This is a genomic window from Vibrio sp. Y29_XK_CS5 (assembly GCF_024181835.1).
GTDB classification, from domain to species: Bacteria; Pseudomonadota; Gammaproteobacteria; order Enterobacterales; family Vibrionaceae; genus Vibrio; species Vibrio harveyi.
On the sequence record NZ_JAMZAM010000010.1, the window covers coordinates 1 to 56,981 of the forward strand.

Annotated in this window: 60 protein-coding genes; 23 read left to right on the forward strand and 37 right to left on the reverse strand. The window is 46.0% G+C overall.

Annotated features, from left to right (window positions below; genetic code table 11):
- Window positions 1-88: 88 nt before the first annotated feature.
- Window positions 89-643 (forward strand): gamma carbonic anhydrase family protein, encoded by a 555-nt coding sequence (locus NL647_RS24765; RefSeq protein ID WP_005450962.1) that lies wholly within the window; start codon window positions 89-91, stop codon window positions 641-643.
- 20 nt (window positions 644-663) lie between these two features.
- Here the strand turns inward: NL647_RS24765 and NL647_RS24770 are convergent, their stop codons facing one another.
- The 4 genes from NL647_RS24770 to NL647_RS24785 all read right to left on the reverse strand — a co-directional run bounded on the left by NL647_RS24770 (window position 664) and on the right by NL647_RS24785 (window position 3,376).
- Window positions 664-927, reverse strand: a complete 264-nt coding sequence (locus tag NL647_RS24770; protein WP_253650764.1) for a DUF1488 domain-containing protein — start codon at window positions 925-927, stop codon at window positions 664-666.
- 3 nt (window positions 928-930) lie between these two features.
- A complete protein-coding gene (gene aroE, locus NL647_RS24775; protein ID WP_050934111.1) occupies window positions 931-1,764 on the reverse strand; it encodes a shikimate dehydrogenase in 834 nt (277 codons plus the stop codon).
- A 102-nt stretch (window positions 1,765-1,866) separates the two neighbouring features.
- Window positions 1,867-2,784, reverse strand: a complete 918-nt coding sequence (hemF, locus tag NL647_RS24780) for an oxygen-dependent coproporphyrinogen oxidase (RefSeq protein ID WP_253650765.1) — start codon at window positions 2,782-2,784, stop codon at window positions 1,867-1,869.
- A 34-nt stretch (window positions 2,785-2,818) separates the two neighbouring features.
- A complete protein-coding gene (locus tag NL647_RS24785; protein ID WP_017190968.1) occupies window positions 2,819-3,376 on the reverse strand; it encodes an L-threonylcarbamoyladenylate synthase in 558 nt (185 codons plus the stop codon).
- A gap of 199 nt (window positions 3,377-3,575) precedes the next feature.
- Between NL647_RS24785 and purE the strand changes: the two genes are divergently transcribed.
- Window positions 3,576-4,061 (forward strand): 5-(carboxyamino)imidazole ribonucleotide mutase, encoded by a 486-nt coding sequence (gene purE, locus NL647_RS24790; RefSeq protein WP_005440742.1) that lies wholly within the window; start codon window positions 3,576-3,578, stop codon window positions 4,059-4,061.
- A gap of 4 nt (window positions 4,062-4,065) precedes the next feature.
- The gene (locus NL647_RS24795) at window positions 4,066-5,199 is read left to right on the forward strand and encodes a 5-(carboxyamino)imidazole ribonucleotide synthase (RefSeq protein ID WP_239970309.1); all 1,134 of its coding nucleotides are present in this window, start codon (window positions 4,066-4,068) and stop codon (window positions 5,197-5,199) included.
- 66 nt (window positions 5,200-5,265) lie between these two features.
- Here NL647_RS24795 and NL647_RS24800 read toward each other — a convergent pair whose 3' ends face one another.
- From NL647_RS24800 to NL647_RS24815, 4 genes are read right to left on the reverse strand one after another with little or no spacing between them, the layout of a single operon-like run.
- Entirely contained in the window at window positions 5,266-5,832 is a 567-nt protein-coding gene (locus NL647_RS24800) for a type I DNA topoisomerase (RefSeq protein WP_253650766.1), read from the reverse strand.
- A 23-nt stretch (window positions 5,833-5,855) separates the two neighbouring features.
- Complete coding sequence (locus tag NL647_RS24805; RefSeq protein ID WP_005429833.1) at window positions 5,856-6,335, reverse strand: DUF494 family protein; 480 nt, start codon at window positions 6,333-6,335, stop codon at window positions 5,856-5,858.
- Window positions 6,336-6,337: 2 nt separating this feature from the next.
- Entirely contained in the window at window positions 6,338-7,447 is a 1,110-nt protein-coding gene (gene dprA, locus NL647_RS24810) for a DNA-processing protein DprA (protein ID WP_038897980.1), read from the reverse strand.
- On the reverse strand, window positions 7,431-8,525 hold the full coding sequence (locus tag NL647_RS24815; protein WP_005450978.1) for a LysM peptidoglycan-binding domain-containing protein: 1,095 nt from the start codon (window positions 8,523-8,525) through the stop codon (window positions 7,431-7,433). Before NL647_RS24815 ends, dprA begins: the two co-directional genes overlap by 17 nt.
- A gap of 138 nt (window positions 8,526-8,663) precedes the next feature.
- On the opposite strand from NL647_RS24815, the gene def reads away from it, so the two are divergent.
- The 6 genes from def to NL647_RS24845 all read left to right on the forward strand — a co-directional run bounded on the left by def (window position 8,664) and on the right by NL647_RS24845 (window position 15,079).
- Window positions 8,664-9,182 (forward strand): peptide deformylase, encoded by a 519-nt coding sequence (gene def / locus NL647_RS24820; protein ID WP_005450979.1) that lies wholly within the window; start codon window positions 8,664-8,666, stop codon window positions 9,180-9,182.
- 33 nt (window positions 9,183-9,215) lie between these two features.
- Window positions 9,216-10,163 carry a methionyl-tRNA formyltransferase gene (gene fmt, locus NL647_RS24825; RefSeq protein WP_253650767.1) on the forward strand — a complete coding sequence of 316 codons (948 nt, stop codon included), beginning with the start codon at window positions 9,216-9,218 and terminating at the stop codon, window positions 10,161-10,163.
- Window positions 10,164-10,244: 81 nt separating this feature from the next.
- Complete coding sequence (gene rsmB, locus NL647_RS24830) at window positions 10,245-11,528, forward strand: 16S rRNA (cytosine(967)-C(5))-methyltransferase RsmB (RefSeq protein ID WP_253650768.1); 1,284 nt, start codon at window positions 10,245-10,247, stop codon at window positions 11,526-11,528.
- A gap of 64 nt (window positions 11,529-11,592) precedes the next feature.
- Complete coding sequence (gene trkA / locus NL647_RS24835) at window positions 11,593-12,969, forward strand: Trk system potassium transporter TrkA (RefSeq protein ID WP_005429806.1); 1,377 nt, start codon at window positions 11,593-11,595, stop codon at window positions 12,967-12,969.
- A gap of 9 nt (window positions 12,970-12,978) precedes the next feature.
- The gene (locus tag NL647_RS24840; protein WP_005450983.1) at window positions 12,979-14,424 is read left to right on the forward strand and encodes a TrkH family potassium uptake protein; all 1,446 of its coding nucleotides are present in this window, start codon (window positions 12,979-12,981) and stop codon (window positions 14,422-14,424) included.
- Between the two features lie 25 nt (window positions 14,425-14,449).
- Window positions 14,450-15,079, forward strand: a complete 630-nt coding sequence (locus NL647_RS24845; protein ID WP_253650769.1) for a DUF3157 family protein — start codon at window positions 14,450-14,452, stop codon at window positions 15,077-15,079.
- 38 nt (window positions 15,080-15,117) lie between these two features.
- On the opposite strand, the gene NL647_RS24850 is transcribed toward NL647_RS24845, so the two are convergent.
- Both NL647_RS24850 and NL647_RS24855 read right to left on the reverse strand, forming a co-directional pair.
- Window positions 15,118-15,771 carry a hemolysin III family protein gene (locus NL647_RS24850; RefSeq protein WP_005450987.1) on the reverse strand — a complete coding sequence of 218 codons (654 nt, stop codon included), beginning with the start codon at window positions 15,769-15,771 and terminating at the stop codon, window positions 15,118-15,120.
- 72 nt (window positions 15,772-15,843) lie between these two features.
- A complete protein-coding gene (locus tag NL647_RS24855) occupies window positions 15,844-16,650 on the reverse strand; it encodes a sporulation protein (protein ID WP_253650770.1) in 807 nt (268 codons plus the stop codon).
- 296 nt (window positions 16,651-16,946) lie between these two features.
- On the opposite strand from NL647_RS24855, the gene NL647_RS24860 reads away from it, so the two are divergent.
- The 5 genes from NL647_RS24860 to NL647_RS24880 all read left to right on the forward strand — a co-directional run bounded on the left by NL647_RS24860 (window position 16,947) and on the right by NL647_RS24880 (window position 20,909).
- Window positions 16,947-17,114, forward strand: coding sequence for a hypothetical protein (locus NL647_RS24860; RefSeq protein ID WP_005450993.1), 168 nt, complete (start codon window positions 16,947-16,949; stop codon window positions 17,112-17,114).
- 122 nt (window positions 17,115-17,236) lie between these two features.
- On the forward strand, window positions 17,237-17,503 hold the full coding sequence (locus NL647_RS24865) for a YihD family protein (protein ID WP_005450994.1): 267 nt from the start codon (window positions 17,237-17,239) through the stop codon (window positions 17,501-17,503).
- A 312-nt stretch (window positions 17,504-17,815) separates the two neighbouring features.
- On the forward strand, window positions 17,816-19,237 hold the full coding sequence (gene ccoG, locus NL647_RS24870; protein ID WP_005450996.1) for a cytochrome c oxidase accessory protein CcoG: 1,422 nt from the start codon (window positions 17,816-17,818) through the stop codon (window positions 19,235-19,237).
- A 48-nt stretch (window positions 19,238-19,285) separates the two neighbouring features.
- Window positions 19,286-20,272, forward strand: a complete 987-nt coding sequence (locus NL647_RS24875; RefSeq protein ID WP_005450998.1) for a serine/threonine protein kinase — start codon at window positions 19,286-19,288, stop codon at window positions 20,270-20,272.
- A gap of 34 nt (window positions 20,273-20,306) precedes the next feature.
- On the forward strand, window positions 20,307-20,909 hold the full coding sequence (locus tag NL647_RS24880; RefSeq protein WP_005451000.1) for a thiol:disulfide interchange protein DsbA/DsbL: 603 nt from the start codon (window positions 20,307-20,309) through the stop codon (window positions 20,907-20,909).
- A gap of 42 nt (window positions 20,910-20,951) precedes the next feature.
- Here the strand turns inward: NL647_RS24880 and NL647_RS24885 are convergent, their stop codons facing one another.
- Window positions 20,952-21,830: an acyltransferase gene (locus NL647_RS24885; RefSeq protein ID WP_005451002.1), complete on the reverse strand. Its 879-nt coding sequence runs from the start codon at window positions 21,828-21,830 to the stop codon at window positions 20,952-20,954.
- Between the two features lie 164 nt (window positions 21,831-21,994).
- On the opposite strand from NL647_RS24885, the gene NL647_RS24890 reads away from it, so the two are divergent.
- The gene (locus NL647_RS24890) at window positions 21,995-22,951 is read left to right on the forward strand and encodes a DUF2860 domain-containing protein (protein ID WP_017190999.1); all 957 of its coding nucleotides are present in this window, start codon (window positions 21,995-21,997) and stop codon (window positions 22,949-22,951) included.
- A gap of 149 nt (window positions 22,952-23,100) precedes the next feature.
- Entirely contained in the window at window positions 23,101-23,934 is an 834-nt protein-coding gene (locus NL647_RS24895) for a GGDEF domain-containing protein (RefSeq protein WP_038897975.1), read from the forward strand.
- 2 nt (window positions 23,935-23,936) lie between these two features.
- Here NL647_RS24895 and NL647_RS24900 read toward each other — a convergent pair whose 3' ends face one another.
- The gene (locus NL647_RS24900; RefSeq protein WP_005451005.1) at window positions 23,937-25,460 is read right to left on the reverse strand and encodes a YifB family Mg chelatase-like AAA ATPase; all 1,524 of its coding nucleotides are present in this window, start codon (window positions 25,458-25,460) and stop codon (window positions 23,937-23,939) included.
- A 463-nt stretch (window positions 25,461-25,923) separates the two neighbouring features.
- Here NL647_RS24900 and ilvG point away from each other — a divergent pair, with 463 nt between their 5' ends.
- From ilvG to ilvA, 5 genes are read left to right on the forward strand one after another with little or no spacing between them, the layout of a single operon-like run.
- On the forward strand, window positions 25,924-27,570 hold the full coding sequence (ilvG, locus tag NL647_RS24905) for an acetolactate synthase 2 catalytic subunit (RefSeq protein ID WP_038897973.1): 1,647 nt from the start codon (window positions 25,924-25,926) through the stop codon (window positions 27,568-27,570).
- Window positions 27,571-27,581: 11 nt separating this feature from the next.
- The gene (gene ilvM, locus NL647_RS24910; protein WP_005440786.1) at window positions 27,582-27,866 is read left to right on the forward strand and encodes an acetolactate synthase 2 small subunit; all 285 of its coding nucleotides are present in this window, start codon (window positions 27,582-27,584) and stop codon (window positions 27,864-27,866) included.
- Window positions 27,867-27,878: 12 nt separating this feature from the next.
- Window positions 27,879-28,817 (forward strand): branched-chain-amino-acid transaminase, encoded by a 939-nt coding sequence (ilvE, locus tag NL647_RS24915; RefSeq protein ID WP_005451015.1) that lies wholly within the window; start codon window positions 27,879-27,881, stop codon window positions 28,815-28,817.
- Window positions 28,818-28,830: 13 nt separating this feature from the next.
- A complete protein-coding gene (gene ilvD / locus NL647_RS24920) occupies window positions 28,831-30,672 on the forward strand; it encodes a dihydroxy-acid dehydratase (RefSeq protein WP_005451017.1) in 1,842 nt (613 codons plus the stop codon).
- Window positions 30,673-30,676: 4 nt separating this feature from the next.
- On the forward strand, window positions 30,677-32,224 hold the full coding sequence (gene ilvA, locus NL647_RS24925; RefSeq protein ID WP_005429804.1) for a threonine ammonia-lyase, biosynthetic: 1,548 nt from the start codon (window positions 30,677-30,679) through the stop codon (window positions 32,222-32,224).
- Between the two features lie 37 nt (window positions 32,225-32,261).
- Here the strand turns inward: ilvA and punR are convergent, their stop codons facing one another.
- Window positions 32,262-33,164 (reverse strand): DNA-binding transcriptional activator PunR, encoded by a 903-nt coding sequence (gene punR, locus NL647_RS24930; protein WP_005451018.1) that lies wholly within the window; start codon window positions 33,162-33,164, stop codon window positions 32,262-32,264.
- 153 nt (window positions 33,165-33,317) lie between these two features.
- Here punR and punC point away from each other — a divergent pair, with 153 nt between their 5' ends.
- Window positions 33,318-34,523 (forward strand): purine nucleoside transporter PunC, encoded by a 1,206-nt coding sequence (gene punC, locus NL647_RS24935; protein WP_187992605.1) that lies wholly within the window; start codon window positions 33,318-33,320, stop codon window positions 34,521-34,523.
- 82 nt (window positions 34,524-34,605) lie between these two features.
- Here punC and NL647_RS24940 read toward each other — a convergent pair whose 3' ends face one another.
- Complete coding sequence (locus tag NL647_RS24940) at window positions 34,606-35,382, reverse strand: transporter substrate-binding domain-containing protein (RefSeq protein ID WP_009699091.1); 777 nt, start codon at window positions 35,380-35,382, stop codon at window positions 34,606-34,608.
- 122 nt (window positions 35,383-35,504) lie between these two features.
- Here NL647_RS24940 and NL647_RS24945 point away from each other — a divergent pair, with 122 nt between their 5' ends.
- Window positions 35,505-36,245 (forward strand): amino acid ABC transporter permease, encoded by a 741-nt coding sequence (locus tag NL647_RS24945; protein WP_009699092.1) that lies wholly within the window; start codon window positions 35,505-35,507, stop codon window positions 36,243-36,245.
- Between the two features lie 85 nt (window positions 36,246-36,330).
- Here the strand turns inward: NL647_RS24945 and glmU are convergent, their stop codons facing one another.
- From glmU to NL647_RS25060, 23 genes are all read right to left on the reverse strand, one after another.
- Entirely contained in the window at window positions 36,331-37,692 is a 1,362-nt protein-coding gene (gene glmU, locus NL647_RS24950; protein WP_009699093.1) for a bifunctional UDP-N-acetylglucosamine diphosphorylase/glucosamine-1-phosphate N-acetyltransferase GlmU, read from the reverse strand.
- A gap of 149 nt (window positions 37,693-37,841) precedes the next feature.
- Window positions 37,842-38,264: a F0F1 ATP synthase subunit epsilon gene (locus NL647_RS24955; protein ID WP_005429758.1), complete on the reverse strand. Its 423-nt coding sequence runs from the start codon at window positions 38,262-38,264 to the stop codon at window positions 37,842-37,844.
- Between the two features lie 18 nt (window positions 38,265-38,282).
- Window positions 38,283-39,686 carry a F0F1 ATP synthase subunit beta gene (gene atpD, locus NL647_RS24960; protein ID WP_005451025.1) on the reverse strand — a complete coding sequence of 468 codons (1,404 nt, stop codon included), beginning with the start codon at window positions 39,684-39,686 and terminating at the stop codon, window positions 38,283-38,285.
- A gap of 35 nt (window positions 39,687-39,721) precedes the next feature.
- On the reverse strand, window positions 39,722-40,588 hold the full coding sequence (gene atpG / locus NL647_RS24965; protein WP_005440806.1) for a F0F1 ATP synthase subunit gamma: 867 nt from the start codon (window positions 40,586-40,588) through the stop codon (window positions 39,722-39,724).
- A 44-nt stretch (window positions 40,589-40,632) separates the two neighbouring features.
- A complete protein-coding gene (gene atpA, locus NL647_RS24970; protein ID WP_005451027.1) occupies window positions 40,633-42,174 on the reverse strand; it encodes a F0F1 ATP synthase subunit alpha in 1,542 nt (513 codons plus the stop codon).
- Between the two features lie 13 nt (window positions 42,175-42,187).
- Window positions 42,188-42,721: a F0F1 ATP synthase subunit delta gene (atpH, locus tag NL647_RS24975; protein ID WP_017191014.1), complete on the reverse strand. Its 534-nt coding sequence runs from the start codon at window positions 42,719-42,721 to the stop codon at window positions 42,188-42,190.
- 14 nt (window positions 42,722-42,735) lie between these two features.
- Entirely contained in the window at window positions 42,736-43,206 is a 471-nt protein-coding gene (gene atpF / locus NL647_RS24980; protein WP_005451032.1) for a F0F1 ATP synthase subunit B, read from the reverse strand.
- A gap of 71 nt (window positions 43,207-43,277) precedes the next feature.
- Window positions 43,278-43,532: a F0F1 ATP synthase subunit C gene (gene atpE, locus NL647_RS24985; protein WP_002540812.1), complete on the reverse strand. Its 255-nt coding sequence runs from the start codon at window positions 43,530-43,532 to the stop codon at window positions 43,278-43,280.
- A 55-nt stretch (window positions 43,533-43,587) separates the two neighbouring features.
- Entirely contained in the window at window positions 43,588-44,400 is an 813-nt protein-coding gene (gene atpB, locus NL647_RS24990; RefSeq protein ID WP_005451034.1) for a F0F1 ATP synthase subunit A, read from the reverse strand.
- 8 nt (window positions 44,401-44,408) lie between these two features.
- Window positions 44,409-44,798 (reverse strand): F0F1 ATP synthase subunit I, encoded by a 390-nt coding sequence (locus tag NL647_RS24995; RefSeq protein WP_005440813.1) that lies wholly within the window; start codon window positions 44,796-44,798, stop codon window positions 44,409-44,411.
- Window positions 44,799-44,987: 189 nt separating this feature from the next.
- Window positions 44,988-45,869, reverse strand: coding sequence for a ParB/RepB/Spo0J family partition protein (locus NL647_RS25000; protein WP_005451035.1), 882 nt, complete (start codon window positions 45,867-45,869; stop codon window positions 44,988-44,990).
- A 23-nt stretch (window positions 45,870-45,892) separates the two neighbouring features.
- Window positions 45,893-46,666 (reverse strand): ParA family protein, encoded by a 774-nt coding sequence (locus tag NL647_RS25005; protein ID WP_005451036.1) that lies wholly within the window; start codon window positions 46,664-46,666, stop codon window positions 45,893-45,895.
- 10 nt (window positions 46,667-46,676) lie between these two features.
- Window positions 46,677-47,312, reverse strand: coding sequence for a 16S rRNA (guanine(527)-N(7))-methyltransferase RsmG (gene rsmG, locus NL647_RS25010; RefSeq protein WP_253650771.1), 636 nt, complete (start codon window positions 47,310-47,312; stop codon window positions 46,677-46,679).
- Window positions 47,312-49,207 carry a tRNA uridine-5-carboxymethylaminomethyl(34) synthesis enzyme MnmG gene (gene mnmG, locus NL647_RS25015; RefSeq protein WP_005451040.1) on the reverse strand — a complete coding sequence of 632 codons (1,896 nt, stop codon included), beginning with the start codon at window positions 49,205-49,207 and terminating at the stop codon, window positions 47,312-47,314. The genes rsmG and mnmG overlap by 1 nt, the downstream gene beginning before the upstream one ends.
- A gap of 469 nt (window positions 49,208-49,676) precedes the next feature.
- Window positions 49,677-50,117 carry an FMN-binding protein MioC gene (gene mioC / locus NL647_RS25020; RefSeq protein ID WP_005451042.1) on the reverse strand — a complete coding sequence of 147 codons (441 nt, stop codon included), beginning with the start codon at window positions 50,115-50,117 and terminating at the stop codon, window positions 49,677-49,679.
- A gap of 99 nt (window positions 50,118-50,216) precedes the next feature.
- A complete protein-coding gene (mnmE, locus tag NL647_RS25025; protein WP_253650772.1) occupies window positions 50,217-51,578 on the reverse strand; it encodes a tRNA uridine-5-carboxymethylaminomethyl(34) synthesis GTPase MnmE in 1,362 nt (453 codons plus the stop codon).
- Between the two features lie 135 nt (window positions 51,579-51,713).
- Window positions 51,714-53,336 (reverse strand): membrane protein insertase YidC, encoded by a 1,623-nt coding sequence (gene yidC, locus NL647_RS25030; protein WP_005451045.1) that lies wholly within the window; start codon window positions 53,334-53,336, stop codon window positions 51,714-51,716.
- 2 nt (window positions 53,337-53,338) lie between these two features.
- Entirely contained in the window at window positions 53,339-53,596 is a 258-nt protein-coding gene (gene yidD / locus NL647_RS25035; protein WP_005451046.1) for a membrane protein insertion efficiency factor YidD, read from the reverse strand.
- A complete protein-coding gene (rnpA, locus tag NL647_RS25040) occupies window positions 53,563-53,886 on the reverse strand; it encodes a ribonuclease P protein component (protein WP_009699098.1) in 324 nt (107 codons plus the stop codon). The genes yidD and rnpA overlap by 34 nt, the downstream gene beginning before the upstream one ends.
- A gap of 46 nt (window positions 53,887-53,932) precedes the next feature.
- The gene (rpmH, locus tag NL647_RS25045) at window positions 53,933-54,067 is read right to left on the reverse strand and encodes a 50S ribosomal protein L34 (RefSeq protein WP_005378825.1); all 135 of its coding nucleotides are present in this window, start codon (window positions 54,065-54,067) and stop codon (window positions 53,933-53,935) included.
- Between the two features lie 242 nt (window positions 54,068-54,309).
- Entirely contained in the window at window positions 54,310-55,047 is a 738-nt protein-coding gene (locus tag NL647_RS25050) for an amino acid ABC transporter ATP-binding protein (RefSeq protein WP_005451048.1), read from the reverse strand.
- The gene (locus tag NL647_RS25055; RefSeq protein ID WP_005451049.1) at window positions 55,044-55,715 is read right to left on the reverse strand and encodes an amino acid ABC transporter permease; all 672 of its coding nucleotides are present in this window, start codon (window positions 55,713-55,715) and stop codon (window positions 55,044-55,046) included. Before NL647_RS25055 ends, NL647_RS25050 begins: the two co-directional genes overlap by 4 nt.
- A 105-nt stretch (window positions 55,716-55,820) precedes the next feature.
- Entirely contained in the window at window positions 55,821-56,567 is a 747-nt protein-coding gene (locus NL647_RS25060) for an amino acid ABC transporter substrate-binding protein (protein ID WP_253650773.1), read from the reverse strand.
- Window positions 56,568-56,981 lie beyond the last annotated feature (414 nt).

Below are 56,981 nucleotides of genomic sequence, written 5' to 3' on the forward strand. Positions count from 1 at the left end.
TGTTTGAGTGTTTTTTATTCTAAAAGGCGAGTTTTTGCTACTCTTCCCTCCAGATATCCCGATTATTAACGCTTTATAAGGAGTAAAGATGGGTTCTATTAGAAGTTATAAAGGTATTCGACCTCAACTAGGCAAGCGCGTATATGTCGACTCAACTTCTGTTCTTGTCGGTGATATCCAAATTGGTGACGACTCGAGTGTTTGGCCATTAGTTGCAGCTCGTGGTGATGTGAACCATATCCACATTGGTGCTCGAACCAATATTCAAGATGGTAGCGTACTGCATGTAACCCATAAAAATACTGAGAATCCCAACGGCTATCCGCTAATCATTGGTAATGATGTCACTATTGGTCATAAAGTCATGTTGCACGGCTGCGAAATCCACGATCGTGTATTGGTTGGTATGGGAGCGATCGTTTTAGATAACGTTGTTGTCGAATCAGACGTAATGATAGGCGCTGGAAGTTTAGTCCCACCGGGGAAAAGGTTGGAAAGCGGCTATTTATATGTTGGTAGTCCAGTAAAACAAGCTCGCCCTTTATCAGAGAATGAACGAGCTTTCTTACAAAAGTCTGCCAATAACTATGTACAGAATAAAAATGACTACATAAACGAAGTAGAAGACGTCAACGACGAATGATGCAGTTGGTTAGCAATAAGCTAATCGATGATGATATTGCCTTCTTCATTGAAGGCTTCATCTTCAATTAGCTCTTCCGCGATTTCTTCTAGGTCGAATCGATAATCAATAAATACTTTAATTGCCGCTTGTTCAGTTTCAACCAGGGAGCCGCTAAGCTTTTCTAGCTTCAGCTTTGTTACATAGCATTCAATCAGAGCTCCTGATTGCTGTGCGGTAAAGTTTACCGCTTGTAATGTTTTATCCCATGATTGCATATCTGGGAATAAGATGGACTGATTCATCGTTTACTGACCTTCAAGGTTCTTTCTTAATTCTCTAAGGATTTGTTTTGCGCCAGGGCGTAAACCACGCCACAGCATAAAGCTTTCCGCAGCTTGTCCCACTAGCATCCCAAGACCATCATAAGCATGAGCGGCACCACTTTCTTTTGCCCATAAGTTAAAACTGGTCGTCCCTTGCCCGTAAATCATGTCGTAGCTCGTACTGTTAGCTGCAAAGATAGAAGAGGAGATACCCGGCAGCTCACCGCTTAGGGAAGCAGATGTGGAGTTAATAATCACGTCGAACTCATCACTAATATCATCCATCTCTTTGGCGATGATAGAGCCATGTGCAATAAACAACTCCGCAAGCTCCTGCGCTTTGCTGAAGGTTCGATTAGTAATGGTTAAAGAACTAGGCTTTTGATCAAGAAGCGGCTTGATCACTCCACGAGCGGCACCGCCAGCGCCAATGATCAGGATTCGCGCACCTTCTAAAACAACTTGATGTTGAAGTAGGTCTTGAACCAAACCTGCTCCATCGGTGTTATCGCCAATGATCTCACCATCATCTAACTTCTTGAGCGTATTGACTGCCCCGGCTAACTGAGCGCGTTCGGTCAGTCTACTAGCAAATTGATAAGCATCTTCTTTAAATGGCATGGTGATGTTGCACCCCTTGCCTCCTTCAGCAAAGAACAGCTTCGCTGCGTCAATAAAACCATCTACAGGAGCACTTTCTGCGGTATACACCAAAGATTGATTGGTTTGACGAGCAAACAAGGTGTGAATGAATGGCGACTTGCTGTGTCCAATAGGATTACCAAACACGGCATAGCGATCAATTTGCTGAGTCATTTCCTTACCTTTATTCCTTACCTACTATAGAGAAAAAACAGGGCCATCTGATTACAGATGACCCTATCACTATCTATCTATATAGAAAAGGAGATTCAACGCTTACCACTCTCGTGGCGTTAAGTATCGCTCGTAAAGTTCAGCCTCTGGAGAACCAGGTTGTGGCTCATAGCTGTATTCCCAACGCGCAAGTGGTGGCATCGACATAAGAATTGACTCTGTACGACCGCCACTTTGCAGACCAAATAGAGTTCCACGATCATACACTAGGTTGAATTCAACGTAGCGACCACGACGGTAAAGTTGGAATTCACGCTCACGCTCACCGAATTCAATTTCTTTACGACGAGACACAATCGGTAGGTAAGCTTGGCAGTATCCTTCACCAACCGCCTTGATGTAATCAAAACACTTGTCGAATTCCCACTGGTTTAGGTCATCAAAGAACAAACCACCAACACCACGAGTTTCATTTCGATGCGGTAGGAAGAAATACTTATCACACCAAGCTTTATGTTCTGCATAGACATCATCACCGAAAGGTGCACAAAGTCGTTTTGCGGTTTCATGCCATGATTGGCAATCTTCTTCGAATGGATAGAAAGGTGTTAGATCAAAACCACCACCAAACCACCAGATAGGCTCTTCACCCTCTTTCTCTGCGATAAAGAAGCGTACGTTAGCGTGAGAAGTCGGTACATATGGGTTGTGAGGATGGATAACCAAAGAAACACCCATCGCTTCAAAGCGGCGACCAGCTAACTCTGGACGGTGCGCCGTGGCTGATGCTGGCATCTCATTACCTTCGACATGAGAGAAATTCACTCCCCCTTGCTCAAAAACGTCACCATCACGCAAAACACGGGTACGACCACCACCACCAAGGCGCTCCCCTTTTTCACGTTGCCATGCGTCTTCAACAAAGACGGCCTTTCCATCTTCTTGTTCTAACTGCTGACAAATGGAATCCTGAAGTGACATCAGGAACTGTTTTACGGCGTGCTTATCGATTGCTGACATACGTGTAGTACCTATTGATTGCTGACTAGCAGGGTTAGCCCTGTCTTAATATTTGCGAGGTTTTAGCATCACGAATTTCACTAGGCTTGTCACGACCGCTGGTTTCACCACGTAAGATCGCCACAAGCCGGTCACCCAATTGTTGCTCTACTTCTTCAGTCGTCATACAAGGAGGCTGACCAGTGAGGTTCGCGCTGGTAGAGGTTAGCGGCTTTCCGAAAGCATTACACATCTTTTGTACCAAAGGATGATCCGTCACACGCACTGCAATCGAATCAAATTGTCCCGATACCCAATGAGAAACTTTGTCACTCGCAGGCATAATCCAAGTGTATGGACCAGGCCACGTTGCGTGTACTTTATCTAACTGCTCTTGAGTCAACTGAGATTCATCAACATAAGGCAAAAGCTGTTCATAGTTTGCCGCAATTAAGATTAATCCTTTCTCAACAGGGCGTTGTTTTAGCTCTAGCAATTTTTGAATCGCTTCTGGGTTATCTGGGTCACAGCCAACACCAAACACCCCCTCTGTTGGGTAGGCAATCACTTCGCCTTTTTGTAGTGCTTCTAGCACCTGTTCAAAGTTCTCCACCGATACTTCCTGATAATCTTGTCTGTTGTGTTTGTACTAAGTGTACAAATATTCATTCTCAGAGACTAAAGCAATTTGTTTATAAAATGTATCAATCGTATTTACAAACGCACGCAAACGTTTGCTTGAGGTGAAAATCCCCGTATAATGCGCACAAATTTATCAGCTCACCTAATTTTGCAGCTTGAAGGAGTTTGAGATGAAAGTCGGTATCATCATGGGTTCTAAATCAGATTGGCCAACCATGAAACTAGCAGCGGACATGCTGGATCAATTTGGCGTGTCTTACGAAACAAAGGTGGTATCAGCTCACCGTACTCCTCAATTGTTGGCTGATTACGCAAGCAGTGCTAAAGAACGTGGCATTAAAGTCATCATCGCAGGTGCGGGCGGTGCTGCCCACCTACCAGGCATGGCGGCGGCGTTTACCAGCGTACCTGTACTTGGCGTTCCCGTTCAGTCTCGCGCACTGAAAGGCATGGACTCACTACTTTCTATCGTACAGATGCCAAAAGGTATTGCGGTTGGTACATTAGCTATTGGCGAAGCAGGCGCAGCAAACGCTGGTATCCTAGCGGCTCAAATCCTTGGTACACATGATGAAGCGATCATGGCAAAAGTCGAAGCGTTCCGTAACGAACAAACGGAAACCGTATTGGCGAACCCAAACCCTGCTGAGGATTAATCAGATGCATGTACTGGTTCTTGGTGCGGGTCAGTTAGCTCGTATGATGTCTCTGGCTGGTGCGCCACTGAATATTCAAATTTCAGCTTACGATGTGGGCAGCGGTAATATCGTTCATCCACTGACTCAACATGTACTAGGCAACGGCTTAGAAAATGCGATCGAACAAGTTGATGTAATCACTGCTGAGTTCGAGCATATCCCGCATGACGTGCTTGATATTTGCGAAGCGAGCGGTAAGTTCTTACCAAGTACACAAGCTATCAAAGCAGGCGGTGATCGCCGCATTGAAAAGGCATTACTTGATGATGCTGGCGTACGTAATGCGAAATACTATGCGATCAAAACTCGTGAAGATTTTGACCGCGCAATTGAACACGTCGGCATGCCAATGGTTCTGAAAAGTGCATTAGGCGGTTACGATGGAAAAGGTCAGTGGCGTTTAAAAGAACCTTCTCAGATCGACATAATTTGGACAGAAATGGTGGAATGCATTGCTTCAACACCAACTCAAGCCATTGTTGCTGAGGAGTTTGTTTCTTTTAACCGTGAAGTTTCACTGATTGGTGCTCGCAGTAACGATGGCAGTATTGAAGTTTACCCTCTCGCAGAAAACATCCACACAAATGGTGTATTAAGCCTCTCAACAGCAATTGATGCTCCAGAGTTGCAAGAACAAGCAAAAGAGATGTTCACGGCCGTCGCCAATAGTTTGAATTACGTTGGCGTGCTAGCCCTGGAGTTCTTCGACGTTGACGGCAAGTTGCTGGTTAACGAAATCGCACCACGCGTACACAACTCAGGTCACTGGACTCAGCAGGGTGCAGAAACTTGTCAGTTTGAGAACCACCTACGCGCTGTGTGTGGTATGCCTTTAGGTAGTACTAAGCTCGTTCGCGAGACCTCGATGATCAATATTCTCGGTGAAGATACCTTGCCAGATGCGCTACTCGCGATGAATGGTTGCCATATTCATTGGTATGGCAAAGAGAAACGAGAAGGTCGTAAGATGGGTCATATCAACGTATGCGCTGATTACACTGGTGAGTTGAATCGTAGGTTGTGTGCATTAACAAACGTGCTTGATGAAGAAACCTTCCCAGCAGTTCATGAATTTGCCAAACAGTGGCAAGCATAGAAAAGTTGATAAATAGACAACAAAGGGTCGCATGATGCGACCCTTTTTAATTTTGCCTGAGATTTATTATGATTGTGTATGCTGGCACTTGCGACTTGCACATTGCAACTTAACCCCGCTGGCGAGTTTCTTTTCTACCAACAAGGTAAACCCGCATTCCTCACAGCGACCTCTTACAGGTGGTAAGTTTACCGCAAACTTGCACTTCGGATAGTTATCACACGCGTAGAATGTCTTACCAAATCGGGTCTTACGTTCAACTAAATGCCCTTTACCACACTCAGGGCAAGCGTATAGCTCTTTCGATTCTTGCTCGGGTTCGGGCTGATTGATTGATTCGATATGATGACAAGTTGGGTAATGACTACAGCCAACGAACATGCCGTATCGCCCTTGTCGGAGCACCAACTCATTGCCACAGTCAGGGCAAGGCACACCTAACTCTTTTACGATGTGGCCATCATTACTGTGCAACGGCTTGATATAGTCGCAGCTTGGGTATTGGCTACAACCAAGAAAAGGACCATGTTTGCCATGTTTCAGCCTGACTTCCCCACCACATTTAGGGCACGGCTCTCTCTCAAGCGCATGCTCGTGTGCCGAGAAAAGGTTGTGATCGATTTTACTACTCATACTCACCGTTAAAGCAGAAGATATTAGTGAAGAATACCCTGTTCCTTGGTGTACAGCAGCTCTTCCATCAGCGTGTAGGCATTTTCGTTGCCAGGGACATTAAACAGAACCATAAGAATGATCCACTTAAGGTCTTCAAGCTCAAATTCATTGGTTTCTAGCCCCATTACACGATCGATAACCATCTCACGTGTTTCTGTGGTTAGAACATTAATTTGCTCTAAGAACAGCAGAAAACCACGACATTCAAGATCTAAGCGCTGCATCTCTGATGCCGTATAGATACGTGTCGATGCCGATGCTATGCAAGTTGAAATCGCTGAATGCTCATCACTTTGTTGCAATGCTGCCAGCTCTTCTAACCAGACAAGGGCTTTGTAGATGTCTTTTTGCTGGAAGCCTGCACGAAGCAATTCATCTTCCAACTCGTCTTGTTCGACCTGTAACTCTGCATCGCTATGGATGTAGGTTTCGAATAGATACATAAGTATATCCATCATCATAGCTAGCCCCTCCCCTTTCGAATATAGCCACCGGATACTGCAACAACATGCCCTGAAAGCTCAAGCTCTAAGAGCTGCATCATGACTTCTTGGACAGGTATATTGGTCCTGCTTGCAAGAATATCAACTGGTGTAGCCTCATTTCCTACGTTAGCTAACAGCTGAGGAAATGGCAATTCTTCTTCATCAATTGGCGTAGAAAATAAATCCAAGCTCTGATTAATAGACCAGTCGAGCAAAGACTGTATTTCATTCAACACCTCTTGAGTGTTTTGTACGAGACAAGCCCCATTACGAATCAACTGATTACCACCACTGGCATTGGGAGCATTAATCGAAGCTGGTATAGCGAAAACTTCACGGTCTTGCTCAAGAGCGTAGCGAGCGGTGATTAATGAGCCACTCTTTTCTGCTGCTTCGACAACCAACACGCCAAGCGACAAACCACTAATGATTCGATTACGTCGTGGGAAGTTTTCTGCTCGAGGTTTTGCATCTGGGCGAAATTCAGAGACTAACGCACCGTTTTCCATCACTCGCCGCGCTAAACCTCGGTGACGGGCTGGATAAACTTGCTCTAACCCTGAACCCAATACCGCAATGGTTTTACCGTCCGCTTGCAAAGCACCATCATGAGCGTGTCCATCGATACCCAAAGCCAAACCACTGGTAACAATCAGATCATGTTTCACCAAATCTGCAGCGAATTGACGTGCGTGTTGAAGCCCATCAACACTAGCATTACGGCTGCCGACCATGGCAATTTGAGGTTGAGACAAACAACTCGCTTCTCCCTTTATAAATAGTAAAGGAGGTGGAGCGACAGTTTGTTTGAGAAGTGGGGGATACAGAGTATCCGCCAAAGTAACAATATGATGATGAGATGAGGCGCTAGCCCAAGTAAGACAAGCGTCGACTTCTTTATCGACCTCAGACCATGCTTGCAGTTGCTTCGTGGTAAAACCCAAAAGCTGAAGCTGCTCAGTTGAGTATCCGACAATATTGCTTGGCGTATCTTTACTCAGCAGCTTATTCATCTTCACCCCGCCAATGCCTGGCAAGCAGCTCAGCTTTAACCAGGCGGCGAGGTCAGTATCATTGCGTAGTTTCATTCGTGGTCGATTCCTCAGCCAGAGGAGAAACCACTGATACCTCTTTATTGATTGGCTTAGTGCTATTGGTAATCAGTGCAAGACTGAAATATTCATAAGGACGAATGACCAGCAGTTCACCAACCTTACTTTGCGGCAAGGTGATCTTAGAGTCGAGTAAGCCACTGTCTTTCACAAAACCATCGCCACCTTTGAAAACCGGGTGCGCATCTTCTTTAAGATCAAACACACTGCCTTGGCGAAGTTGATCGGATGTTCCTTTATCAATCACAACCACTTGATTGGTTGAGCTAAATCGAATGCCCTCAATATTACCCAGCAATACTGCAGAACTGCCTTTTGGTGATGGCAGTGGGTAAAAGGTCGTCGTGAAATCACCATTTTCTAATGTTTGGACCGGCAAAGCGATATCGTTACGAATAATCTCTTGCAGTTGAGTGGTGATCTTTAATCCTGAGTACTCGCTTGATGCCTCGATAAGTTCCCCTTTTGCAATCAAACGTAAAGCGGTAATTTGCTTAGATACGTCTTCACGGGAAAATGTTTCGACTGGACGATAGATAGCCCAACCTGTCGCCGTTTGTTCACCACTAATATACAGGGTGTCCTCAGCAGTCAGATATTTACTGCCTTTGCTACTACCCATCACTTTAGCCGCGTTTTCTAGCGTTTCATCGTCCACCAAACGGTCCGACTTGAGGTAAGGCATAACCAAACCTTCAGCAACGGTTGGCACCGCTTTCTTTTCCGTGATACGAGCTTTAGGGCTGAGCTTTTTCACCGCTTTTAAGCTCAATACTGGTTGACCATTAATCCATACCAGCGACAACTTGTCTCCGGGATAAATAAGGTGCGGATTATCGATCTCTGGATTGACCTGCCACAAACGAGGCCACAACCATGGGCTATCCAGATACATTGCTGAAATATCCCAAAGCGTGTCACCTTTGACCACAACATAAGTTTTAGGTGCGTCATCTTTGACGGTAAGCGGTTGGGAGTCCGTGTTTGCTACGGCATTGAAAGAGAAAAGTAACGGCAACGTAATGCGAGAAACGTTGCGGAAAATTCGATTCATGACCCTCGTCCTTGGTCTGTTAGGCAACTACCAGAATGGAAATTGGTATAAGGATGCTGTCATTTAGGTCATAAAATGTCTAGAATTGAGCCAACAAGGTTTGTGCTGTTACGGCACAGTTCAATATTTCGAGTGAATATGTCTGTATTACAAGTATTAACATTCCCAGATGATCGCCTGCGTACCGTTGCAAAACCTGTAGAAGAGGTGACACCTGAGATTCAAAAAATCGTCGATGACATGATTGAAACCATGTACGACGAAGAGGGTATTGGCCTGGCTGCAACGCAGGTTGATATCCACAAACGTATCGTAGTAATTGATATTTCAGAAACTCGTGATGAGCCAATGGTGCTTATCAACCCTGAGATTCTGGAAAAGCGTGGCGAAGATGGCATCGAAGAAGGCTGTCTATCGGTACCAGGTGCTCGTGCACTTGTGCCGCGTGCTGCTGAAGTTACTGTTAAAGCACTAGATCGTGATGGCAAAGAGTACACTTTTGAAGCCGACGATCTGCTAGCCATCTGTGTTCAACACGAACTAGACCATTTGATGGGTAAGTTGTTCGTTGATTACCTATCGCCACTGAAGCGTAAGCGTATTCAGGACAAGCTAGCAAAAATCAAACGCTTTAACGAGAAACAGCAAAACGCTTAATCTCGATACAATTTAATTAGAAGGAAGCCTACCTTGAGTCAGTCTTTACGTATTGTCTTTGCAGGTACTCCGGATTTCGCCGCCCGTCACTTGGCGGCGTTGTTGTCTTCGGAGCACGAAGTAATTGCGGTTTATACTCAACCAGATCGCCCAGCAGGCCGTGGTAAGAAGCTTACTGCAAGCCCAGTAAAAACCATCGCGCTTGAGCATGACATTCCGGTTTATCAACCAGAAAACTTCAAATCAGATGAGGCTAAGCAAGAACTAGCGGATCTGAATGCCGACATCATGGTTGTTGTCGCTTATGGTCTATTACTTCCGCAAGTTGTGTTAGACACGCCTAAACTAGGCTGTATCAATGTTCACGGTTCAATTCTTCCTCGTTGGCGTGGCGCTGCTCCTATCCAACGTTCAATTTGGGCAGGTGATGCTGAAACTGGTGTTACCATTATGCAGATGGACATTGGTTTGGATACGGGTGACATGCTTAAAATCGCAACGTTACCGATTGAAGCAAGCGACACTAGTGCATCAATGTACGAAAAACTCGCAGGTTTAGGTCCTGATGCGCTGATTGATTGTTTAGCAGACATCGCAGCCGGCAAAGCAGAGCCCGTGAAACAAGACGACGAGCTAGCAAACTACGCGAAAAAGCTGAGCAAAGAAGAAGCGCGCATTGATTGGAACGATGATGCAGCGCACATTGAACGTTGTGTTCGCGCATTCAACCCATGGCCAATGAGCCACTTTGAAGCGGCTGAAAACAGCATCAAAGTATGGGAAAGTCGTGTTGCGGATCAAACTAGCGACAAACCAGCAGGCACCATTTTGCAAGCGGACAAAACCGGTATTTATGTTGCGACAGGCAACGGTGTATTGGTTCTGGAACAACTGCAAGTTCCGGGCAAAAAAGCCATGTCAGTTCAAGATATTCTGAACTCACGTGCATCTTGGTTTGAAGTTGGCATTCAACTGGTTTAAAAACCAGATAACCGTGTCAAAGACCAATAATACGAACTTTTAGAGGGCAGAGATGCCCTCCTTTACTTTAAGGTACTTATCATGAATGTTCGCGCTGCGGCTGCCAACGTCTTGTATCTTGTCGTCGACAAGGGCCACTCACTTTCAAGCGCTCTTCCAGCGGCTCAACAAAACGTACGACCACGTGATCACGCTCTTTTGCAAGAAATTTGCTATGGTGCTCTACGTTACCTCCCTCGCCTAGAAATGATTGCAAACCAGTTGATGGACAAGCCGTTAAAGGGCAAACAACGCGTTTTCCATCACCTGATTTTGGTTGGCATTTACCAATTAAGCTTCATGCGTATTCCTGCACACGCTGCAGTGGGTGAAACGGTTGAAGGTACTAAAGAGTTGAAAGGCCCCCGCTTGCGCGGTCTTATCAACGCAGTATTGCGTAACTACCAGCGCAACCAAGAAGAACTGGATCAAATGGCTGTCAGCAACAATGCGGGCAAGTACGGTCACCCGAGCTGGTTACTTAAACTGCTGCAAGAAGCTTACCCACAACAATGGGAAAGCATTGTTGAAGCCAACAACCAGAAAGCGCCAATGTGGTTGCGTGTAAACCACCAGCACCACACTCGTGATGAATACCTTGCGCTACTCAAAAATGAAAACATTGATAGCACGCCACACACACAAGCAATGGACGCCCTAAAATTGGCGGCGCCATGCGATGTGATGAAACTGCCGGGCTTTGAAAAAGGTTGGGTATCGGTGCAAGATGCGGCAGCGCAGCTGTCGATTAACTATCTTGAACCAAAAGATGGCGAGCTGATCCTAGACTGCTGCGCAGCACCAGGCGGTAAGACAGCGCACATTCTTGAGCGTACATCTGGTAGTGAAGTGGTTGCCATTGATTGCGATGACACGCGCCTTAAACGTGTGCACGAAAACCTGAAGCGCCTCAACCTTCAAGCAAAAGTGGTTTGCGGCGATGCGCGTAATCCTCAAGAATGGTGGCAAGGCGAACAATTTGATCGCATTTTGCTGGATGCTCCGTGTTCTGCAACTGGCGTGATTCGTCGTCACCCAGACATCAAATGGCTACGTCGTGCTAATGATATTGCCGCACTTGCGGATCTACAGAGCGAAATTTTTGATGCAATGTGGACGCAACTAAAACCTGGCGGCACCATGGTTTACGCGACTTGTTCAATCACACCACAAGAAAACGTGGAACAAGTAAAAGCGTTCTTAGCACGTACTGCAGACGCGCAATTAGTGGACTCTGATCCAAAACAACCTGGTCGTCAGATTCTACCAGGCGAAGAAGATATGGATGGTTTCTACTACGCAGTGCTAACAAAAAAACACGCGTAACAGCATGCTAAATAGGGCGATTGAAGTGAATTCAATCGCCTTTTTCAGATAACGAGTAAAGAGTATGAAGATCATTATTCTTGGTGCTGGTCAGGTTGGCGGCACACTGGCGGAAAACCTAGTTGGTGAGAACAACGACATCACCATCGTCGACAAAAATGGCGACCGACTGCGTGAGTTACAAGACAAATACGACCTACGAGTGGTCAACGGTCACGCAAGCCACCCAGATGTTCTGCACGAAGCCGGTGCGCAAGACGCCGATATGCTTGTCGCAGTAACCAACACCGATGAGACCAACATGGCAGCCTGTCAAGTTGCGTTCACTCTGTTCAATACCCCAAACCGTGTTGCACGTATTCGTTCTCCAGAGTATCTGGCAGAAAAAGAAGCCCTATTTAAGTCTGGTGCCATTCCTGTCGATCACCTTATCGCACCAGAAGAGCTGGTAACGAGCTACATCGAGCGCCTCATCCAATACCCAGGCGCACTGCAAGTGGTAAGCTTTGCCGAGCAGAAAGTCAGCCTAGTAGCCGTTAAAGCCTATTACGGTGGTCCGCTTGTGGGCAACGCTCTGTCTGCCCTGCGTGAGCACATGCCACACATCGATACTCGTGTTGCTGCGATTTTCCGTCAGGGTCGTCCTATTCGTCCACAAGGCACTACCATCATTGAAGCTGATGATGAGGTGTTCTTCGTTGCAGCAAGTAACCACATTCGCTCGGTAATGAGTGAGCTTCAGCGACTTGAGAAACCTTACCGCCGCATCATGATTGTTGGCGGTGGTAACATCGGTGCGAGTTTAGCCAAACGCCTTGAACAAACTTACAGCGTGAAGCTGATCGAACGTAACTATCAGCGTGCAGAAAAGCTGTCCGAGCAACTAGAAAATACCATCGTCTTCTGTGGTGATGCGGCAGATCAAGAACTGCTGACTGAAGAAAACATTGACCAAGTAGACGTGTTCATCGCGCTGACTAACGAAGATGAGACCAACATCATGTCAGCGATGTTGGCAAAACGCATGGGCGCAAAGAAAGTGATGGTGCTAATCCAACGCGGCGCTTATGTCGACCTTGTACAAGGCGGCGTGATTGATGTGGCAATCTCACCACAGCAAGCGACGATTTCTGCTCTACTAACGCACGTTCGCCGTGCTGACATCGTGAACGTTTCTTCACTACGTCGTGGCGCAGCCGAAGCAATCGAAGCCGTTGCGCACGGTGACGAAACCACATCCAAAGTGGTGGGTCGCGCGATTGGCGATATCAAACTCCCACCAGGAACCACCATTGGTGCTATCGTTCGTGGCGAAGAAGTTCTTATCGCACACGATCGTACTGTCATCGAACAAGATGACCACGTCGTGATGTTCCTGGTCGACAAAAAGTACGTACCAGACGTCGAAGCGCTGTTCCAGCCGAGTCCATTCTTCCTCTAGGATTTTCCTATGGTCAACTTACGTCCCGTACTGTTTGTTATCGGGCTGGTTTTATCCAAACTAGCCCTTTTTATGTACGTGCCGACTTTGGTCGCGTTTTTCACTGGTACGGGCGGGTTCCTCGACTTCGCCCAAGCAGTAGTGATCACTCATCTCGCCGCTTTTATCTGTTTAACGATTGGTCGAACCGCCAAATTCAAACTCAGCGTGCGTGATATGTTTCTCATCACCAGTTTGGTATGGACTATCGCCAGTGCGTTTGCCGCCCTGCCATTTGTCTTTATCAACCATATCAGCTTTACCGACGCCTACTTCGAAACCATGTCAGGTATCACGACTACGGGTTCGACCGTACTTAGTGGTTTAGACAACATGGCGCCAAGCATCTTACTGTGGCGTTCTATCTTGCAATGGTTGGGTGGTATTGGCTTTATCGTTATGGCAGTAGCTATCCTACCGATGCTTAACGTTGGTGGTATGAAGCTATTCCAAACCGAATCCTCCGATTGGTCAGACAAAAGCAGCCCAAGAGCTAAGACTGTCGCGAAGAACATCGTATTGGTGTATTTGATGCTGACAGGCTTGTGTATCGTGGGATACTTGTTAACTGGCATGAACCTGTTTGAAGCAATCAACCACGCATTCACGACTCTATCCACCGGCGGTTACTCGACATCAGATGGTTCGATGAACCATTTCTCCAACGGTGCTCATTGGGTTGCGACCACCTTTATGTTCCTCGGTGGTTTGCCATTCCTACTGTTCGTAGCGGCATTACGTAAGCGCAGTATCGATGTCTTGATGAAAGACGCCCAAGTTCGCGGCTTTGCTTACCTATTTTTGTTTTCAAGCTTAGTGGTCGCCGCTTGGTTGGTACTTCGTGATGGCTACACCATTTTGGATGCACTGCGAGTTTCAATGTTCAATATTGTTTCAGTGGTCACCACTACGGGTTTTGGCCTGGAAGATTTCACAGCTTGGGGCGCATTGCCATCGACATTGTTTGCTTTCTTGATGATGGCAGGCGCATGTTCAGGCTCCACCTCAGGCGGGATTAAAATCTTCCGTTTTCAGATCGCGATGACACTACTCAACAAGCAAATCATGAAGCTTATTCACCCTTCAGGTGTTTTTGTTCAGCGCTACAATCAACGCCCTGTAAACGATGATATTGTTCGCTCTGTGGTGGCGTTTGGTTTGATGTTTTTCATCACCATCATCTTCATTGCTGGTTGTTTAAGTGCTCTCGGCCTTGATCCAGTCACCAGTATTTCGGGGTCGATTACCGCAGTTGCAAACGTGGGACCGGGGATGGGTGACATCATTGGACCAACGGGTAACTTTGCCCCACTGCCTGACACTGCAAAATGGTTATTAAGCTTTGGTATGTTAATGGGGCGTTTGGAAATTCTGACTATTCTTGTACTGTTCTTCCCTGCGTTTTGGCGCCGTTAAACAGACTCAAATAAAAGGTATAACAATGAAAACATGGATCACTCTGGCGACCCTACTCGCCTCTTCATCCGTTTACGCAGCTGAAGTCGTGAAGCTAGCAGATGGGCGCGAAGTAAAATTGAATGACGACTTCACATGGGAGTACGTCGTGAAGAAAGCAGCGTCTGAAAACACATTAGAAAAAGTTGAGGCGGTAGAGGCGGCTGCGGTTGTTGCATCAACAACAGCCGTAGAAGCAGTCACCACGCAAACCACTAAAGCACCTGAGATTGCAACAATTCCAGTCGTAAACAAAAAAGTGGGCACAACCATAGTCGTGAATGCGAAGAAGCCGACAATGCAGCTGTCCAACTCTGGTGTGGATGTGTTGATTGGTTCAGCGCGTTATGAAGACGGTGAACTGATCCTACCGACCTCAGTAACCAATCAAAGCTCACAATCGGTGATTCAGGTTGAAGTGGAAGTACAGGTATTCGATATGTCTGGTAAACCGTTGGCGAAAGAAAGCTTCACAGTTTGGCAATCCATAAAACGTATGGCAGACACTTACCTACGTCCGCAACAAGCTGAGCAAGGTAAAGCAATCAAGCTGGCAGTACCGCAGTCGCAGCAATACCAGTTCTCGGCAGAAGTATTAGAAGTAAAGACCCGCTAATACAATAAAATATGCTTAGTCGAGTCTATTTCTATCAACTAGATAGGCTCGACAAAGTAGTAAATAGCGAAGAAATGGCATACACACCCCGCCAAAACAAAGCCGTGCCAAATTGCGTGATTAAATGGGATTCGTTTCGCTACGTAGAAAATCACCCCAATTGAATACACCAATCCACCCGCCGCTAATAGTGTCAAGCCACCAATATCTAAATTAATCGCCAACTGATAAATCACAATCAGCGACAACCACCCCATCACCAGATACGTCATCAAAGACAGCTTCTTGAATCGATATACAAATGCAACCTTCATGATGATACCAATCAGCGCAATGGTCCAAATCACAATCATCAGCCCAATCGCTAATGGAGTACGCAGACTCACCAATAAAAACGGCGTGTAGCTGCCTGCAATCAAAAGATAGATGGCGCAGTGATCGAAGGTTTTCAGCCAACGTTTAGCTTTGGGATATGGAATGGCGTGGTAGAGCGTGGATGCCAGAAACAGGACAATCATACTAGAGCCGTATATTGCCATGCTGGTAATGGTCAACGTATCCGCTTGGTGGTCGATCGCCTTGATTAAAAGCAACACCAAACCAACGATGCCAAAAATCATCCCAATACCATGAGTGATCGAGTTGGCTAGCTCTTCGCCCTGACTGTATTGTGCTTTCTGTGGTGAGGACATGAACGCGCCTATACTAGAGTTTCGAATATTCACTCTAGTATGGCACATTAAGCTTACACGTGTAAGCTTAAATTATGACTCGTGGGCAGCAGTGGTTTGCTCAAGGTAATTCAGTACCAGCGGACCTACATCTTCTAATTGGGTGCTAACTGGAATGCTCAGTTCTCGTTTAAGTTTGCCGCTGCCTAGTAGGCTCGCCAACATGCCACTCGCCCCACTTCGTGTACGGTCAACTTCAAACCAAAGTTTAAGAGCCTGCTCGTCGCGATGAGCAACAAACTCTAATTCACGCCATACGCCATGATATGGTCCATCGGTTGGCACCATTTCAAACTCTTGCACGAATGGCAAATCAAAGCCTTTCACTTCTTCACACTCGACTTGGCGGATACGCAAACCTTGCGATTCAAAAGCAGACAAAATGGCATCCATAAGTGGGTCAGGTCTAACAGTAAGAATGTCTTTGTCGGTAGGGTCGAGCGCCATCGCAACGTCTAGGCCGGTCTCTAGCCAAACTTTGGCATCACCAATGGTCACAGGCGTATTCCAAGGCACATCGAGTTTAACCTCAAAAGTACGGTCTTCGCCGGGATGGATAGTAAATGCGTATGGGAGGTTCCAGTTAGCAAGCACATGCGTTTGCGGTACCCGACGCATGCTGTGTCCTTCGCGAGCTCCGCGATCATCAGGCGCTTCTGCAATGTAACGGCAACAAAGCTTCAGATCGATGTTGTCGATCGCTTGTTCAGTCGCTCCGCCATACACGTGGATAGAAACATCAACGCTCTGACCGGGATACAGTACATCTTGGTTTAGGATCGAATCGACCTTAGCACTGCCGATCCCAAAACTCGCAAGTGTCTTCTTCAAAAATGACATATGCACCTCCTTCGTAGAGATCTCATACTACTACTGCTGATCATGGGATCAAAACAAATTTTCGTCTCGATTTCGCACAGAAAACCATAAAATCCATACAATTCAACTGCTCAACTATCGACCAATTATAGCAGGAGTGCTAACCTATACATGATATGCATGCATATCGTTATTCCTGATGCATTATTTGGATTGGCGAGAGCCAGAAGAGCCACCCTTCAAGCAGTTGAAGCTCAACTCATAATGAATCAGGCCATTACATCGGCAATGGATATGCCTGGCAGTTAGGTATCTAAATGCGCCCAACAACAGTCAGGTTCGCACATACTAATCGTAGTGCAATGCGCCGTCGCAGTGGTTTCACTACTGCGCCAAAGGCAAAACAAGTTGCGCCAGCAATGACTCTGGTTGAGAAGACAGCGGTTATGCCAAGTGTTCCAAACAAAGTTATCAAAGCAGCTTAATTAAAAAGCGCGGCAATCACCGCGCTTTTTTCTTTACTCCCCTACCTTTCCTATTTGGTGTTCGCCAAGCAATTTGATACCTTTAGTAGCAAATAACACCTATAAATTCTGTGGAGAAAGAAATGAAGTGTCATCGTATTGAAGAGTTGCTTGAGCTTCTAGAGCCTGAGTGGCATAAAGACCAAGAAATGAACCTGCTGCAGTTCATCCTAAAGCTAGCAAATGAAGCTGGCTATGAAGGCAAACTGGAAGATCTCACCGACGACGTGTTGATCTACCACCTAAAAATGCGCAACAGCGGCAAAGATGAAATGATCCCAGGTCTTAAGAAAGACCAAGAAGATGATTTCAAGACAGCAATCCTACGCGCACGCGGTATCATCAAGTAAACCGCTCAACACCCAAGCATTGATAAGCGACTCATTTGAGTCGCTTTTTTTATAACTAAATCAAACAGTTTAAAAAGGTGGTTATAACTGTTCAGTCATTTATTAGGTTAACTGTACTGACTTTTGTTGTTAAACGTTGACTGCGTTAAAGAAACGGAATTGTTATTGATTGTATAATCGCCGTTCATCAGTATTTACTAAAATAATTATGTTCAGCCATGAATCATGGCATGGACGAAGCAGCAATGTCATCGAGCGACATCACTAGAAGTGTCGCCGTACATTATAAAAAGCCTAAAGAAGGATGTATGCATGAGTCAGGATAAGATTGATATCAAAGATGTGACTCCAAAAACCTTTAACCCGAAAACCCACAAAGGGAAAGGGGATCGTTTCAACCCAAGTAATCGAATCTATGTTCGAGAAAGTAAAGGCACCTTTCAGAAACTCCGTCGCTACGGCGGTTGGTTTTTATTGTTGCTGTTTGCATTGGTACCATGGATTCCTTACGGCGAGCGCCAAGCCATTTTGCTGGACATCGGTAACCAGCAGTTCAACTTTTTCGGCACAACGCTGTATCCACAAGACCTTACCCTACTCGCACTGCTGTTTGTAATAGCAGCATTTGGGCTGTTCTTTATCACCACCTTCTTGGGGCGGGTTTGGTGTGGCTACTTGTGCCCGCAAACCGTGTGGACCTTCATCTATATTTGGTTTGAAGAGAAGCTCGAAGGCAGTGCAAATAAACGCCGAAAGCAGGACTCCAATAAGCTGACTGCAAATTTAGCCATGCGCAAAACCCTCAAACACATTGCGTGGTTTGCGATAGCTCTTGCGACAGGCTTTACCTTTGTTGGCTATTTCGTACCCATGAAGCAATTAGTCGTCGACTTTTTCACCTTTAATGCCAACTTCTGGCCCGTATTTTGGGTGATGTTTTTTGCTATTTGTACTTACGGTAACGCTGGCTGGATGCGCTCTATTATGTGTATTCACATGTGCCCTTATGCGCGTTTCCAATCGGCTATGTTCGATAAAGACACCTTCATCGTGGGTTACGACACCAAACGTGGTGAAAAGCGTGGTCCTCGTTCACGCAAAGCCGATCCAAAGCAACTTGGTTTAGGTGACTGTATCGATTGTGATTTGTGTGTTCAGGTATGTCCGACTGGTATCGATATCCGGGATGGCTTGCAGTATGAGTGTATCAACTGTGGCGCGTGTATTGATGCATGTGACAACACCATGGAGCGCATGGGTTACGAGAAAGGTCTGATCAACTACACCACAGAGCATCGACTCTCAGGTAAGAGTACCAAAGTCATGCGTCCAAAACTGCTTGGTTATGGTGCGGTACTGTTAGTCATGATTGGCTTGTTCTTCCTACAAGTGGCATCGGTTGATCCAGCAGGCATGAGCGTGCTGCGTGACCGTAACCAATTGTTCCGCGTTAACAGCTCAGGCGAAGTAGAAAACACCTATACCTTAAAAGTGATCAACAAGACCCAACAAGTTCAAGAGTACGACTTGAACGTCGAAGGTTTGAGTGATGTCAGCTGGTATGGCAAACAAACCATTCAAGTTGAACCAGGAGAAGTATTAAACTTACCAATGAGCCTTGGCGCAGATCCTGACAAGCTAAACTCTGCGATCACAACAATTCAGTTTATACTCACCGATAAGAGCAACGAATTCACCATTGAAGTGGAAAGCCGATTTATCAAGAAGCTATAACTTCGATGACCAATGGAAAAAGGCTCAGCAATGAGCCTTTTTATTTATATGTCCCAAGGCACCTTCAACTTTGATGCCCTCACGCCAGACTTTATGTGGTACGCGTTAGAGAGCATCGGTATTCGAGCGGAATCTGGATTTCTCGCTCTCAACAGCTACGAAAACCGCGTTTACCAGTTCACCGATGAAGAACGCAAGCGCTATGTGGTGAAGTTCTACCGTCCAGAGCGCTGGAGCAATGAACAAATTCAAGAAGAACATGACTTCACCCTTGAATTGATCGACAACGAAATCCCAGTTGCTCCACCCGTGCGCATCAACGGACACACCCTACACCATTACCAAGGCTACGGCTTTGCTTTGTTTGAGAGTGTGGGAGGTCGTCAATATGAAGTCGACAACTTAGATCAGCTAGAAGGTGTCGGTCGTTTTTTAGGGCGCATCCACAAAGTAGGCAGCCGCCAAGCCTTCCAGCATCGCCCAACGATTGGCTTGCAAGAATATCTTTATCAGCCAAGAAAGATTCTGCAAAACGCTAACATGATCCCAATGCATTTAGAGAACAGCTTCTTCAACGATTTAGACATGTTAATCAAATCGATTGAAAGCCACTGGCAGGATGGTTTCAATACCATTCGCCTACACGGAGATTGCCATCCGGGCAACATCTTATGGCGCGATGGTCCCATGTTTGTCGATTTGGATGACTCACGTAATGGTCCAGCAGTGCAAGACTTATGGATGCTACTCAATGGTGAGCGCCAAGATAAACTAATGCAGTTGGATATCGTCTTAGAAGCTTATCAGGAGTTTTGTGACTTTAACTCGGCAGAATTGAAACTAATCGAACCACTTCGCGGTCTACGAATGGTGCACTATATGGCATGGCTAGCAAAACGTTGGCATGACCCGGCATTTCCGCTCGCTTTTCCATGGTTCAATGAGCCAAAATACTGGGAAGGTCAGGTCCTTGCATTTAAAGAGCAGATTGCCAACTTAGAAGAAGCACCACTGTCTTTAATGCCTCAATGGTAAGTCAGGCCGAACAATTCAAAATGGAGATATTTAAATGAAAAAGCTGTTCGCACTGTTTTCTATGCTGATGCTAAGCCTGTCGGCACATGCAGCGCAATTCAAAGAAGGTGAACATTACAAAGTATTGGATCTAGAGGCATCGAAAAAGCCTGTAGTGACTGAGTTCTTCTCTTTCTACTGCCCACACTGTCATTCATTCGAGCCTATCATTCAGCAGCTGAAACAAAAGCTACCTGAAGGCGTAAAACTACAGAAGAACCACGTATCCTTCATGGGCGGAAACATGGGGCCTTCAATGAGCAAAGCATACGCGACCATGGTTGCTCTAAAAGTAGAAGATAAGATGGTGCCTGTGATGTTTAACCGTATCCACAACATGCGTAAGCCACCACGTGACGATGCTGAAATTCGTCAAATCTTCCTAGACGAAGGTGTGGACGCGAAAAAATTCGACGCAGCATTCAAAGGTTTCGCAGTCGATTCAATGGTTCGCCGTATGGACAAGCAATTTGAAAACAGCGGTCTAACAGGCGTTCCTGCAGTTATCGTTAACAATAAGTACCTAGTTCAAGCGCAAGGCATTAAGTCAATGGACGAGTACTTTGCACTAGTAAACTACTTGCTAACGCTTAAGTAATCTGTGCAAAAACAAGAAAGGGGAGCACTGTGCTCCCCTTCTTTATTTGTGTATTTCTTGCAGCAGTTGATCTTTCTCCTGCCAAACATCACCAAGCCATTGTTGGAACTGGCGTTTATACGGCTTGTCATTAAAATAATCGCCCAATACACGTTCGTCGACAGGAAGCACTTTCACACGCACGACAATCTTGGTCATACGCCCCATAAGAATATCTTTAAATGGCTTCTCCGTATTATCTGGATATGCCAAGGTCACATCAATGATGTTCTCAAATTGCTCACCCATTGCCGCTAACGTATAAGCAATACCACCTGATTTTGGCTGCAACAAATATTGATAACCCGCTCGACTTTTACGCTGCTTCTCTTGTGTAAAACGCGTTCCTTCCACGTAATTCACTACTGTAGTTGGTGTATGTTTAAACTTGGCGCAAGAGCGGCGCGTCGTTTGCAAATCTTGTCCACGTTTATGTGGATTACGAAGCAGATATTCACGAGAATAGCGACGCATAAATGGCATATCTAATGCCCAACAAGCCATACCGATAAAAGGCACGTAAAGTAACTGTTGTTTTAAGAAAAATTTAGGCATAGGGATGCGATCTTTAAATACGCAGCACAGTACAACAATATCAGTCCAACTAAGATGATTACTGATCAGTAGGTACCAACCATCTTTCTTTAAGTTTTCTCCGCCTTGAACATCCCATTCAACGCGATTAAACAAAGCAAGGATGCCTGCATTGACTGTAGCCCAAACCCACATCATTTTGTTTGCAGCTTCGGTACCCTTGGCTTTGAGCTTTGCTGTTGGAAGCAAAAGCTTAAAAATGGCAATGATACAAATAGCGATGGAACAAATCGCAGAATTTATAATCACAAAAGAAGCGTTAAAAATGAGTAACAAATATGCCAACATGGTAACCAATCAGTAACTAGTGTACGTGAACAATAAAACAGCGTGTAATTATACGAATCCGTTGCCACATTGGAATATTTGTAATAATGGTCAGATTTGTTTCACTGTAAAACCGGACCAACGCTCAACTAACATTCTTCATTCGACAAACAAGGAGAAAGCGAATGAATCCAAGGCTAACCTTACTGCCTTTGGCTCTTATCGTCAGTACAGCTCAGGCTCAACTTGCTGAAACAGCAGGTTTTAGCGGTGAAATTTCGCTCAATGCAGGCTTCGTTTCATCAGAATCTCATTTCAATACCGATAATAGCAGCACCATCAACTCTCTCGATCAAAGCGCTGAGAGTGATAGCTCCTTTATTGCTGCGCCATTAGGCAACATCGCTTATACATTTGGTAGCAAACTCAACCAGCAAGTATACGTTGGTACTACGCGTGCCGATATTGCAGTGGGTACTTTAGCGTTCCAGTTAGGATATCAGTACCAATTGCCATCAGGCACAATATTAGATGTATCTTACCTTCCTACCGTTTTAAAAGGTGAAACGTGGCGCAACCCATATAAAACAGGTTCTGCAAGACAAACCACTGACGAAGGTGGCAACGCGTACCGCTTCCAAATCAAACGCTTCTTAGATGACAACTTTAACCTTGATTTGGCATACGCAGACAAAGATGTGGAAAAAGATGAAGTCACTGACCGCACTTTAGCCCGTGACGCGAAAGTATATTACGTAAAAGGCGATTATCGTATCCCGTTGAGTCGCACATCAATGCTACAACCTGCTTTAACCTACATTAATCAAGATGCCGTTGGTGATGCCGAGTCATTTGATTCATATGGTTTAGACTTAAGCTGGTTCCAATTTATGAACCGTCACCGCTTTGCCTTAACCGCTGGCTACACAATGAAAGACTACCAATCAGCAAGCAACACGTTTGGTAAAACACGTAGCGACGACACATTAAGTCTGTTTGCGGCATACGAATACGAAAATGTATTCGATTGGCAAAACTGGTCGTTCATTTCTCTGGCTGGCTACAGCAATACCGATTCGAATATCACTTTCTACGATGAGAAAGAATATTTAGTTTCAGTTGGTATGAACTACAACTTCTAAGATCGATACTCGCAGTAAATGGGATCCATTTGCTGCGAGTATAAAATGGACTGATCGTCACAATAAAAACAATTCATTGCTCAAACAATAGCCAATCGAACGCTCTTGTGGATAATATGCACCCTATTTATTATTTGCGAGAGCCATACATGCACATCGATCCTCAATACGCTTCCGAACAAAACTTAATGAGCGTTCTTTCCAAGAACTTTCCGGGTTTTATCGCTGTGCGAAAAGAGACAGGTGAACATGTCGCCCTCAACCAGCGCTACCGTGCTTTCTTCGAAGAAGACATTCTCGGCATCAGCTTAGACAACATGATCACAGATTGTGATAACGAAGACCTACGAGATCTGTTACTTCAATGCAAACGCAACGATCAAGCTTTGATCGACAGCAAAGCCCCGATGCGAGTGGATATTGAAACCTTTCAAAATCACCACTTTGAATCTATGCGCTACCTTACCGAAGTTAATGGTGAGCGTCATATCGTATTGATGGCATGGGATATAACAGCGCGTATCGAAGAACAAAACCAGTTAAAACAAAGCCTGCATTACGATCACCTAACAGGTGCATTAAATAAAAAAGCGTTGATGTCAGCCATACAAAAGGGCTGTGACTGCTGCGTTGTGGCTTATCTTGATTTGGATAAATTCAAGCAAGTTAACGACACTTATGGTCATGCTATTGGAGATAAAGTACTGATCGACTTTGCTACCTTAATGATGCAAAAACTGGGAGAGAATGGCACGCTCTACCGAGTTGGTGGTGATGAGTTTGTCGTCCTATTTGATTGCATGCCATTATCCAGTGCTCAAGACATCCTGTTGAATATTCGCCAATTTGTAGAAAATGATATCCATCTACATGGTATCTCATTCAGTTTTGGCTTGGTGGAGTGCCAAGAGAATCTTGAGCAATGTATCGAGCATGCAGACCAAGCACTCTACCAAGATAAACGCAACCGAAAGCAGGCTTAAATTTATACTGCCTGCGCCGTCAACTGTTTGAGTAATCTATCCATCGCTCGATACCCCAATGCTTCTGCAAGGTGAGTTCGTTCAATTTGTGGTGAACCTTCCAGATCAGCGATAGTACGCGCAACTTTGATGATGCGGTGATACGCGCGAATCGACAATCCCAAGCGGTGCAAAGCGTTCTCTAGAAACTCGGCATCGCTTTTTTGTAGCGGGCAAAACGCTTCAATCTCTCGACTGCCCAACAGTGCATTAACCTTACCGCTGCGATTGAGCATATCATTGCGTGCTTGATTTACTCGTTCCTTGACCGCCGCTGTTGGTTCCCCTCGATCGCCCCCTTCAGATAATGTGCCTTTCGGCAAAGCAGGAATTTCCAGCGACATGTCAAAACGATCTAGAAGCGGACCTGATAAACGTCCAAGGTAGCGCAAAATAGCTTGTGGATTCGTCCGTGCTTGATTCCCTTCATAATATCCTGTCGGACTGGGGTTTAATGCACCAACCAATTGGAATCGAGCAGGAAAGCGCGTTTTACCTTGCGCTCTAGAGATAATAATTTCTCCTGACTCCAAAGGCTCTCGCAAAGAATCGAGTACCTTACGGTCAAACTCCGGCATCTCATCTAAAAACAACAACCCATTATGGGCTAGAGATATCTCGCCCGGTCTTGGTACTGAGCCACCTCCGACTAAAGCAGCCATTGAGCTGGAATGGTGCGGAGCGCGGAACGGTCGCGTCTTCCAATTGTGTTCATTGATTTCACTTTGAGTCAGCGACGCCACAGAAGCGGTTTCCATGGCTTCTTCATCGCTCATCTCTGGCAATAAATCACATAGCCGTGATGCCAACATGGTTTTACCTGTACCTGGAGGACCAAGAAAAAGTAGGTTGTGATTGCCAGCCGCAGCAATTTCTAAAGCGCGTTTACCTTGTTGTTGACCAATGATGTCTTGTAAATCACGACCGTGCGTTTTGGTCTCTTTTTTCTTCGGGGTTTGATATAAATTCAATTGATGCTGACCACAAAGCTCAGCACACACTTCCAGTAACGATTGGGCTGATTTATGCTGCTCTTTACCCACTAATGCCGCTTGATCACCATTCGCATGAGGCACCACTAAACGACGCTGTTTTTTATTCGCAGCCAACGCAGCAGGTAGCACGCCTTTTACAGGTCTCAGCCCTCCAGAAAGGGCTAATTCACCAACAAATTCGTAGTTTTTGAGCTTATCTGTCGCGATTTGTTCTGAAGCAGCCAAAATCCCTAATGCAATCGGCAGATCAAAGCGCCCACCTTCTTTGGGCAAGTCAGCAGGAGCCAAATTGACCGTAATTCGTTTTGCTGGAAACTGAAAGTTGGAATTAACGATCGCACTTCGGACACGATCTTTCGATTCTTTTACTGTGGTTTCCGGTAGACCCACCAGCGTAAACCCCGGCATCCCATTGCTGATGTGGACTTCCACGCTTACCGACGGCGCTTGCACACCCACACTTGCTCGACTATGAATGATTGCCAGCCCCATAATTTCCTCAAATTTTTGTTCGTTATATAACCAGATGTTTTCTATATGGATATGTTATATAGCCTGTCCAGAATGGTACTTAATGTGAAAAAAGAATGACTTTTTGCTTGTCATGCAGCAGATTTGTGTGTTACCACTAGTGACGCAAACATTTTCGTAGAACATTACACACTACTTTTTAACGAAAAAAAGAACGACAGACAGATGAACTTATTCGCTCACAACAACTCACTGCTAGCCCTGATTATCGTGGTCATTATTGGCACCGCGCGGGGTATTGTGGGCGAAAGATAACCACAAATTACGAAAAACCCCCGCACTGAAAAGTCCGGGGGTTTTTTTACAACTACAAGTTGTCATCTGTCTAACCCTCAGACAGCTTAACGGGAAGAATGGGAGTGCACATGAAGTGCAAAACACATGGCGATAGCTACGAGCCACAACGTAGCAAAGGAGGTTTACGATGACCGGTGCAGAACTAGTCGTAGCCGCTTTAAGGCAACAAGGCATCGAAACGGTGTTTGGGTATCCGGGTGGAGCCATCATGCCGATCTACGATGCCTTGTATGACGGAGGTGTGGAACACATCTTATGTCGTCATGAACAAGGGGCTGCCATGGCCGCCATAGGGATGGCCCGCGCAACACAAGACGTTGCGGTTTGTATGGCAACTTCCGGACCAGGAGCCACCAACCTTGTTACTGGTCTTGCCGATGCCTTTCTCGATTCCGTTCCTCTAGTAGCCATCACAGGTCAGGTTGCTAGCTCTCATATCGGTACCGATGCATTCCAAGAAATGGATGTGATTGGTATGTCCCTAGCTTGTACCAAACACAGCTACCTAGTGACCGACATTGAAGACCTTGCTCCAACACTTGCCGAAGCGTTCGAAGTTGCAAAAACAGGTCGACCAGGTCCAGTGATTGTCGATATCGCCAAAGACGTTCAGCTTGCCCAAGCACCCACAGAACTTCTGCCTCCTTTTGTTCCACCAGCCCCTCCATTAGCAAGTGACGCCGATATCCAGCGCGCACAAGAAGTACTTGCCGCTTCAACTCGCCCAGTTTTATACGTCGGCGGTGGTGTACAGATTGCCAAAGCGACAGATGCAGTACGCGAGTTTCTACGGTTAAACCCAATGCCAGCGGTCAGCACGCTGAAAGGCTTGGGCACCATTGAACGTCATGACCCACACTATTTAGGTATGCTGGGTATGCACGGCACTAAAGCTGCGAACCTAGTAGTTCAAGAATCTGACCTTTTGATTGTGGTTGGGGCTCGTTTTGATGATCGTGTGACGGGCAAACTCGATACCTTTGCGCCGCATGCCAAAGTGATTCATATCGATATCGATGCAGCCGAAATTCACAAGCTTCGCCATGCTAATGCACCACTTCGCGGTGAAATCAGCAAGATTCTTCCTCAACTAGAACTGACTCAAGATATCTCCCCTTGGGTGCATCACAGCGAAAGTCTGCGTAGCGGATTCAAATGGCGTTACGACCACCCAGGCGAGTTGATCTACGCACCGCTACTACTCAAACAACTGTCTGACATGATGCCGGATAGCTCAATTGTGTCGACCGACGTCGGTCAGCACCAGATGTGGGCAGCACAACATATCCAACCACGCGATCCGCAAAACTTCATCACTTCGGCCGGTCTTGGCACCATGGGTTTTGGTCTGCCAGCCGCAATGGGTGCCGCGGTCGCACGTCCTGATGATCAGTCTATCCTTATTACAGGTGACGGTTCATTTATGATGAACGTGCAGGAGTTGGGCACGCTAAAGCGTCGTCAGATTCCAGTGAAGATAGTCCTTCTTAACAACCAACGTCTTGGCATGGTTCGCCAATGGCAGTCGCTATTCTTCGACGGTCGTCATAGCGAAACCATTCTTGATGACAACCCAGATTTCGTGATGCTTGCAAAAGCCTTCGATATCCCGGGCAAGACCATCACCAAGAAAGAAGAAGTCGAACCGGCTCTCAAAGAGATGCTAGAAAGTAAGACTTCTTACATGCTTCACGTTTTAATCGATGAGGAAGAAAACGTGTGGCCACTTGTACCGCCAGGTGCATCAAATAGTGACATGTTGGAAAACACTTAAGAGGCAATCACATGGACAGATATTTACTCGACATCAAAGCCGACGACAAACCGGTACTGTTAGAGCGCGTTCTTCGTGTGATTCGTCACCGAGGCTTTGTGATCAAACAAGTCGCAGCTACCCAAAACCATGAAAGCAAAGTAGCCAGCGTAGAGATCATCGTCGACAGCGATCGACCTATCTCGTTCTTGGTCAATCAAATTGAGAAGTTGTGGGATATTCGTACCGTAGAAGTACTTAAGATCCGCAACGATGAACTCCCAAATCACAACTTACAACAACACGTAAGTGCATAAGGAAGGCAATAAATGGCAACGAAAACTGCAGATTACATTTGGTTTAATGGTGAGATGCTCCCGTGGGCTGAAGCGAACGTTCACGTTCTTACTCACGCAATGCATTACGGCACCTCTGTTTTTGAAGGCGTACGCTGTTACAACACGCCAAAAGGACCAATTGTCTTCCGTCACCGTGAACATGCGCAACGTCTAAAAGATTCAGCCAAGATTTACCGCTTCCCGATTCCATACTCTGTGGAAGAAATTATGGAAGCAACACGTGAAACCCTTCGCCAGAACAAACTCGACAGTGCTTACATTCGTCCATTGGGCTTTGTGGGCAATGTTGGTCTGGGTGTTTGCCCGCCTGTTGGCACAGAAATGGATCTGATCATTGCGGCTTTCCCTTGGGGGTCTTACCTAGGTGAAGAAGCGTTAGAGAAAGGTGTTGATGCGATGATTTCAAGCTGGAACCGTGCAGCACCAAATACTATCCCTACCGCAGCGAAAGCAGGTGGTAACTACCTATCTTCACTGCTCGTCGGCGGTGAAGCTCGTCGTCACGGTTATGATGAAGGCATCGCTCTCAGCGTAGATGGTTACTTATCGGAAGGCGCAGGTGAAAACATCTTTGTTATCAAAGATGGCGTCATCACAACACCACCAGCAACCAGCGCTATTCTGCCAGGCATCACTCGCGATTCAATCATGACCATTGCGCGTGATAAAGGCTATGAAGTTCGTGAAGCAAACATTGCTCGTGAAGCCCTTTACCTTGCTGACGAAGTCTTCATGACAGGCACAGCCGCTGAAGTCGTGCCTGTTGCAACCATCGACAAAATTGAAGTAGGCAGCGGTAAGCGCGGTCCTATCACCAAAGAACTACAAGCGGCCTATTTCGGCCTATTTAACGGCACCACGGAAGATAAGTGGGGCTGGTTAGACTATGTGTACCCAGAACAGAAGTAAGAAGGATTAGGAAATGCCAAAATATAGATCAGCAACCACCACACATGGTCGTAACATGGCGGGAGCACGTGCATTGTGGCGTGCCACTGGCGTCAAAGAAGAAGACTTCGGTAAACCAATCATCGCAGTAGTAAACTCATTTACTCAGTTTGTTCCGGGTCACGTACACCTGAAAGATATGGGTCAGCTTGTAGCACGCGAAATCGAAAAAGCTGGCGGTATCGCAAAAGAATTCAACACCATCGCCGTTGATGATGGTATCGCAATGGGTCACGGTGGCATGCTGTACTCATTGCCTTCACGCGAACTGATCGCAGACTCCGTTGAGTACATGGTAAACGCACACTGTGCCGATGCTATGGTGTGTATCTCTAACTGTGACAAAATCACTCCGGGAATGTTGATGGCATCAATGCGTCTCAACATTCCTGTTATCTTTGTTTCTGGTGGTCCAATGGAAGCGGGTAAAACCAAGCTTTCCGATCAGATCATCAAGCTAGACCTTGTTGATGCAATGATCCAGGGCGCAGATCCAAAAGTTTCTGATGAGCAAAGCGAACAGATCGAGCGCAGTGCATGCCCAACGTGTGGATCGTGTTCAGGCATGTTTACCGCAAACTCGATGAACTGTTTAACTGAAGCACTCGGTCTTTCTCAGCCAGGCAACGGTTCTATGTTGGCGACTCACGCAGACCGTGAACAGCTATTCCTTAACGCGGGTCGACGTATTGTTGAACTGACTCGTCGTTACTACGAGCAAGATGACGAATCCGCATTGCCACGCAACATCGCAACCTTTGATGCCTTTGAAAATGCTATGGCACTGGACATCGCTATGGGTGGCTCAACTAATACGATTTTGCACTTATTGGCAGCAGCGCAAGAAGGCGAAGTCGATTTTGATATGGAAGATATCGATCGCCTGTCTCGCCAAGTACCGCACCTGTGTAAAGTCGCACCGTCCACTCAGAAATATCACATGGAAGACGTGCACCGCGCTGGTGGTGTAATGGCTATCCTTGGTGAGCTTGACCGTGCCGGTCTACTGCACAATGATGCGCGCACCGTACTTGGTCTTTCCATGAAAGAGCAGCTCGCAAAATACGACATCATCCAAACTGAAGACGAAGAAGTACTCAAGTTCTACCGCGCAGGTCCTGCAGGTATTCGTACTACACAAGCATTCTCACAAGATTGTCGCTGGGATCGACTTGATGATGACCGCGCTGAAGGTTGTATTCGTGCCAAAGACAATGCTTTCAGCCAAGAAGGTGGTCTAGCTGTTCTATCTGGCAATATCGCACTTGATGGCTGTATCGTTAAGACCGCTGGCGTTGATGAAAGCATTCTTAAGTTCACTGGTCCTGCCGTGGTTTTCGAGAGCCAAGAAGACGCCGTTGAAGGCATCTTAGGCGGAAAAGTTAAAGCGGGCGACGTGGTAATTATCCGCTACGAAGGTCCTAAAGGTGGTCCGGGCATGCAAGAAATGCTGTACCCAACCACTTACTTGAAATCGATGGGACTCGGTAAAGAGTGTGCACTTCTGACTGACGGTCGCTTCTCTGGAGGCACATCAGGTCTGTCTATTGGTCACGCCTCTCCTGAAGCGGCAAATGGTGGTGCGATTGGTCTGGTAAAAGAAGGCGATATGATCGCAATTGATATTCCAAATCGTTCAATTTCACTCCAAGTATCTGAACAAGAGCTTGCTGAGCGACGTGCAAAACAAGACGAACTAGGCTGGAAACCTGTTGACCGCCAACGTGAAGTTTCATTTGCACTTAAAGCTTACGCAAGTATGGCGACCAGTGCTGACAAAGGTGCAGTACGAGACAAATCTAAGCTCGAGGGCTAGCTTTATGAGTCAACCCTTTCCCTTAAAACAGGAAAACCAATCTGGTGCAGATTATCTGCGCCAGATCTTGCGAGCTCCTGTGTATGAAGTCGCGACAGTCACCCCATTGCAAGAAATGCCTCGCCTTGCTGCACGCATTGGTAACAATGTGCAAATCAAGCGCGAAGATCGCCAGCCCGTGCACTCGTTCAAACTGCGCGGTGCTTACAACATGGTGGCAAGCCTGTCTGAAGCACAGAAAGCCGCTGGTGTCATTGCTGCATCCGCAGGTAATCACGCCCAAGGCATGGCGCTTTCGGGTACAAAGCTAGGCATAAAAACCACCATTGTGATGCCAAAAACCACACCAGATATCAAAGTCGATGCGGTACGCGGGTTTGGTGGCAACGTGGTGCTGCATGGCAGTAATTTTGATGAAGCAAAAGCGGAAGCTGAGCGCCTATCCGAGTTAAACGGTTATACCTTTGTCCCACCATTCGATCATCCACTGGTGATTGCAGGTCAAGGTACTATCGGCATGGAAATGCTGCAGCAAAATGGTCACCTGGATTACATCTTCGTACCTGTTGGTGGTGGCGGTTTAGCCGCAGGCGTAGCGGTGCTTGTGAAGCAGTTGATGCCAGAAATCAAAGTAATTGCGGTCGAGCCAGAAGACTCTTCATGCTTAAAAGCAGCTTTGGATGCTGGTGAGCCAGTCGTACTAGACCAAGTCAGCATGTTTGCCGATGGCGTCGCAGTAAAGCGCATTGGTGAAGAGACGTTTCGTCTGTGCCAAAAGTACATTGATGGGCATATCGCAGTCTCCAGTGATGAAATCTGCGCTGCTGTGAAAGACATCTTTGAAGATACTCGTGCTATCGCAGAACCTTCCGGCGCACTTGCTCTAGCGGGCTTAAAGAAGTTTGCTGAGCAAAACAAACTCGAAGGCAAAAATCTAGGCACCGTACTGTCAGGCGCCAACACCAACTTCCATGGTTTGCGTTATGTTTCTGAACGCTGCGAGCTTGGTGAGAAACGTGAAGGTCTGCTTGCGGTCACCATTCCTGAGCGTCAAGGTGCCTTCTTTGAGTTCTGTAACCTCATTGGCGGTCGTGCCGTAACGGAGTTTAACTATCGTTACAACGATGACGCACTGGCGAATATCTTTGTCGGTGTGCGTTTGCAAGGCGGTCAGGAAGAACTAGAAAACATCATCCATGACTTGCGTGATGGTGGTTACCCTGTGGTTGACCTCTCTGATGATGAAATGGCGAAACTGCACGTACGCTACATGATTGGTGGTAAGCCATCTAAGCCACTCAAAGAACGCCTCTACAGCTTTGAGTTTCCAGAATATCCGGGAGCGCTACTGAAGTTCTTGAGTACACTCGGTACCCATTGGAATATCAGCTTGTTCAACTACCGTAACCACGGCGCTGACTACGGACGCGTTTTATGTGGTTTCGAGTTAGATGAAAGCGATTTAGCTCAGTTTTCTGCGCATTTGCGCGAACTTGGCTATCAATGCAAAGACGAAACAGATAACCCGTCTTACAAGTTTTTCTTGTCTTAGACCCGCCAAAGCCACTTTCCTTGAAAGTGGCTTTTTGTTAGTACTGCAGCCAATCCTGATGCAGTTTATTTGGTGTACCTAAGTAATCCACCATCCATTGAATCAACTTGTGATTGTCATCTTTACGCCACACCAAACAACATTGGCTCAACGGTTTATCATCCTCCAGGACTTTTTCCACCAGCACACCATCGTGGATCAGTGGCATAGCAATATGGCGCGGCATGTAACCGACTCCTACTCCATTCTTCAGACATTCGATCGCGCTATACCAATTAGGTAACAGCAGACGACGCTGTTTCGGATAATGACCAGTATGACGTTTTGGCAGCACGTTCGAGGTATCATCGAGACAGATCGCCGGAAATTGACTCACAAACTCTTCTGTCAGGACTTGCTGGCGAACACAAGGGTGCGCAGGTGACATAACAAATGCCCAATCCAATACCCCCATGTCTTTTACTTCAAAATCACCCCCAACTGGAATCGCTGACGTTGCACCGACGACAATATCAGCACGCCCTTGGGCAATCGCTTCCCATGAGCCGTTAAACACTTCCATGTTGATTTGCAGCTCAGCAAATTCAAACTCACGATAAAAATCTTCAACCAAAGGCTTAAGCTTATCGAGTTTAACCACGTTATCCAGTGTGAGCTTCAATGTTGACTGCCAACCATGTGCCGCGCGGCGAGTTTGTGCTTTCACTTCAGCCATTTGTCGTAGCATTAAACGCGCTTCTTCAATGAACAACTCTCCAGCTGGTGTCAGTTCCACTTTTCTCGGTAATCGACGGAACAACACTACATCGAGATCTTGCTCTACTTGACGAACACCGTAGCTGATCGCAGAAGGGACTTTATGCAGCACTTCAGCAGCCGCAGTAAAACTGCCCAATCGAGCAACGGTATCGAGCATTTCCAGTGAAGACTTGGAGAACATGATTTCGACCTTTCAAAATTTTTGATTGATAACCAATAATTTTAGCGTTTTATTTTCTTAAAATCGAAAAATAGAATGGCGAGGTAAATAAATCAGGGTTGGCGCCAACTGATATTGACTAAAAAATGATTAAATAATTTGATTGGTTGAATCATGAAAATATCAAAACTACAACTCGTTTACCTTGCAGCCTTGTCTATGCTTGGCTTTATTGCGACCGATATGTACCTACCTGCGTTCAAAGCGATGGAAATCGACTTTGCAACAGGTCCAGAACAAATCGCACTTTCACTGACCGTATTTCTTGTTGGTATGGCTTTTGGTCAATTGATGTGGGGCTTGGCTTCAGACAAATTTGGACACCGTAATACACTGGCAGCTGGTTTAGTGCTGTTTACTGTTGCTTCCTTCGGTCTCGCATTCAGTGAGCAAGTGTGGCAACTATTAGCACTGCGCTTTGTTCAAGCAATTGGTGTCTGTGCCCCAGCTGTTATTTGGCAAGCGATGGTGATCAAACGTCACTCTAGCAGTAGCCAACAGATTTTTGCGACCATCATGCCGCTGGTGGCTCTGTCTCCAGCATTAGCACCTCAATTAGGTGTACTGCTCGCAGATAGTTTCGGTTGGCACAGCATTTTTGTAGCGTTGACACTGATGGGCGTACTGCTTGTCGTTGCGACAATGGCGCAAAAAAAAGACAAGGCAGAAACAAAACAAACCAGCATGTCGTCTGACATCAAAGCACTTCTAGGATCTAAAACTTACCTAGGCAACGTGTTTATGTTTGCAACGGCATCTGCAGCTTTCTTCGCTTACCTAACGGGTATGCCAGAAATCATGTCTCAACTCGGCTACGAAGCAAAAGACATCGGTTTGAGCTTTATCCCACAAACCATTGCTTTCATGGTGGGTGGTTACCTAGGTAAAGTTGGTGTTCGCAAATTTGGTGATGAAAAAATTCTGCGTCAGTTGATCGGTTTATTCAGTGTTGCCGCGTTGCTTATCTTCGTAGCTTCGCAGTGGGAATTGACCTCCATCTGGCCAATCCTAGCGCCTTTCTGCCTGATTGCGGTAGCGAATGGTGCGCTGTACCCAATCGTAGTAAACCGTGCATTGGCAAGTGCGAAGCAAAGCCCTGCAACCGCAGCTGGTTTGCAAAACAGCCTGCAAATTACCGTGAGCAGCCTATCAAGCGCGCTAGTAGCAGCGATGGCAAGCCAAGCTCAGATGGTAACGGGTGTTGCAATCATCATCTGTATGGGTGGTCTGTGGATGGGTTACATCTTGTCTAACCGTGAATTGTCTAAACACTTCACAACTCCAGACAATGCTCGCGTAGTGAGTGAAGACGAGCTTTAGATTCAATTCAAAGTTATCTTAAAACAAAGAGCCGCTGCTGAGCGGCTCTTTTATTCTGTATTAGTAACAATAAGCAACGAACTTACATGCTCTTCAGTCCCCACTTTTCAGCGGTTTGCTCAAAGAAGCCTTGGGTTTTCTTTAACTCAACCCAATGATTGATGTAATTAATCCATACTTGATCATCTTGAGGTAGCAGCATCGCAATAGGGGTAGGCTTACGAGGCTCCTTCACCGGCACTATCGCCAGTTGCTTAAACTTGGTCACCAACGTTGCCGCTTCTACATTGGATGTTACCGATACATCAGCGCGGCGAGCTAATAATTCTTGGAAATCACGCGCAGGCGCTTCAATCACAATATGTTGTGCAGATGGAAAGAAATCTTTGACCATCTTTTCTTGTACTGTCCCCAGCGTAGCCGCCACTTTTACATCAGGTTTGTCAAAGTCAGCCCAATCAGAGAACTTCGCTAAGTCTTTCTTTTGTACAACAGGAACAAACGCAAGGTAGAAATACGGTTGGCTATAACCCGCAACTTTCGCTCGTGACATATTCAATGATGCACTACCCGTAATATCGTATTTGTTGGCAGTAATGCCATTGACTAGCGTTTTCCAATCGGTCGCGACGTATTCCACCTTAACACCAAGATCTTTGGCAAGCTCAGAGGTGACGTCAATATCAAAACCACGATAGCTATTGGTCGCTGGATCTTTCATCGTCATCGGATTCCAATCCCCTGTCGTCCCGACACGCAACACACCTTTATCTAAGATCTCTTGTAGACGACTTTCTGCATGAGCGACTTGAGTTATCGCAAGCAAACACATTCCTAGCGCAAGCAAAGTTTTTTTCATTTTCTATTCCCTTAAAAGAATGACGGTAGGAGATATTCCCTTTAATTATTAACCATTAGTACGGCTTCATTGATAACATAGCAGCAACAAAGGAAGTTTTTTAGTCAGTTCAGGGAGTAAATGTGAACTATCGACATCTATGCTTAGTTTCGCTGCTGTTTCTCACCGGTTGTTCCGATTATCAGTGGGGCTGGTATGTGCTTGACCCATCAACCGAGCAAGGGCTGACAAACATCAAGTTTTTGGTCGCCGGTTTTAATGACACGATCCAAGTGTCACTACTCAGCATGCTGTTTGCAATGACCATCGGATTGATCATTGCTCTTCCCGCCCTTTCTGACTCCCCAGTGCTCAAGTGGATCAACCGCGTTTATGTGGAAGTGATCCGTTCTATTCCCGTTTTGGTATTGTTGCTGTGGGTGTATTACGGAATGCCAACGTTACTCGATGTATCCTTAAACCACTTTTGGGCAGGTGTCATTGCGCTAACTATCGCAGAAAGTGCCTTTATGGCGGAAGTATTTAGAGGGGGAATCCAAGCCATCAGTCGCGGACAACACGAGGCAGCGGAGTCATTAGGGTTAAACTACTGGCAAAAAATGCGCTTAGTGATCCTTCCACAAGCATTTCGCCAAATCTTACCGCCGCTGGGGAATCAATTCGTTTATATCCTTAAGATGAGTTCGTTAGTCAGCGTAATCGGTCTAAGCGACTTAACAAGGCGTGCTAATGAATTGGTCGTGAATGAGTACTTACCATTAGAGATCTATACATTTCTCGTCTTAGAGTATTTGGTGCTGATTCTTTTGGTCTCTCAAGCGGTTCGCTGGCTAGAAAAACGCATAGCGATTCCGAGTCACTAAACTCTCCCTTTCACAACACTAGATACAACAAAGCCGCTCAGATGAGCGGCTTTGGTTTATTTCGGTTAAAGAAAGCAGCTGAGGCTTACTTTTGTTTTACCGGGCGTTGCCAACCGGTAATTTTGCGCTCTTTCGCACGAGTAATCACAAGCTCACCTTCTGCAACGTCTTTGGTTAATGTCGTACCAGCACCAATCGTTGCACCATCAGCAATCGTCACTGGCGCAACAAGCTGGCTATCTGAGCCAACGAAGACGTCGTTACCAATGATGGTCTTAAACTTGTTCGCACCATCGTAGTTACAAGTGATGGTACCTGCACCGATGTTAGTACGTTGACCGATCTCAGCATCACCTAGGTAAGTCAGATGGTTCGCTTTAGAGCCTTCGCCGATACGTGCGTTTTTCACTTCTACGAAGTTACCTACGTGAGAATCGTTACGCATTTCTGCGCCAGGGCGTAGGCGTGTGAATGGACCAACTGTACATTCTTCACCAACTGTTGCACCTTCAATCACACTGTAAGGACGAACCACCGTGTTATCATCGATTTCACAGTCTTTCAGTACGCAACCAGCACCGATTACGACGTTATCACCCAGTGATACTTTACCTTCGATGATCACGTTTGCATCGATTTCACAATCCATACCGCATTGCAGTTCACCGCGTAGGTCGAAACGTGCTGGATCACGCAGCATTACGCCTTGCTCTAATAGCTTCTGTGCTTGCATTGATTGGAATGCACGCTCAAGACGAGCCAGTTGAGCACGGTCGTTAACGCCTTCTACTTCAATCGCGTTTACTGGGTGCACCGCCTCAACCGCGCGACCTTCATCGTGCGCTGCCGCGATAACGTCTGTTAAGTAGTATTCGCCTTGTGCGTTTTCATTATTTAGACCAGCAAGCCAGCGTTTCAGGTCACCACCTGTCGCCACCAGCACACCAGTATTACATTCTTTGATGAGCTTCTGCTCTTCTGTTGCGTCTTTTTGCTCGACGATCGCCACTACTGGACCATTTTTGCGAATGATACGACCGTAGCCCATTGGGTTGTCTAGCATCACTGTTAGTAGTGCAATACCGCCTGTTGGTTGTGCATCTAATAGGTTTTCAATCGTTTCAGCTGAAATCAGTGGAACATCACCGTAAAGCACCAGTACTTTTTCATCGTCTTCAAACTTCGGAGACGCTTGATCAACCGCGTGACCTGTACCTAGTTGCTCCGCTTGCAGTACCCAATTAACCGGCTCTTTTGCTAGCGTTTGTTGCATTTGATCACCACCGTGACCATATACTAGGTGGATGTTTTGTGCGCCAAGACCTGTACATGTATCGATAACATGTTTTGCCATCGGCTTCCCTGCCAAAGTGTGTAGCACTTTAGGCATGTTCGAATACATACGGGTACCTTTACCCGCAGCAAGAATCACAGCACTGAATTTCATTAATAACCTATTGACGTTCTATTTTAATTGGGCGTTATTTTAAACAGCTTGAAAGGAATAGTTAATGGTGGGATGTAAATTTCCAACTAAAATTAATCAAAAAGGCGACCAAATGGCCGCCTTTTTTCATGCAACGTTGCTAATTGAGCTTAGCGACGCTTTTTGGTCAGCTCGATAACTCGTAGCTGAGCAATGGCTTTAGCCAGTTCACTGGCCGCTTGTGCGAAGTCCATGTCACCATGCTGATTCTGGATTTGCTCCTCAGCGCGGCGCTTGGCTTCTTCTGCCTTCGCTGCGTCTAGATCTTCACCACGAATCGCAGTATCAGCCAGTACTGTAGCAGTACCAGGCTGAACTTCGACCATACCACCAGAGACATAAATGAACTCTTCGTGGCCGTGCTGTTTCACAATACGCACCATACCAGGCTTAATAGCGGACAGCAGCGGAGTGTGACCGTGGAAAATACCCAGTTCACCTTCGCTACCGGTCACCTGAAACGTTTCTACACGACCAGAGAAAATACGTTTCTCAGCGCTTACTACGTCTAGGTGAAAGGTTATTGGTGCCATATCGCCTCCTAGTTAGCCTTATAGCTTCTTCGCATTCTCGATAGCATCGTCAATCGTACCGCAGTACATGAACGCTTGCTCTGGAATGTCATCGTATTCACCAGCTAGTAGACCTTTGAAGCCACGTAGTGTCTCTTTAAGAGGTACGTAAACGCCTGGGTCACCTGTAAATACTTCCGCTACGTGGTAAGGCTGAGTTAGGAAACGCTCAATCTTACGTGCACGAGATACAACTTGCTTATCTTCTTCAGATAGCTCGTCCATACCTAGAATCGCGATGATATCTTTCAGCTCTTTGTAGCGCTGAAGTGTCTGCTGAACGCCACGAGCTGTGTCGTAGTGCTCTTGACCAACTACTAGTGGGTCTAGCTGACGAGAAGTCGAATCTAGTGGGTCAATCGCTGGGTATAGACCCATAGCTGCGATGTTACGGTTAAGTACAACCGTTGCATCCAAGTGCGCGAACGTTGTTGCTGGAGACGGGTCAGTCAAGTCATCCGCAGGTACGTATACCGCCTGTACAGACGTGATAGAACCTTGCTTAGTTGACGTGATACGCTCCTGTAGTACACCCATCTCTTCTGCAAGAGTTGGCTGGTAACCTACCGCAGAAGGCATACGACCTAGAAGTGCTGATACCTCAGTACCTGCAAGCGTGTAACGGTAGATGTTATCAACGAACAGAAGTACGTCACGACCTTCGTCACGGAAACGTTCTGCCATTGTTAGACCAGTCAGTGCAACACGTAGACGGTTGCCTGGTGGCTCGTTCATCTGACCGTAAACCATCGCTACTTTAGATTCTTCAGGATTCTCAACGTTTACAACGCCCGCTTCCTGCATCTCGAAGTAGAAATCGTTACCTTCACGAGTACGTTCACCAACACCAGCAAATACTGATAGACCTGAGTGTTGAAGTGCGATGTTGTTGATAAGCTCCATCATGTTAACGGTCTTACCTACACCTGCACCACCGAATAGACCGATTTTACCACCCTTAGCGAATGGACAAACCAAGTCGATTACTTTAACACCAGTTTCTAGAAGTGCTGTTTCGTTTGATTGCTCTTCGTAGCTTGGTGCTTCACGGTGAATAGAGTAAACCTCTTCTGCACCGATCTCACCACGCTCATCAATCGCGTCACCTAGGACGTTCATGATACGACCTAGAGTTTTAGTACCTACTGGTACTGAAATTGGAGCGCCAGTGTTAACCACTTCAACGCCACGACGTAAACCATCAGAGCTACCCATTACGATACAACGAACTACGCCACCGCCTAGCTGTTGTTGAACCTCAAGAACTAGACGCTCTTTCGATTCTGTAACGTTTAGAGCGTCATATACACTTGGTACTTCGCTCTGTGGGAACTCTACGTCGACTACCGCACCGATGATCTGTACGATCTTACCTGTAGCCATCGTTAATCCTCTAAACTATTTCGTTTTACCTAAGCTTAAACCGCAGATGCACCACCAACGATTTCCGACAGTTCTTGTGTGATCGCAGCCTGACGGGCTTTGTTGTACACAAGTTCTAGATCTTCAATCAAGTTGGTTGCGTTATCCGTTGCAGCCTTCATCGCAATCATTCGAGCCGCTTGCTCACAAGCAAGGTTCTCAACCACACCTTGGTATACCTGAGACTCTACGTAACGCACTAGAAGTGTGTCTAATAGAGGTTTTGGCTCAGGCTCATAGATGTAGTCCCATGAGTGCTCACGCTGCATCTCTTCGCTGTCCGATTTAGGCAAAGGTAGCAATTGATCGATCGTTGGTTGCTGAATCATAGTGTTCACAAACTTGTTAAACACCACATATAGACGATCCAGTTCACCTTCATCGTATTTCTTAAGCATTACGCCAACAGAACCGATTAGGTCTTCTAGGCTTGGGCTATCACCCAAACCAGAAACCTGTGCCGCAACTTTTGCGCCACCATGTTTAAAGAAAGCTGTTGCTTTTGAACCAATTACAGCCAGTTCAACTTCAGCACCTTTCTCTTTCCATGATTGCATGTCTGTAACGGCTTTCTTGAACACGTTAATGTTCAAACCACCACACAGACCACGGTCTGTCGAAACGATGATGTAACCAACACGTTTAGCTTCACGCTCCTCTAGGTACGGATGACGGTACTCTAGGTTTGCGTTAGCCACATGACCGATCACTTTACGCATTGTTTCAGCGTATGGACGAGAAGCTTCCATTGCGTCTTGAGAACGACGCATTTTTGAAGCTGCTACCATTTCCATCGCTTTCGTAATTTTCTGAGTGCTTTTAACACTACCGATTTTATTACGTATCTCTTTTGCGCCGGCCATCGTTACTCTCCGTTAGTTGGTGGCAGAAACTGCCACCGACCTAATTACCAAGTTTGGGTTGCTACGAAGTCGTCAGTCAGTTTCTTCAACTGAGCTTCAACTTCATCGTTGTATGCACCCGTCTTGTCGATCTCAGCTGCGAATTCAGCGTATTGACCGCGAGCGTACGATAGTAGAGCCGCTTCGAAATCTAGCAGTTTGCTTAGTTCAACATCTGCTAAATAGCCGCGCTCTGCCGCGAAGATTACTAGTGCTTGGTCAAATACAGACATTGGAGCGTACTGCTTTTGCTTCATTAGTTCTGTAACTTTTTGACCGTGGTCTAGCTGTTTCTTCGTCGCTTCATCAAGGTCAGACGAGAACTGCGCGAATGCCGCTAGTTCACGGTACTGAGCTAGTGCAGTACGGATACCGCCTGATAGCTTCTTGATGATTTTCGTCTGAGCTGAACCACCTACACGAGATACTGAGATACCTGGGTCAACCGCTGGACGTACACCTGCGTTGAATAGCTCAGTTTGTAGGAAGATCTGACCATCGGTAATCGAGATTACGTTAGTCGGTACGAATGCTGAAACGTCACCTGCTTGAGTTTCAATGATAGGAAGAGCAGTTAGAGAACCAGTCTTACCTTTCACTTCACCGTTAGTGAAACGCTCTACGTACTCTTCGTTTACACGAGCTGCACGCTCTAGTAGACGCGAGTGTAGGTAGAATACATCACCTGGGAATGCCTCACGGCCTGGTGGACGTTTTAGTAGTAGAGAGATCTGACGGTAAGCTACCGCTTGCTTAGATAAATCATCGTAAACAATCAGTGCGTCTTCACCGCGATCGCGGAAGTATTCACCCATCGCACAACCTGCGTATGGCGCTAGATATTGTAGCGCTGCAGATTCAGAAGCAGATGCAACAACAACGATAGTGTTAGCCAGCGCGCCGTGCTCTTCTAGTTTGCGAACTACGTTAGCGATAGTCGATGCTTTCTGACCGATTGCTACGTAGATTGAGAAAATACCAGAGTCTTTCTGGTTGATAATCGCGTCGATCGCCATTGCTGTTTTACCAGTCTGACGGTCACCGATTACAAGCTCACGCTGACCACGACCGATTGGGATCATTGAGTCAACTGATTTGTAACCAGTTTGCACAGGTTGGTCTACCGATTTACGGTCGATTACACCTGGTGCGATTACTTCTACAGGCGAAGTCAATTTAGCTTCGATTGGACCTTTACCATCGATAGGCTCACCTAGTGTGTTCACTACGCGACCTAGAAGTTCTGGACCAACTGGCACTTCAAGAATGCGACCAGTACCTGTAACTTTCATGCCTTCCTTAAGGTCAGCATATGGGCCCATTACTACCGCACCAACCGAGTCACGCTCAAGGTTAAGTGCTAGTGCATAACGGCCACCCGGTAATTCAATCATTTCACCTTGCATCACGTCCGCTAGGCCGTGGATGCGGATGATACCATCGCTTACCGATACGATAGTACCCTCGTTGCGAGCTTCACTAACAACTTCGAAAGATTCGATACGTTGTTTGATCAGATCGCTAATTTCCGTGGAATTAAGTTGCATGCTCCAATCCCCATTAAGACTGCAATGCATCGCTCAGGCGGTTCAAACGACCACGCGCTGAGTCATCGATGACTAGGTCTCCGGCTCGAATAATAACCCCACCAAGTAGGGTCTCATCTACACTGCAATTCAGCTTCACTTTGCGTTCAAGACGCACTTCAAGTTTGCTGCCAATGTTTGCAAGTTGTTCATCAGAAAGTTCGCTTGCTGAAATTACTTCAACATCGATTTCTTTCTCATGCTCTTTCTTCAATAGGAAGAATTGTTCACAAACATCAGGAAGGGCCGTCAGACGACCATTCTCAGCCATTACCTTAATCAGGTTTTGACCGTGCGCATCAACTTGTTCGCCACAAACTGCAACAAAGATCTCTGCCATTTTATCAGCAGAAACTGAACCTGTTAGAAGTTCATTCATTTGTTCGTTTTTGGCAACTTCAGCAGCAAAAGATAGCATTTGACCCCATTGGTCTAGCTGATCTTTGTCTACAGCAAAGTCGAAGGCTGCTTTAGCATAGGGGCGTGCGATTGTAGTCAAATCAGACATATGCGCCCCCAGACTTAAAGTTTTGCAGTAATGTTGTCGAGAATATCTTTCTGAGCGTCTTTATCGATAGTACGCTCAAGGATTTTCTCAGCACCAGCTACAGCCAGAGTAGCAACTTGTTTGCGCAGCTCATCGCGTGCACGATTACGTTCAGCTTCAAGTTCTGCTTCCGCTTGCGCTAGGATTTTCTGGCGTTCTGCCTGAGCTTCCTCGCGAGCTTCATCAATAATTTGAGACTTACGCTTGTTCGCTTGGTCGATGATCTCAGTTGCTGTGCGCTTCGCTTCTTTCATCTGATCAGAAGCGTTGGCTTGTGCTAGATCCAAGTCTTTTGCAGCACGTTCCGCTGCTTGAAGACCATCAGCAATTTTCTTCTGACGCTCTTCGATCGCTTGCATCAATGGTGGCCATACATACTTCATGCAGAACCACACAAATAGTGCGAACGAGATTGCTTGACCTAGCAGAGTTGCGTTTATGTTCACAACAGCTACCCCTCTATTTGGACTTAGTGTTAATCAGTGACAAGCCTGAGCTCGTCCCGAGTTAAAGGTGATTAACCTAGTTGACCAACGAATGGGTTTGCGAATGTGAATAGTAGCGCGATTACGATACCGATCATTGGAACCGCATCAAGTAGACCTGCGATGATGAACATCTTAACTTGTAGCATAGGAGCCATTTCTGGTTGACGTGCTGCACCTTCTAGGAATTTACCACCTAGTAGTGCGAAACCAATCGCTGTACCAAGAGAAGCAAGACCGACGATAATACCTACGGCGATTGCAGAAAAGCTCAGTAAAGTTTCCATTACTATCTCCAATTTATAGTTGTTGGCTTAGTGCCCAAATAAAAAGCTTAAAAAATTAATGATCAGAATCTTCGTGTGCCATTGACAGGTAAACAATTGTCAACATCATGAATACGAAGGCTTGAATCGTAATAACCAAGATATGGAAGATTGCCCACGGTAGTGAACCCATCCATTGCAAGTACCATGGTAGCATTGCCGCACAAAGAATGAATACAACCTCACCCGCGAACATGTTACCGAATAGACGCATACCAAGTGATAGAGGCTTCGCTAGTAGCGATACCACTTCAATCAGTAGGTTAAACGGAATCATCAGTGGGTGATTGAATGGATGTAGTGCAAGTTCTTTTGCGAATCCACCTAGACCTTTCACTTTGATGCTGTAGTAGATCATCAATGCGAAAACGCCTAGAGCCATAGCCATGGTGATATTCACATCAGCAGACGGTACAACCTTAAGATAAGGGATACCTAGCCAATGCTCTGCTGGGTACGGTAAGAAGTCGATAGGAACTAAGTCCATCACGTTCATCAAAAATACCCAACAAAAGATAGTCAGTGCTAAAGGCGCGATCAGTGGGTTGCGTCCATGGAACGTGTCTTTGACGTTTTCCGCGACAAATTCAACGATCATTTCTACAGCACACTGAAGCTTACCCGGTACACCCGCTGTTGTTCTCTTCGCTACTTTGTAAAAAATTCCGAGGAAGATTAAACCAGTAAACCAAGAAAAAAACAGGCTATCGATATGTACGTTCCAGAAACTTGTCTCCTCCGCTACTAGACCTAACTTGTAAAGAGATAGGTTAGTAAGGTGGTGGGCAATGTAACCGGACGATGTTAGCGCTTCACCTGGCGCAGCCATAACTCATCCTATTTTTTGTTGTTAATGAATAGCACTGGTGCACAGATATTAATACCTAGTACCAGCAAATAGGTTAGTTTGAGGGGAACAAGTTCCACCTGCATATACATGTAGGCTACGTAGAACAACACAACCGTGATGAGGATTTTCAGAACTTCGCCTGTATAGAAAGAAGCCGCGATACGCTTGGCAGCGCGAGCCCCACTAAACATAAAAGCACATAACGCAAAGACAGCATTGGCAACAACAAAAATGCCCCCACCAACCAGCGCTGAAATTCCCCATTCAGGATTCACGGCTATCGCCATTCCTGCAGCCACAAAAATAACCGCGCCAGACTGGATCATTAACAATTGCTTTGCGAGCTCTCGTCCTGGTCTAGCTAACGCAGCTACCATGTATTCGTACCTCTAGTAATATCCACTTTGCACTAAACTCTCTGTGCAGGGAAATTGGCGAAAATTATACGGTGAGAACAATTGAATGCAATTATATTGCATCAAAAACTTACAGTTTTGTTTACAATCCGACAACTTTCACACAAAATTCGATTATTTTGATTAATTGACCTAAATCAATTATCTCATCTAGGCCTCTAGCTTGGCAATCAGTTGATCCAATTTGTGAGGCTCATCAAGACTTATCGTCACTTTCGCTTTGCCGTTTGCAGAACGAACCAAAGAAACTTTAGCATCAAGCAGTTGACTCAATTTATGCGACATTTGCTCTGCTTCGGTATCTTCTTGTTGAGCTTTTTGCTCATTCTGTGGGGCTAAGCACTTTTTTACTAACTGTTCGGTTTGGCGAACAGTCATTTGCTTCTTAGCCACTTGTTGCGCCACTTCGACCTGCTGTTCGCCTTCTAACGCTAACAGAGCTCGAGCATGACCCATTTCCAATTTTTTATCTGCAACCAGACCTTTTACATCAATTTCCAACTGATTTAGACGTAATAGGTTACTCACGGTCGTTCTTGATTTTCCGATCACATCGGCCACTTGCTGATGTGTCAGCGTGAATTCATCTTGTAGACGTTCAAGCGCTTGCGCTTCTTCAATCACGTTCAAATCTTCGCGCTGAATGTTTTCAATCAACGCCATCGCTATCGCAGCACGGTCTTCGACCTTTTTCACCAAACAAGGTACACGTTTTAGACCGGCTTGCTTTGCCGCACGCCAACGACGCTCACCAGCGATGATTTCAAACTGACCGCTTGCCACTTGGCGAACCACGATTGGCTGAATAATGCCTTGCGATTGAATCGAAGCGGCTAGTTCTTCTAGCGCTTCTGGAGCCATATCTTTACGCGGTTGGTAAACACCCGGCTGCAATTGACCAATAGCCAAATCAGTCAACTCGCCATCAGCCGACAACGCTTGGCTTTGCGATGCAATGTGCTGTTTTTCACGAGCTAACGAACTGGTCGACAACAACGCATCCAGTCCTTTTCCTAGACCACGCTTAGACATAGGAGGAATTCCTTAGGTTAGAGTTAAACTGGGATTTCTTCGCGGCGGAGCATTTCGCCCGCTAAAGCAAGATACGCTTTGGCGCCAGCTGAGTACTTGTCATAGTACATAGCTGGTTTACCGTGGCTCGGCGCTTCGGCCAAACGCACATTACGTGGGATCACAGTACGGTAAACTTTACTACCAAAGTGTTTTTTAAGTTGATCGGATACTTCATTAGATAGGCGGTTACGTGGGTCGTACATGGTACGCAGTAAACCTTCAATTTTGAGGTTCTCATTGACCACGGCCGCTAACTTGCTGATTGTATCCATAAGAGCAGTTAAACCTTCTAACGCAAAGTATTCACATTGCATCGGCACCAGCACAGAGTCGGCTGCGGCCATTGCGTTGATTGTAAGAAGGTTTAGAGAAGGAGGACAATCAATAAAGATGAAATCATAGTTATCGCGAACTGGCGCAAGGGCGTTTTTGAGACGAACCTCACGCGCGAACACTTCCATCAATTTGATTTCTGCAGCAGTCACGTCACCGTTCGCTGCAATCAGATCGTATTTCCCAGTGGTTTGTGTGCAAACCACTTGATCAAACGGGGTATCTTCAACCAGAAGATCATACGCCGTCGCGTCAACCATGTACTTGTCGACACCACTAGCCATAGTAGCATTGCCTTGAGGGTCGAGATCGATCACCAAAACTTTGCGCTTTGTTGCCGCCATCGAAGCTGCTAAGTTAATGCACGTTGTTGTTTTGCCGACCCCACCTTTCTGGTTGGCGATTGCTACAATTTTACCCACGATTACCTCGCTAATTTTCCTTGCGCGATAAGATTACTAGATGACGATCACCTTCCAACTCAGGAACAGCTAAAGATATGATCTCCGTCACACTACACCATTCAGGAAGCTGATCTATTTCATCTTTAGGGTGTTGTCCTTTCAATGCAAGAAACACCCCTGAATCTTGTTTAGGCAAATGATGACACCATTCCACCATGTCCGTCATTGAAGCAAAAGCTCGACTCAAAACGCCATCAAATTTTTCTTCTGGCTGGAATTCTTCAACGCGACTTTGAATTGATGTCACATTTTTCAACCCAAGTGCGTGCACAACTTGCTTGAGAAAACGAATGCGCTTACCAAGGCTATCGAGCAAGAAGAACGTCTTCTCAGGGTTCATGATTGCGAGTGGAATGCCAGGTAAACCAGGTCCTGTGCCAACATCGATAAAGCGCTCACCCGGTAAGTGAGTGCTAACGATGATGCTATCAAGGATATGTTTCACTAACATCTCAAGCGGATCACGGACCGACGTCAAGTTGTAAGCTTTGTTCCACTTGTCGAGCAATTCGACGTAACCGACTAACTGCTCGCGTTGCTTTTCAGACACTTCTAAATCGGTTTGTGCGATCAGCTCGTCTAATCTGGTACGTAAAGCGCTCATTATTCTTCCTCACCTTTCTTCAGCAAACCGTGCTTCTTCAGGTGAACAAGCAAAATAGAAATCGCCGCAGGGGTAATGCCCGAGATGCGAGATGCAATACCAATGCTTTCTGGTTTCGCTTCTGTCAGCTTTGCAACGACTTCATTGGAAAGACCTTTCACGTCTTTGTAGTCCAAATCAGCTGGCAACTTAGTGTGCTCATGGCGCAGTGATTTTTCGATCTCTTCTTGTTGACGCTTGATGTAACCATCGTACTTAACCTGAATTTCAACTTGCTCAGCAGCTTGTTGATCTTCCAGCGCCGGAGCAAAAGCTTCGAGCTCGGTCAATTGTGAGTATGAGATCTCTGGGCGACGAAGAAGATCCTCACCACTTGCTTCACGCGCCATTGGCGTTTTCAGCAGCTTGTTTAATTCATCGATACCAATTGAATTTGGATTCATCCAGGTCGACTTTAGGCGTTGGCGCTCAGTTTCCATGTTGTCGATTTTTTCGTTGAAACGTGCCCAACGAACATCATCAATCAAACCAAGTTCACGTGCTTTTTCTGTCAAACGCAAATCGGCGTTATCTTCACGTAGCAACAAACGGTATTCCGCTCGAGACGTGAACATTCGGTACGGTTCTTTGGTACCCATGGTCGACAGATCGTCAATTAGGACACCCATGTAAGCTTGGTCACGACGAGGGCTCCAGCCTTCTTTGCCTTGACTGTGCAAACTTGCATTAAGACCAGCCATTAAACCCTGTGCAGCGGCTTCTTCATAACCTGTTGTACCGTTGATTTGCCCCGCGAAGAACAAACCATTGATGAATTTGGTTTCGTACGTTTGCTTCAAATCACGAGGGTCGAAGAAATCGTATTCAATCGCATAACCAGGACGAACAATGTGTGCGTTTTCAAACCCTTTCATTGAGCGAACGATTTGAACTTGAACGTCAAACGGCAAACTGGTGGAAATACCATTAGGGTATAACTCGTGCGTCGTTAAACCTTCTGGCTCAATAAAGATTTGGTGACTGTTTTTATCCGCAAAGCGCATCACTTTGTCTTCGATAGACGGACAGTAGCGTGGACCGATACCTTCGATCACACCAGCGTACATTGGGCTACGATCAAGGTTATTACGGATCACTTCATGAGTTTGCTCATTGGTGTGAGTGATAAAACATGGGATCTGACGTGGATGGTGCTCTCGTTTCCCCATAAATGAAAATACAGGCGTCGGGTTGTCACCATGCTGCGCTTCTAGCACTGAGAAATCAACGCTTCGAGCATCAATACGCGGTGGCGTACCTGTTTTTAATCGATCAACTCGGAATGGTAGTTCACGCAATCGATCCGCCAATGCTATCGATGGTGGATCACCAGCACGACCACCGGATGAACTTTCCATACCAATGTGGATCTTACCACCAAGGAAAGTACCAACCGTTAATACCACAGCTTTCGCGTGGAATTTCAGCCCCATTTGTGTCACAACGCCAACCACACGATCTTGCTCCACAATCAGATCGTCGACCGATTGCTGGAACAGAGTTAGATTTGGCGCATTTTCTAATGCGTTGCGTACGTATGCTTTGTATAGAGCACGGTCTGCTTGAGCTCGTGTAGCTCGTACCGCTGGACCTTTGGAAGCATTTAGCGTTCGGAATTGAATACCTGCATGGTCAATGGCTTCAGCCATCAGACCGCCCATAGCATCCACTTCTTTTACTAAGTGACCTTTACCGATACCACCAATCGCCGGATTACAAGACATCTGGCCTAATGTATCGATGTTATGGGTAAGGAGAAGGGTTTTTTGTCCTGTGCGTGCAGATGCGAGCGCGGCTTCCGTTCCTGCGTGTCCGCCACCAACAACAATGACGTCAAAGTTTTCGTGATAAAGCATGAACTGACCTCAGGTATTCAAAGGATTTAATGGACAGATAAAAAAGAGCGGTATTTTACCTTTTTTATCTATGAGAGAGAATCGTTTTCTCGCTTTTCACATTTTAGACCTTAAGACTATATATATAAGATCTATATATATGATCTTTTATTGGATCTATTATTAGGATCGCAGGTTTCTGTGGATAACTGGAAAATGATCAACAAGATCATGGATCTTCTTTGGATCAAATCTTGTGATCATGATTTGATCTGATCGAGGATTTCCTGAGATCAAAATCGATGGTTATACACAGGGCTAAAAAAAGATCTAAGTTGTTATTTGGATAACTAAAGGAAAGTCACTGGATCTTACCTTACTTATCCACAGATGTTTTGGGTGTTTTTTGAGCGGTTGAACAGTGTTGGCTGATAGGAGTTATTCACAAAGAGGAAAAACAGAGCCGTAATTCGGCTCTGTGAAAGGGGGATTAAGCAGAAAAACGTGCAAGGTTCTCGTTTAACCAAGCTTCTGCTGCGTCTTCAGGTACATCATGGTTAAGCACGTCGATTTTCAAGCAATCTGCTAAAGGTGTTGCACCAATATCTTCTAGTAGGTCATATGCATGCTGACCTGCTGCACAGAATGTATCGTAGCTTGAATCACCAATTGCGATGACGGCGAACTTCACATCCGCCATTTTTGGTGGCGTATTTTGCAGTGCGTTGATGAAAGGTTGGATATTGTCTGGATATTCACCTGCACCGTGAGTTGAAGTGATAACTAACCAAGTGCCTCGATTCTCGATCGACGACAACTCTGGTTGATTGTGGATCGTTGTTTCCAATCCGTTCTCATTGAGTAGATCACTTAGGTGATCACCAACGTATTCCGCACCACCGAGAGTACTGCCTGTAATAATGTGGATCATGTGTCTTCCTTTATAAGTCATACCAACGACAAGTTGCAGTTGTTCGTCAGTACAAAAAGAAACGCGGTGTTAAGCTTATGCCTGACACCGCGCGTTTTACTATTTACCGATACAGAATGAGGAGAAGATTCGTCCAAGGAGATCATCGGAACTGAACTCTCCGGTAATCTCGTTCAAGTGTTGCTGAGTGATACGCAGTTCTTCTGCCAAAATCTCGCCAGCCATGAAGCCTTCAAGCTGTTCTTGACCTATTTGTAGGTGCTGAGCAGCACGTTCTAATGCATCGAGATGGCGACGACGAGCCATAAAGCCGCCTTCCGTATTGCCTGAGAAGCCCATACATTCTTTTAAATGGGTGCGTAAAGCATCCACACCTGCGCCTGTTTTTGCCGAAAGACGAATTAACGTTGGATCATTCACATGGCAGATCCCCATTTCTTCACCGGTTTGATCCGCTTTGTTACGGATCACCGTCATTCCAATATTGTTTGGTAGGCGATCAACGAAATCCGGCCATATGTCTTTTGGATCCGTGGCGTCAGTCGTGGTGCCATCTACCATGAAGAGCACACGGTCCGCTTGGGCTATTTCGTCCCATGCTCGCTCGATACCGATTTTCTCAACCTCATCTGAAGCATCACGCAGACCGGCAGTATCAATAATGTGTAGAGGCATACCATCAATGTGAATGTGTTCACGCAGTACATCACGTGTTGTACCGGCAATATCAGTCACAATTGCAGACTCTTTGCCTGACAGAGCATTCAGAAGGCTAGATTTACCCGCATTAGGACGACCTGCAATCACGACTTTCATACCTTCACGCATGATGGCGCCTTGGTTTGCTTCTTTACGCACAGCATCTAGGTTATCGATGATGGCTTGAAGATCGGCTGATACTTTTCCATCGGCAAGAAAGTCTATTTCTTCTTCAGGGAAATCGATCGCTGCTTCAACGTAAATTCGTAGGTGAATCAACGACTCCACCAGCGTTTGAATACGTTGTGAGAACTGACCCTGCAGCGATTGCAATGCTGATTTTGCCGCTTCTTCTGAGCTTGCATCGATCAAGTCTGCGATCGCTTCAGCTTGCGTTAAGTCCATCTTATCATTCAAGAATGCACGTTCTGAGAATTCGCCAGGACGGGCTGCACGAACACCATCAATGCCCAGAATACGTTTAATTAGCATGTCCATTACAACAGGACCGCCGTGACCTTGAAGTTCTAGAATGTCTTCGCCAGTGAACGAATGTGGGTTAGGGAAGTACAGTGCAATGCCTTGGTCTAGCACGGTGCCATCTTCCGCTTGGAATGGCAGATACTCTGCGTAGCGAGGCTTTAGCGTTTTACCTGTGACTTCTAGTGCCACTTGATTGGCCTTAGGGCCTGAAACACGAATAATGCCGACACCACCACGACCGGGTGCGGTAGCCTGAGCGACAATCGTATCTGTAGTCATAATCTTGCCTTTTGAGCTGGGCTATAGGGTTTTACAGACCTAGGGAGCCAGAACCAATTAGTTAGCTGAATTGTAATCAGCCAAAAACAAAAAGGCGACCTTTTGGCCGCCTTTCTTATGCTTTTCTATAAAGGTTTACTTAGTGTGTAAGCCTTTTTTCTCCAGCGCTTTGTAAATCAAAGTCTGCTGGATCAGCGTAACGATGTTCGACACCAACCAGTATAGAACTAGACCTGATGGGAAGAACAAGAAGAAGAAGGTAAACATAACCGGCATAAAGGTCATGATCTTCTGCTGCATTGGATCCGTTACTGTTGTTGGGCTCATCTTCTGGATTAGGAACATTGACGCACCCATCAGTAGCGGCAGGATGTAGTAAGGGTCCTGTGCTGAAAGGTCGTGAATCCAACCAAAGAATGGTGAATGACGTAGCTCAACCGATTCCATTAGTGCCCAGTATAGAGCGATGAAGATAGGCATCTGTAGGATAAGAGGTAGACAACCGCCCAGAGGGTTCACTTTCTCTTTCTTATACAGTTCCATCATCTCTTGGCTCATGCGCTGACGGTCATCGCCGATGCGCTCACGCATAGCTTGCAGCTTAGGCTGTAGCATACGCATTTTCGCCATAGACGTGTATTGCGCTTTCGTTAGTGGGTACATTGCACCACGAACGATGAAGGTCAAACAGATGATTGCCACACCCCAGTTACCCACGAAGCTTTGGATGAAAGCAAGCAATGAGTGAAGTGGTTTAGCGATGAACCATAGCCAGCCGTAGTCCACTACTAGGTCTAGGTTTGGTGCTACTGCAGCCATTTCTTTTTGCAGTTTAGGACCAACCCAAAGCGTTGCTTCAAACTTCGCTTGGTCACCCGTCGCGATAGTTTTGTTTGGCATACGTACGCCGATATCACCTAGATTACCAATCACGCGAGTGTACAGGTTAGTACCTGGTTCGTTACGTGGGATCCAAGCTGCAGCGAAGTAGTGTTGGATCATTGCTGCCCAACCTTGACCATCAGCTAGGTTGAGAGACAAGTTGCGATCCTGCATGTCTTCAAAGCTGTATTTTTTGTAACGAACGTCTTCTGTTGAGTAAGCACCGCCACGGTAAGTTGGCATTGTGATGCTACCACCAGCGTCCATTAGGTTTTGACGCAAGTGAGCGTACATACCAAATGTTGCGTTGTTACCAGAGTTGTTCACTACATCGTATTCCACGTTCAGCGCGTAGCTGCCACGTTTCAGTACGTAAGTTTTAATGTATTCGATACCGTTTGCAGTGAACGTCATTGGAACGCGTAGTTCGTCTTGACCGTCAGCCAGTTTGAAGCTGTCTGCACTTACGTTGTAGTGAGGACGGTTAGTGCTGCTTAGGTCGATACCTTGAGGACCCACTAGACCGCTTTGCGCGATGAACTGGTGACCTTTAGTGTCTTTTAGCAGAACGAATGGATCTGATGAATCAAGTTCAGCAGAGTATTTGTTAAGGTCGGCATGTACCACATCGCCACCAACGGTGTCGATCGACAGAGTTAAAACATCAGTCGTTACTGTGATAGTTTTTGCAGAAGCTTGCTGTTGACCTGGAACTGGGTCTAGCTCATCAGCAAAAGATGGTGCAGGTAGAGTACTGCTTGATTGAGCCTGTTCAACTGCTTGAGGTGCTGGGTTCTTTGCTACTTGCCACTGTTGAAACAGCAAGAAAGAAACCAGTGCCAGAGCAATGAGCAGGATATTACGTTGAGAATCCATCGTTAGTTATCTCTGTCTTGTTTTTGGACTGGTGGAACGGGGTCATACCCCCCTTCATTCAAAGGGTGGCATTTTAATAGACGTTTGCCTGATAACCAACATCCTTTTACAAAACCGTGAGCTCTCAAAGCTTCTAGCGCGTAAGTGGAACAAGTTGGTGTGAACCGGCAGCGAGGACCAATCAGAGGGCTGATAAACCAGCGATAAAGATTAACGAGCCCAATGGCTATCCACGTGAAGGGCGAGACAGGCGATGCCATAGCTTATCAAACAACTTAAATAATTCCTCATTGCTTAAATCTTGCGCGCTTTTCTTCGCGATCACAACAAAATCTTTATTTGGAAGCTGATGTTGATTGTTACGAAAGCTTTCACGAGCCAAACGCTTAAAACGGTTACGACCGACAGCAGTTTTGATTTGCTTTTTCGGAACAGCTAAACCTAATCGTGGGTGAGAAAGTTTGTTATTGCGAGCAATGATGGTGAAATGAGGCGAGCCAGCTCGATGAGCTTGCTGGAAGACGTTTTGATAATGCTCGGGAGTTAACAAGCGTAACTCCCGATTAAACGCGTACGTGTTCAAAATAAACTAGCGATTATTTTGATAGGCGCGCACGGCCTTTTGCACGACGTGCGTTGATAACTTTACGACCGTTCTTAGTTGCCATGCGAGCACGGAAGCCGTGAGTACGCTTGCGCTTTAGAACTGTAGGTTGAAAAGTGCGTTTCATGATAATTACCTTTACTGATCAGTAGTTTTAGGTTCTTGTTAAACCCGGCGTGGGCATTTTGCTTTCTTTATATAAAGAAGCTCTTTATTAAAGAAGAACAACCGACGCCTCTCAACAAAGAGGCGGAATTGTAATCACACTCACATAATGTGTCAATGACTCATGAGTACGAAATTCCGACCGGGCGATTATACGTAGTGTGAGTCAAATCTCAAGGATCGATTGATCTTGATGCTTGATCTTTACTCTATTCCCACTTGGTTAAGGAATTTTTTCAAACGAGGATCTTGTGGATTATCGAAGATATCTTGTGGAGAACCTTGCTCAACAATGTTGCCTTCAGCCATAAAGATCACTCTGTCAGCGACTTCTTTGGCAAATTGCATCTCGTGCGTTACCACCAGCATGGTTTGGTGTTGATTGGCTAACTTCTTCATTAATGAGAGAACTTCTCCGACCCACTCAGGATCCAGAGCTGATGTTGGCTCATCAAAAAGCAGCAATTCGGGTTGCAGTGCCATCGCTCTACCGATACCCACACGTTGTTGTTGTCCACCCGAGAGCGCCGCTGGATAACTTTCACCTTTGTCCCCAAGACCAATGTCATCCAAAATCTGTTGAGCACGTTTTAACGCGTCATCTTTCTTCCATCCTCGAACAGTAATCAAGCCCTCTGCGATGTTCTGACGCGCATTCATATGAGCAAATAGGGCATAGTTTTGAAAGACAAACCCAGTACGGCGACGTAGAGCAAGCACTTCTGCTTTGGTGTGTTTTTGTGTGTCGACCGAAATGTCATCGATGGTAATGCGACCTTCGTCTGCTTGCTCTAAGAAGTTTACGGTACGTAGAAGTGTCGACTTGCCAGTACCGCTTGAGCCGATAATAACGATGATCTCACCTTGTTTGATGTCGAGATCAATGCCTTTTAGAACTTCAGTATCGCCAAAACGTTTGTGAATGTTTTCTAGTTTGATCATCGTACGTACGCCTTATTCAATTTCGCTTCTGCCCAAATCTGTACTCGGGTCAGGATAACCACCACGCCCCAGTAAATCAGAGCGACAGCAAGGAACGCTTCAAAGAAACGGAAGCTAGACGAAGCTTCCATCTGCGCTTTGGCCATGATTTCTGCAACACCAAGTGTGAAGGCGAGGGATGTCGACTTAATCATATCGATGAAGTAGTTCATCAATGAAGGCAGTGCGACACGTGTTGCCTGCGGTAAAATCACACGGCGCATCGCTTGTGTGGTTGTCATACCGACCGACAAGCTTGCTTCCATTTGGCTGCGATCAATGCCAATGATGGCTGCACGAATGCTCTCTGCCATATAAGCGGCAAAGTGCAGCGTTAAACCAATTACCGCAGCAGAAAAGGCATCGATTCCCACCATAAATGGGAAGATTTGCGGTAAGCCGTAGTAGAGCAGAAACAGTTGTACTAAAAGCGGAGTACCACGGAAGAAGCTGATATAAAGTTGGCTCAATTGGTCGAGAACTGGCAGCTTAAATACGCGAATGTTCGCTAAAATGACGGATAGAATTAAAGAAAAGACCAATCCCCATGTGGCCATTTCCATGGTCGTGCCAAGATACTTGAGCAGTATCGGTAGCAGCTCCAGCATGTAATTAAAATCAAATCCCATACGACTTACCTTGAGAAAAGAAAAGGTGGAATACTAAGTTCCACCTTGTCATTGAGTTAAAAAAGGACGCGAGATATAGCCCTGCGTCCTAAAAGAAGAGAAGTTTTACTTCGTGATGTCGGCACTAAACCATTTCACTGAAATCTTCTCTACTGTTCCGTCTGCGCGCATTTCTGCAAGTGCTTTATTCACTTCCGCTTGTAGCTTACGACCCTTTTCGTTATCCACGAATGGCCAAGCGTTTTGAATCGTTTCAAATGGTTCACCTGCCAGTTGAAGCGGTAGACCCGTTTTCTTAATCAGTTCTAGGGCAGACAAACGATCCATGATGAAAGCATCCGCACGACCTAGTGCCACATCGTGTTCAATACCTGTATCGTAAGTCTTAATGTTGATCTTGCCATCTTTGTCGTAATCACGTAGCAACTGTTCAAAGTTAGAGCCTAGGTTAACAGCAACGGTTTTGCCTGCGAGATCTTCGACACCTTGGATGCTATCGTTGCCTTTACGTACGGTAATTTGCGCACCGTCTACTACGTATGGGTCAGCAAATAGGTATTTTGCTTTACGCGCATCTGTCATCGTGATTTGGTTCGAGATGGTATCAATACGACCTGTTTCGAGTAGGCCAAACAAACCAGAAAAGTTCGCTGTTACGTATTCGATCTTGTAATCATTACGCTTACCGATCTCATCCCACATATCCACTTCAAAACCTTGTAGCTTATCTTGCTTCACGAAAGTGAATGGGAAGTAGCGACCAGACATACCAACTTTGACTTCAGTTGCTGCTTGAACGGTGGCGGCAGATAAAGCGATGGCTGCAACAGCAACCTTAATCCAGTTTTTCATAATACATCTCCATAATTTTATGGTTGGAAATACTACTGTCAGTTAGCTCAATTAAAGAAATAACCAAGTGCAATAACCTAGACCTCAGAGTAATAAGATCTTATTTGGTATAGATAGTAGCCAAGATATAGGGATAAATGATGAAAAAACGATCGAAAGAAGCATGAGTGACGATCGAAATAAGCCGATGAATGAAAATTCATACACAGAGTTATCACCAATGACTCGATCTGACTGATTTTGCCTAAATGTGGATCAATGTGTGGGCAAATTTGGGGCAAGATGTGTTGATCTCACTAAGTTGGGCGAAAATATTGTGAATAACTTAGATCTTATTCACTGGATCATCGATCAATTGCTGGCGATCTTGGTTATCAACAGGTAAAATTGCCAGTCTTTTCCGATAATTCAAAT

What these genes read in the sequence shown, in the direction of transcription:
- NL647_RS24765 (WP_005450962.1), top strand. Translation starts at nt 89, where the DNA reads ATGGGTTCTATTAGAAGTTATAAAGGTATTCGACCTCAACTAGGCAAG.
- NL647_RS24770 (WP_253650764.1), bottom strand. Translation starts at nt 927, where the DNA reads ATGAATCAGTCCATCTTATTCCCAGATATGCAATCATGGGATAAAACA.
- aroE (WP_050934111.1), bottom strand. Translation starts at nt 1,764, where the DNA reads ATGACTCAGCAAATTGATCGCTATGCCGTGTTTGGTAATCCTATTGGA.
- hemF (WP_253650765.1), bottom strand. Translation starts at nt 2,784, where the DNA reads ATGTCAGCAATCGATAAGCACGCCGTAAAACAGTTCCTGATGTCACTT.
- purE (WP_005440742.1), top strand. Translation starts at nt 3,576, where the DNA reads ATGAAAGTCGGTATCATCATGGGTTCTAAATCAGATTGGCCAACCATG.
- NL647_RS24795 (WP_239970309.1), top strand. Translation starts at nt 4,066, where the DNA reads ATGCATGTACTGGTTCTTGGTGCGGGTCAGTTAGCTCGTATGATGTCT.
- NL647_RS24800 (WP_253650766.1), bottom strand. Translation starts at nt 5,832, where the DNA reads ATGAGTAGTAAAATCGATCACAACCTTTTCTCGGCACACGAGCATGCG.
- NL647_RS24805 (WP_005429833.1), bottom strand. Translation starts at nt 6,335, where the DNA reads ATGATGATGGATATACTTATGTATCTATTCGAAACCTACATCCATAGC.
- dprA (WP_038897980.1), bottom strand. Translation starts at nt 7,447, where the DNA reads ATGAAACTACGCAATGATACTGACCTCGCCGCCTGGTTAAAGCTGAGC.
- NL647_RS24815 (WP_005450978.1), bottom strand. Translation starts at nt 8,525, where the DNA reads ATGAATCGAATTTTCCGCAACGTTTCTCGCATTACGTTGCCGTTACTT.
- def (WP_005450979.1), top strand. Translation starts at nt 8,664, where the DNA reads ATGTCTGTATTACAAGTATTAACATTCCCAGATGATCGCCTGCGTACC.
- rsmB (WP_253650768.1), top strand. Translation starts at nt 10,245, where the DNA reads ATGAATGTTCGCGCTGCGGCTGCCAACGTCTTGTATCTTGTCGTCGAC.
- trkA (WP_005429806.1), top strand. Translation starts at nt 11,593, where the DNA reads ATGAAGATCATTATTCTTGGTGCTGGTCAGGTTGGCGGCACACTGGCG.
- NL647_RS24840 (WP_005450983.1), top strand. Translation starts at nt 12,979, where the DNA reads ATGGTCAACTTACGTCCCGTACTGTTTGTTATCGGGCTGGTTTTATCC.
- NL647_RS24845 (WP_253650769.1), top strand. Translation starts at nt 14,450, where the DNA reads ATGAAAACATGGATCACTCTGGCGACCCTACTCGCCTCTTCATCCGTT.
- NL647_RS24850 (WP_005450987.1), bottom strand. Translation starts at nt 15,771, where the DNA reads ATGTCCTCACCACAGAAAGCACAATACAGTCAGGGCGAAGAGCTAGCC.
- NL647_RS24855 (WP_253650770.1), bottom strand. Translation starts at nt 16,650, where the DNA reads ATGTCATTTTTGAAGAAGACACTTGCGAGTTTTGGGATCGGCAGTGCT.
- NL647_RS24860 (WP_005450993.1), top strand. Translation starts at nt 16,947, where the DNA reads ATGCGCCCAACAACAGTCAGGTTCGCACATACTAATCGTAGTGCAATG.
- NL647_RS24865 (WP_005450994.1), top strand. Translation starts at nt 17,237, where the DNA reads ATGAAGTGTCATCGTATTGAAGAGTTGCTTGAGCTTCTAGAGCCTGAG.
- ccoG (WP_005450996.1), top strand. Translation starts at nt 17,816, where the DNA reads ATGAGTCAGGATAAGATTGATATCAAAGATGTGACTCCAAAAACCTTT.
- NL647_RS24875 (WP_005450998.1), top strand. Translation starts at nt 19,286, where the DNA reads ATGTCCCAAGGCACCTTCAACTTTGATGCCCTCACGCCAGACTTTATG.
- NL647_RS24880 (WP_005451000.1), top strand. Translation starts at nt 20,307, where the DNA reads ATGAAAAAGCTGTTCGCACTGTTTTCTATGCTGATGCTAAGCCTGTCG.
- NL647_RS24885 (WP_005451002.1), bottom strand. Translation starts at nt 21,830, where the DNA reads ATGTTGGCATATTTGTTACTCATTTTTAACGCTTCTTTTGTGATTATA.
- NL647_RS24890 (WP_017190999.1), top strand. Translation starts at nt 21,995, where the DNA reads ATGAATCCAAGGCTAACCTTACTGCCTTTGGCTCTTATCGTCAGTACA.
- NL647_RS24895 (WP_038897975.1), top strand. Translation starts at nt 23,101, where the DNA reads ATGCACATCGATCCTCAATACGCTTCCGAACAAAACTTAATGAGCGTT.
- NL647_RS24900 (WP_005451005.1), bottom strand. Translation starts at nt 25,460, where the DNA reads ATGGGGCTGGCAATCATTCATAGTCGAGCAAGTGTGGGTGTGCAAGCG.
- ilvG (WP_038897973.1), top strand. Translation starts at nt 25,924, where the DNA reads ATGACCGGTGCAGAACTAGTCGTAGCCGCTTTAAGGCAACAAGGCATC.
- ilvM (WP_005440786.1), top strand. Translation starts at nt 27,582, where the DNA reads ATGGACAGATATTTACTCGACATCAAAGCCGACGACAAACCGGTACTG.
- ilvE (WP_005451015.1), top strand. Translation starts at nt 27,879, where the DNA reads ATGGCAACGAAAACTGCAGATTACATTTGGTTTAATGGTGAGATGCTC.
- ilvD (WP_005451017.1), top strand. Translation starts at nt 28,831, where the DNA reads ATGCCAAAATATAGATCAGCAACCACCACACATGGTCGTAACATGGCG.
- ilvA (WP_005429804.1), top strand. Translation starts at nt 30,677, where the DNA reads ATGAGTCAACCCTTTCCCTTAAAACAGGAAAACCAATCTGGTGCAGAT.
- punR (WP_005451018.1), bottom strand. Translation starts at nt 33,164, where the DNA reads ATGTTCTCCAAGTCTTCACTGGAAATGCTCGATACCGTTGCTCGATTG.
- punC (WP_187992605.1), top strand. Translation starts at nt 33,318, where the DNA reads ATGAAAATATCAAAACTACAACTCGTTTACCTTGCAGCCTTGTCTATG.
- NL647_RS24940 (WP_009699091.1), bottom strand. Translation starts at nt 35,382, where the DNA reads ATGAAAAAAACTTTGCTTGCGCTAGGAATGTGTTTGCTTGCGATAACT.
- glmU (WP_009699093.1), bottom strand. Translation starts at nt 37,692, where the DNA reads ATGAAATTCAGTGCTGTGATTCTTGCTGCGGGTAAAGGTACCCGTATG.
- NL647_RS24955 (WP_005429758.1), bottom strand. Translation starts at nt 38,264, where the DNA reads ATGGCACCAATAACCTTTCACCTAGACGTAGTAAGCGCTGAGAAACGT.
- atpD (WP_005451025.1), bottom strand. Translation starts at nt 39,686, where the DNA reads ATGGCTACAGGTAAGATCGTACAGATCATCGGTGCGGTAGTCGACGTA.
- atpG (WP_005440806.1), bottom strand. Translation starts at nt 40,588, where the DNA reads ATGGCCGGCGCAAAAGAGATACGTAATAAAATCGGTAGTGTTAAAAGC.
- atpA (WP_005451027.1), bottom strand. Translation starts at nt 42,174, where the DNA reads ATGCAACTTAATTCCACGGAAATTAGCGATCTGATCAAACAACGTATC.
- atpH (WP_017191014.1), bottom strand. Translation starts at nt 42,721, where the DNA reads ATGTCTGATTTGACTACAATCGCACGCCCCTATGCTAAAGCAGCCTTC.
- atpE (WP_002540812.1), bottom strand. Translation starts at nt 43,532, where the DNA reads ATGGAAACTTTACTGAGCTTTTCTGCAATCGCCGTAGGTATTATCGTC.
- atpB (WP_005451034.1), bottom strand. Translation starts at nt 44,400, where the DNA reads ATGGCTGCGCCAGGTGAAGCGCTAACATCGTCCGGTTACATTGCCCAC.
- NL647_RS24995 (WP_005440813.1), bottom strand. Translation starts at nt 44,798, where the DNA reads ATGGTAGCTGCGTTAGCTAGACCAGGACGAGAGCTCGCAAAGCAATTG.
- NL647_RS25000 (WP_005451035.1), bottom strand. Translation starts at nt 45,869, where the DNA reads ATGTCTAAGCGTGGTCTAGGAAAAGGACTGGATGCGTTGTTGTCGACC.
- rsmG (WP_253650771.1), bottom strand. Translation starts at nt 47,312, where the DNA reads ATGAGCGCTTTACGTACCAGATTAGACGAGCTGATCGCACAAACCGAT.
- mnmG (WP_005451040.1), bottom strand. Translation starts at nt 49,207, where the DNA reads ATGCTTTATCACGAAAACTTTGACGTCATTGTTGTTGGTGGCGGACAC.
- mioC (WP_005451042.1), bottom strand. Translation starts at nt 50,117, where the DNA reads ATGATCCACATTATTACAGGCAGTACTCTCGGTGGTGCGGAATACGTT.
- mnmE (WP_253650772.1), bottom strand. Translation starts at nt 51,578, where the DNA reads ATGACTACAGATACGATTGTCGCTCAGGCTACCGCACCCGGTCGTGGT.
- yidC (WP_005451045.1), bottom strand. Translation starts at nt 53,336, where the DNA reads ATGGATTCTCAACGTAATATCCTGCTCATTGCTCTGGCACTGGTTTCT.
- yidD (WP_005451046.1), bottom strand. Translation starts at nt 53,596, where the DNA reads ATGGCATCGCCTGTCTCGCCCTTCACGTGGATAGCCATTGGGCTCGTT.
- rpmH (WP_005378825.1), bottom strand. Translation starts at nt 54,067, where the DNA reads ATGAAACGCACTTTTCAACCTACAGTTCTAAAGCGCAAGCGTACTCAC.
- NL647_RS25050 (WP_005451048.1), bottom strand. Translation starts at nt 55,047, where the DNA reads ATGATCAAACTAGAAAACATTCACAAACGTTTTGGCGATACTGAAGTT.
- NL647_RS25055 (WP_005451049.1), bottom strand. Translation starts at nt 55,715, where the DNA reads ATGGGATTTGATTTTAATTACATGCTGGAGCTGCTACCGATACTGCTC.
- NL647_RS25060 (WP_253650773.1), bottom strand. Translation starts at nt 56,567, where the DNA reads ATGAAAAACTGGATTAAGGTTGCTGTTGCAGCCATCGCTTTATCTGCC.